Annotated in this window: 17 protein-coding genes, 1 tRNA gene and 2 pseudogenes; 2 read left to right on the forward strand and 18 right to left on the reverse strand. The window is 68.5% G+C overall.

The genetic code is table 11. From position 1 onward, the window contains the following. The 9 genes and pseudogenes from STRTUCAR8_RS23345 to STRTUCAR8_RS23385 all read right to left on the reverse strand — a co-directional run. Positions 1-213: S1 RNA-binding domain-containing protein (locus STRTUCAR8_RS23345; RefSeq protein ID WP_044472731.1), on the reverse strand; the 213-nt coding region annotated here is incomplete at its 3' end. 2 nt (positions 214-215) lie between these two features. Beyond that, entirely contained in the window at positions 216-6,587 is a 6,372-nt protein-coding gene (locus STRTUCAR8_RS23350; protein ID WP_006378419.1) for an RHS repeat-associated core domain-containing protein, read from the reverse strand. Positions 6,588-6,685: 98 nt separating this feature from the next. Then, positions 6,686-9,556: a LamG-like jellyroll fold domain-containing protein gene (locus STRTUCAR8_RS23355; RefSeq protein ID WP_006378411.1), complete on the reverse strand. Its 2,871-nt coding sequence runs from the start codon at positions 9,554-9,556 to the stop codon at positions 6,686-6,688. 580 nt (positions 9,557-10,136) lie between these two features. Then, a pseudogene (locus STRTUCAR8_RS55710) lies at positions 10,137-10,298 on the reverse strand (ISAs1 family transposase); the annotation flags it as partial. 208 nt (positions 10,299-10,506) lie between these two features. Beyond that, positions 10,507-10,704 (reverse strand): annotated as a pseudogene (locus STRTUCAR8_RS55400) (transposase family protein); the annotation flags it as partial. Positions 10,705-10,774: 70 nt separating this feature from the next. Continuing rightward, positions 10,775-11,488, reverse strand: a complete 714-nt coding sequence (locus STRTUCAR8_RS23365; protein WP_006378408.1) for a hypothetical protein — start codon at positions 11,486-11,488, stop codon at positions 10,775-10,777. 784 nt (positions 11,489-12,272) lie between these two features. Beyond that, positions 12,273-13,084, reverse strand: a protein-coding gene (locus tag STRTUCAR8_RS50005; RefSeq protein ID WP_409080862.1) for an IS5 family transposase whose coding sequence is annotated in 2 segments (ribosomal slippage) — positions 12,273-12,743 and positions 12,746-13,084 — 810 coding nt in all. Because the reading frame shifts where the segments join, the coding sequence is not laid out codon by codon here. A gap of 142 nt (positions 13,085-13,226) precedes the next feature. After that, positions 13,227-14,894 carry a hypothetical protein gene (locus tag STRTUCAR8_RS23380; RefSeq protein WP_006378415.1) on the reverse strand — a complete coding sequence of 556 codons (1,668 nt, stop codon included), beginning with the start codon at positions 14,892-14,894 and terminating at the stop codon, positions 13,227-13,229. Positions 14,895-14,976: 82 nt separating this feature from the next. After that, entirely contained in the window at positions 14,977-19,362 is a 4,386-nt protein-coding gene (locus tag STRTUCAR8_RS23385; protein WP_044472733.1) for a LamG-like jellyroll fold domain-containing protein, read from the reverse strand. Between the two features lie 334 nt (positions 19,363-19,696). Between STRTUCAR8_RS23385 and STRTUCAR8_RS55130 the strand changes: the two genes are divergently transcribed. Both STRTUCAR8_RS55130 and STRTUCAR8_RS52610 read left to right on the forward strand, forming a co-directional pair. Next, a complete protein-coding gene (locus STRTUCAR8_RS55130; RefSeq protein WP_006378420.1) occupies positions 19,697-28,141 on the forward strand; it encodes a ricin-type beta-trefoil lectin domain protein in 8,445 nt (2,814 codons plus the stop codon). Between the two features lie 91 nt (positions 28,142-28,232). Further along, positions 28,233-28,721 carry a hypothetical protein gene (locus tag STRTUCAR8_RS52610; RefSeq protein ID WP_143666614.1) on the forward strand — a complete coding sequence of 163 codons (489 nt, stop codon included), beginning with the start codon at positions 28,233-28,235 and terminating at the stop codon, positions 28,719-28,721. Between the two features lie 928 nt (positions 28,722-29,649). Here STRTUCAR8_RS52610 and STRTUCAR8_RS23395 read toward each other — a convergent pair. The 9 genes from STRTUCAR8_RS23395 to STRTUCAR8_RS23435 all read right to left on the reverse strand — a co-directional run bounded on the left by STRTUCAR8_RS23395 (position 29,650) and on the right by STRTUCAR8_RS23435 (position 42,933). Continuing rightward, a tRNA-Thr gene (locus STRTUCAR8_RS23395) sits at positions 29,650-29,723 on the reverse strand. Positions 29,724-29,841: 118 nt separating this feature from the next. After that, positions 29,842-31,389 carry an alpha/beta hydrolase gene (locus tag STRTUCAR8_RS23400; protein ID WP_044472735.1) on the reverse strand — a complete coding sequence of 516 codons (1,548 nt, stop codon included), beginning with the start codon at positions 31,387-31,389 and terminating at the stop codon, positions 29,842-29,844. 200 nt (positions 31,390-31,589) lie between these two features. Next, the gene (locus STRTUCAR8_RS23405) at positions 31,590-32,795 is read right to left on the reverse strand and encodes a DNA polymerase III subunit delta' (RefSeq protein WP_006378407.1); all 1,206 of its coding nucleotides are present in this window, start codon (positions 32,793-32,795) and stop codon (positions 31,590-31,592) included. A gap of 176 nt (positions 32,796-32,971) precedes the next feature. Next, positions 32,972-36,163 (reverse strand): dTMP kinase, encoded by a 3,192-nt coding sequence (tmk, locus tag STRTUCAR8_RS23410; RefSeq protein ID WP_006378410.1) that lies wholly within the window; start codon positions 36,161-36,163, stop codon positions 32,972-32,974. Between the two features lie 195 nt (positions 36,164-36,358). Next, entirely contained in the window at positions 36,359-39,220 is a 2,862-nt protein-coding gene (gene topA, locus STRTUCAR8_RS23415; RefSeq protein ID WP_006378418.1) for a type I DNA topoisomerase, read from the reverse strand. 267 nt (positions 39,221-39,487) lie between these two features. Further along, on the reverse strand, positions 39,488-39,685 hold the full coding sequence (locus tag STRTUCAR8_RS23420) for a hypothetical protein (RefSeq protein WP_006378409.1): 198 nt from the start codon (positions 39,683-39,685) through the stop codon (positions 39,488-39,490). A gap of 521 nt (positions 39,686-40,206) precedes the next feature. Further along, positions 40,207-41,763: a N5-glutamine methyltransferase family protein gene (locus STRTUCAR8_RS23425; protein ID WP_006378413.1), complete on the reverse strand. Its 1,557-nt coding sequence runs from the start codon at positions 41,761-41,763 to the stop codon at positions 40,207-40,209. 110 nt (positions 41,764-41,873) lie between these two features. Next, a complete protein-coding gene (locus STRTUCAR8_RS23430) occupies positions 41,874-42,488 on the reverse strand; it encodes a small secreted protein (RefSeq protein ID WP_078507290.1) in 615 nt (204 codons plus the stop codon). A gap of 112 nt (positions 42,489-42,600) precedes the next feature. Next, the gene (locus STRTUCAR8_RS23435) at positions 42,601-42,933 is read right to left on the reverse strand and encodes a hypothetical protein (protein WP_044472736.1); all 333 of its coding nucleotides are present in this window, start codon (positions 42,931-42,933) and stop codon (positions 42,601-42,603) included. Positions 42,934-43,295: the final 362 nt, after the last annotated feature.

Genomic DNA, 43,295 nt, shown 5'->3' on the forward strand with positions numbered 1-43,295 from the left:
GTTCTTCATCTCGTCGAAGTCGTCCAGGTAGCAGGACACGCGGTCGCCCACCTGGTAGTTGTCGTCGTCGTCGATGTAGAGGACATCGATGAGGCCGTCCCGTGACAGGCCCAGGTCCACGATGACTCCCCAGGGGAAGACAGCTGTGGCCTCTCCCTCGACGATGCTCCCCATGAGGCGCATCTCGGCCTCGGGTACCTCAGGGTCGGTCATAGCTAGTCCATCACTCTCAGCGGATATGAGTTGAGGAGACCGAACATCTCCTTGGGGATTCCCACCTCGGCGCGTGGAACTCCGTTGTGCCTACCAACGAACTTCTCAAAATACTGGTCGAAGTCAGCCCTGGGGATCTTGATCTCCACGACTTTCCCATCGTAGATACCACGCCCAGCGTAGTCCTCCGCGATGTCCAGCCCCTTGTCGCCCAGGCCGAAGTAGGCGGCGCCGTCCGGGTTCTGGTTCTTGCTGCCCGGGTAGTCCTCGGGCTTGAAGCCCTCCTCCTCGATCTTCTTGGTCTTTCCCTTGTACGGAGCCTTGTAGATGTAGACGTTGTCCGGATCGCCGTCCTTCTTCGGCCTCGCGGGCTTGTCGGCGTCCGCCTTCTCGCTCTTCTTCGGGCCGTCTGCCTTCTTGGCCTGCGGAGCCGGCTTGGGCTTGGCCGGCGGGGCCGGCTTCGGCGGAGGCTTGGGCTTGGGGGTGGACGGCGGCGTCACGTTCTCGGCGTTCTTGACGGCGTCCTTCGTCTTGTCGGCCGCCTTGACGGTGTCCGTCGCCGCGTCGATCGCGTCGACCGCCTTGTCGACGTACCGCGCGCCCTTCGCCGCGCTCGCGCCGTAGCCCGCGATCGGAATGGCCGAGGCATAGGACAGGCCCGCGTCGATGTAGTTGCCCTCGGCCGTGTACCAGGCGCCGTTGAGCAGGTCCGCCGGCTCACCGAAAGCGGGCACCAGGCCGATGACATCGAGGGCGCCGTGGCCGAACGGGCTCAGCCAGGACTCGCCCCAGTACAGGCCCGTCGGATCCGGGAAGGCCAACGGGTTGTTGCGGCCGTATGCGTAGGCGTTGAGGTGCTGCGGGTCCGCGAGGTTGAGCATCGGGTCCACGGACACGAAGCGGCCGGCGGCCGGGTCGTACGCGCGTGCGCCGAGCTGGATCAGGCCGGTGGTCGCATCGGCCGTACCGCCCACGAACGACTTGTCGCCGGGCCACGCACCCGCCGTCGGCCTGGCTCCGCGTACCTCGCCGAAGGGGAGGGTGCGGCGCTGGACGATCGCCGAGTCGGACGCCTTGACGGCAATCTCGGCGGTGCCGTTCTGGCCGCCGACCAGCCAGGTCACGCCGGCCGGCGTCCGTACGGCGATCTTCTTGCCGCCGTGCGAGTAGTAGCGCGTGCCCGACACGGAGTTCTTCGCCGTGTCGAGGCGGATCTCCTGGCTGCCCAGGTACAGCGTGACGGCGCCCTTCTCCTTGCGGAGCAGGCGGCTTCCGTCCGGGCCGTACACGAACGAGGTCTTGTTCGCCTCGTCCAGTGCGTCGCCGGACAGGTACGGGGTGACCGCGCTCAGGCGGCCTTCCTCGTCCCAGTCCAGCTTCTGGTCGACCGCCGGGGAGAGGTCCGTCGCCGCCTTCGTACGGCGGATGGTGTTCCCCGCCTCGTCGTACGCGAAGGACTGGGCCGCCGTCACCTCCTTCGCCGACGAGCCCGGCGTTGCCGTGCGGGTCTCGGCCGACTTCAGGGCGTGTGCGTGCGTGCCGCCCTTGGCGTCCTGGGTCTTCGGCACGTACGTCGTCGTCTGCGTGATCGCCGCGTCGCCGGTCGTGCCGGTGGCGTGGCGGACCTCACCGGTGCGGTTGCCCGCCGCGTCGTACGCGTAGGAGTGCCGGTACGGCGCCGGACCGCCGACGGTCGCCTCACCGGCGCTCGGCGCGCAGGCGGTGGCTGTCTGGGTCCACGCCTCGGTCAGGCGGCGCAGGTAGTCGTACGTGAAGCACTGGACGTCCGCGGTCTTGCCCTCGGGGGCGTCCGCGACCTTGAGGATGTTGCCGGTGGCGTCGTAGCCGTAGGTGATGTCAGAGTCGGGGGTCTTGACGATCTCCCGGTCGATGCGGGCGCGCTCCAGGCGCCGGGTGCCCTCCTCGTAGGTGTTGGTGAGCCAGGTGTACTTGTCGGCGCTGGCGGTGCCCAGCGTGAGCTGGAGGAGTTCGCCGTAGTTGGAGTAGCGGGATTCGCGGGCGTAGTCGGTCGTGTCACCCAGGGTGAAGGACGGCAGACCGGTCGCCGTGTAGCCGGTGGTGACCGTCTCCGCCGGGAGACCGCCGGCCGCCGGGAGACCCACCTCGCCGATCGAGCCGTCCGGCTTGTACGACGCCGTCGAGGTGTAGGTACCGGCCAGCTTGCCCTCGGCGGCGGGGATCGTCACCGAGGTCTTGGTCGGGCGGCCCGCTACGTCGTACGCGTCGACCGACGAGGTGTAGCCCTTGTCACCGATCCACTTCGTGGCCGAGGCGAGACGCCCCTTGCCGTTGGGGACGGTGGCGCTGTCGTACTCCCAGGTCGTCAGCTTCTTGTCGCCGTTGTAGAGCGAGCGCTGACGGCCCAGCTTGTCGTAGCTGAAGGTGAGCGTGGTGTCACGCTGGTTACGGACCGTCTTCAGCTGGTCCAGGTCGTTGTACGTCATCCACGCTGTACCCGCGTCGGGGTCGATCGCCTGGGTCTGCCGGCCACGCACGTCGTACTGGTACGACCAGAGGTTGCCCGACTCGTCCTTGACCTCGCTGACCCGGCCCGCCACGTCGTAGTCGTACGACGTCGTGTCCGCCGCGCCCGTGGGTGACGACGCCCTGAACTCCAGGACCTTGGTCGTCTGTCCCTGGGCGTCGGTGTAGGTCGCCGTGGGCGTGGCGCCCTCCGGTGGATCGACGGTCGTGTGGTCTCCGTGGTACGCGGTCTTGGTGCGCCACTTCTCGGCGCCCGCGACGCGGAAGATCGAGTCGGTCGCCCGGCCCGCCGCGTCGTAGACCGTCTCCGTCTCCCGAGGGGTCCCCTCGGAGGCGTCGGCCACGTTCACGAACGTCGTGCCTACGGCCGCCGTGTTGTAGAACGGCCCGATCTCCTTCGTCGTCAGGCCGCGGGTGTCGTACTCGGTGGTCGTGATGACCCGTCCCGAGTTCGCCGCCGGTGTCTGGGTCTGACGCGGACGCAGCAGACCGTCGCTGATCTGGTGGCTGGTGGCCACCGAGCCGTTCGGCAGCAGCGACTTGGTGGTGGTGACGACGGGCGCGTTGTTGCGGACCAGGTAGCCGTATTCGAGACTCGCCGTGTCCGTCGCCTTGGCACGGCCCGGGAGCCAGACCTTCAGCAGGCGGCCGAGGGCGTCGTACTCCAGGTCGGTGCGTTGTTTGTTGGCGTCGACCGTGGAGGTGACCAGGCCCCAGCGGCGGTCGACGCTGGAGGCGGTGGTGTTACCGAGGGGGTCCTCGACCTTCATGCCCGTGACCGGGCCACCAGTGGTCGGCGTGTATATCGTCTTCGTCGCGTTGTTCGCCTGGTCGGCGGACTCCACGACACGGCCGTGCACGTCGTACAAGGCCGTCGACGTCGTCACGTACTGCGGGGTGCCGTCGTCCGCGTAGCCCTTGACCTTCTCACTGCGGACCACGTCACCCTTGGTGGGCGTGGTGCCGTAGGTGTCACGGTTGTCGTACCAGGTACGGACGTCGGAGATCGCCTCGCCCTTGTAGGAGGGGGCGCCGTCGTCGCAGTTGACCGGCACGACCGTGACGCGCTTCAGCAGGGTCAGCAGGTTCGCGTCCGTGTTGCGGTTGTACTCGTTCGTCGTGCAGGTGTCGTCGTCCGGGACGGCCAGGTCGCCGGAGTCGGAGGAGCGGACGAGCATGCCGTACGCGTCGTAGAAGTGCTCGATGGAGGCACGGCGGACCTTGCCGTCATCGAGGGCGGTGCGGGTCTTCGTCGACTTGACGGCGGCGAAGGACGCCTCGTCCTTGCCCTCGGTCGCCGTGGGCTCGGACTTCCAGGGGGTGCTGACCGAACCGGTGACCTCCGCGCTGCCGTTGAAGCTGCGCTGTTCCACGCCGAAGCCCTGGTGGCGGGCGTCGTCACGGATCTTCGTGCCGTCGGAGGCGGTGACCGTGACGGACTTGGTGCCGCCGGACTCCTTCTCCCGGTCGCCGTCCATACCCTGGAGGTAGGTGCTCTCGGTACGGAGCTGCTTACTACCGGCCTCACCGGTCCTCATGGTGACCGTACGGAAGCCGCGCCACTGGTTCCAGGTCTTCTTCTTGGTCTTGACGAGCTCGCTGTCGTCGAAGGCCCAGGCGGCGCCGGAGTAGTCGTAGGAGGTGACCTTGTTGGGGCCGGTGACGGTGACCTCGTCCTCGACGACCGTGTCGACGACGAACTTGTGGAACCAGTCCTCCTTCTCCCCGACCGTGCCCTCCTTCGACCAGAAGGACGGCATGCAGCGCTTGGTGTTGGTCTCGGGGGTGGGGAGAGTGGAGGGGGTGCACTCGGTCGGCTTGTAGTTGACCGAGATGGTGCCGCCGGTCTCCGACTGGATGGCCCGGATGCGCCACTTATACATGGGCAGGCGGTCGTCGGAGCCGGTGTCGACCCGGTTGGCGTCCTGGCGCTCGTAGAAGGTGACCTTCGGGAGCTTGTTCGCGCCGTCCTTGCCGGAGTGGGTGACCGACTCCAGCCACATGGCCGGGGCGTGCGTGGTGTCGGCGCTCTGGTACTTGTGCGCCAGGTCCCACTCGTCGACGTCCCCGTACGTCTTGCCGTCGGCCCCCAGGACCTGCGTGGTGACCTTCGCCAGCCGCTTGCGGGAGAAGAAGGTCGGGGACCACTGGTCCTTGCACTCGGTGTCGGAGGTGCAGATCTGCTCGAACGGTACGTCCGGCCAGCGTGTGGCGGTGGACTCCTTCAGATCGGCCGGCTCGCAGTCGGCGGCGGCACCCGTGCAGCGCTCAGCGACGTCGAAGACGACCTGCGAGGGCGCGGCGGTCGTGTTCTCCTTGCCCTGCTGCTCGCCGTACTCGATCCGCTTGAGCCAGCCGCCGCGGTCGTAGGAGACGACCTTGTCACCGCGCACGCTGTCGTACTTGTTGGTCTCGGTGCCGTAGTAGTACGTCATCGAGTTGCCGTGCACGTCGACGACGTAGTCGAGGTTCCAGCGCCAGGCCTGCTGGCAGCGGGAGTCCTTGAAGGTGTCGGCGTGGCAGGGCTCGTCCTTGTCGTCGCCGAAGACCGGGACTTCGAGGGTGGCGCCGGTGTTCTCGGTGTCGGCGGCCTCGGACTCCCGCTTGCCCTTGCCGAAGTGGTAGCGGGTGCCGTCGGTGGTGGTGACGACCCAGTACTCGTCGTTGTCGTCGGAATTGAACCCGTTGTACCTACGCTCGATGACGGTGCCGTCGTCCTGCTTCAGCCGCCACTCGTCCTTGCCCTTCTTGACCAGCTCACCGGCCCGGCCACCGAAGTTCATGGTGGCGTTGTCGGAGTGCCAGCACAGGTCGTACTTCTGCGACCCGGCCTCGTCGTGGCCGTCCTCCGTGCAGGCCCGGTAGGAGCGCTCGATGTAGCCGACGCTGAGGTCGAAGCCCTCGCCGATCCAGGAGGTCTGGTTGTTGCTGGAGGCCGTACGGCCGTCCGTGGACGCGGAGTTGTAGCCGAGGCCCAGTTGCGGGGAGGGCCCGGCGACGGCGGGCGGGACCCGCAGCGGGTACTGCCAGGTGAAGCCGCCGGTCTGCCCGGCGACCTGCCAGGACGCGGACGGCGCCAGCGAGGTCGCCGTGTACGAGCCCGAACCGCCCGCTGGGCCCGCCGCCGCCGCGACCAGCGGGGCCTTGGCGGCCGACAGCGCGGCCACGTCGGCGGTGAGCTTCTGCCCGCGGACGTCGTTGTCGGTCTTCAGCGGGGTGACGGTCTGGCACTTGGCCGCCGTGGGCGTGGTCAGCGCGCAGGCGGGCAGTTCGACCAGACGCAGCCGCTGGGCCCAGTCGCCGCCATAGGCCTGGGCGAAGGCCGCGTAGTCGACCTCGACGGAGACCTTGCCGTTCGTGGCCGACGTCCGGTTGTCGGCACGGGTGACCTTGAGCAGAAGGCCGTCGATGCCGGCCTTCTGCGCGGCGGTGTGGCTGAGGACGTCGACCTTGGCGCGGGTGGGCAGGACCGCCCCGGCCGCGCCCGCGGCCCGGGCCGACTTGCCAAGGCCCTTGGGCGGGCCGACCCGGACCGGGAGCGAACCCGCCTTGGTGCTCGACAGTGCGCTGCGCTTGTTGAAGCCCGCGAGGTCGACAGTGGCGCTGCCCGCCTTCGGCCAGGCCGCCTTCGGGCGGAACGTCCCGCCGTACCCCTTGGTGTGCTTGAGCGGGGTGGTCTGGCCGTCCTGCTCCACCACCGGGGTCGAGGCGATGTCCTGGGTTTTGGGGCGCCGCTTCTCACGAGCGTCGTCGGGATCGTCGCCGAGGGCCGGGGTGCCCTGGAGCAGGGTGATGGTCAGAGTGGATGTGATGGTTACGGCGAGACCTCTCGCCCAGGTATGTGCAGTACGTCTGCGTGATGCGCGCACGCGCGCTCCCCCTCCCGTGTGGATGTGCAAAGTGCCCGGGTGCCCGAGGAGTTCGGGCACCCGGGAGGGCGGCTCTGGTCAGAAGCCGCCGGTGGTTCTCAGCTGTTGGCGAGCCGGAAGATCTCGGTGCCCGACAGCAGGCCGGGGACGAGGCGTACGTCGTCTATGTCACCGGCGAAGGGATCGGACCAGTCGGCGCCGTACTGGGCGCGGCCGATGTTGAGCCCCTTGGTGGCATTCCAGACGTCGGTGACGGTGGCACTGCCCTGCTCCTCGCCATCGACGTAGAGCGTGAACCTCCGCGCCACCGGGTCGTACGTACCGGCGAGGTGGACCCACTTGTTCACGGCCGCGGGACGCTCGCTCGCCGCCATGGCGCGTACGAGGTCGGAGTCCGCCGTGTCGCTGATGTGCCGGCCGAAGATCCAGCGCTTGTAGGCGGTGGAGTAGTAGAGGTTGAATCCGTTGCCCTGACTGCCCGCCTGGCTGATCACCGAGATGTTCTTGGCCAGCGATGTGGGCCGTACCCACGCCGAGACGGTGAACGCCTGCCCGGTGTGGACCGGTGACACGGCGGTGGCGTGGTCGGTGGTGCCGTTGAAGCGCAGGGCCTTGTCGGCCGGGTCGCTCGCGGCGTTGTTGCCGGCGACCCAGTCGGCGCCCTTGACCGCCAGGTCCCGGTCGTGGCCGGATCCGTCGGGGGCGGTGCTGCCGGATGCCTGGTCGAGGCCGTAGACGGCGGCGGCGCAGGTATCGGCGAGGGCGTCGGCGCAGGCGCGGCCGGCGGTGAAGAAGTACTTCTCCAGGGGGCCGCGATTGCCGGCGCGGTCGACGCTGCGGACGTAGAGCACGTTCGGGCCGAAGGTGCTCGGCGCGACCTCGATGGTGGCGTTGCCGCCGAGGGCGGCCGGGTCGGCCTTGCGGGTGGGGGTGTCGTTGCCGAGGTCCCACTCGTAGAACTCGACGTCGTTCTTGAACACCGAGTCGGAGTTGCCGTTCGCGGAGAGGGTGAAGTGCCGCTTGGTGCCCGCCGGCAGGTCGGCCTCGGCCGCGACCGGCTCGACCCGCGGCTCGGCGTCGGGCCGCTCCACGTCGACGACGAACTCGCACCAGTCTGACCACGGGGAGTACCCGGAGGCCTTCAGTTTGCCGGTGGAGCCGTCATAGGTCTGTGCGCGCCAGCGGTAGCCGCCACCGTGCTTGAGTTCCCTGACGGGGATCTCCCGTTCGAACTTGCCCTCGTTCTGCGGCCCGTCCTTGCCTTCGTAGACAAGGGGACGGCTCGTGTCCTGGTCCCACACCTGGAAGGTCGCGGTGAGGTTCTGGCCGGTGCCGTCGGTGTGCGAGTCGACGTCCGTGCCGGTGACGGACATCGCTGGGGTCGCGTCCCGGATCCAGGGCCGCTTGGTGTTGTCGGTGGTGCAGGTCTTCTCGTCCGGGTTGGTCAACCGCTCACCGGTGGGCTTGTCCGGGCGGGTGTTGTAGGTGACGACGAGCTTGGCGTTGTCACCTTGGAACCGCTTCCAGGAGTTGGGGTCGTCCTCGTCGGCGGCACGCAGCGAGAACGCGATCGGGTCCTCGCCGGCGGCCTTTTTACTGACGGACGAGGTGAGGTTCTCGTTGCTCTCGTCGGCGTTGTCGGCGAAGTCGACCCAGCTGGGCGGCGCGTCAGGGCTACAACTGTCGCCCCGGCCGTAGGCAACGGTCCTGTCGACCATCAGGTCGCCGTCCTTGGGCCTGTTGTTCCAGTTGGTGGCGGAGTCGACACCGCCCTCGGCGACCATGTGCAGGTTGACGGTGCTCTTGGTACAGGAAAAGGAGAAGGTCTCGTAGACCTCGAAGACCGCCTTGGAGATGGTGCGGTTCTTCCAGCCCTTCGTGGCGAACTGGAAGTACATGCGGTTCGTGTACGGCGAGCCGCTGCACACGTAGTAAATGCCGCCGATGGTCTTGGCCGAACAGCGGCCGACACCCTCTTCGTCCTTGAACTTGTGGAACTCCGTGCTCGGATGCGAGCTCGACACGTACAGCCACTCGCTCTTCGACATCCCGGCCTCGGGATCGATGTAGACCGGGAAGTCGGTGTCGGCGGCGGTGAGCAGGGCGCGGTCGGGCTCGACGGTGACGGCCGTCGCGGAGACGTCGAGGGTCATGTCAACGACCTTCGCGCCCGCGTCGGGAGCCGCCTGGGCTGGGGTGTCCGTGCCCGAGGCGGGGACGGCGTCGGCGGGGAGCCCGGCGTTCGCGGAGTCCCACATCTTGGGTGCCTGACCGCCGAAGACCCGCTCGCCCGAGGCGTCCACCGCCTGGAGACCGCCGGTCGGGCCGGTGCCGAGATCGAGGCCCTCCGACCGTACGGGCAGCCGCAGCTCGGCCAGTTCTTCGCTGCGGGCCGCTTCCGGTGTCTTCACCTCCAGGACGTACGAGTAGCCGGTGACCGAAGCGCTGGCCAGCAGATCCACGCCGGGCAGCACCTCGCGGTACTCGGCGGTGTCCCCGTTCAGGACCGGCTCGGGCAGCGGTGTGGGCCAGCTCAGCGTGAAGGATTTTCCCTCCTCGCCGAGCGTGACGAAGTCGGACGAGCCGCCCGCCGCGAAGGCCAGGTCGACGACGGCGGCCTTCGGCCCGAACGTGCCGTCCGGCCGACGTTCGAGGGTCGCGTCGGCCTTCACCCAGCTGCCGTCGGAACGCTCCACCCGCTGCGGCTGGACGCTGGTCTCACTGGTCAACGAGCCGTCTGGGTTGGCGAAGACGAGTTCGTCCTCTGTGCGCTGCTGAATGATCTCCACCGGTTCGCCGGTCTCAGCTGCCAGTGCGAACGCAGCCGCCTCGCCCGAGGCCGGCGGTGCGCTGCCGGCCGCACCGGCCGGACTGGTGACGGCGGGCAACGAGCCCAGGACGACGGCGCCACCGAACAGCACGCCGAGCGTCCGGGCAGCACGAAGCCGCCGGAACCAAGGGTTGGTCATGCCCTTGTCTCCCCCCTCAGGCTCTCCCCAGAGCCCGCTATGAAATTGATGTGGCCATGTCTCATTGCAGTGGCGGGAGAAACGTATGGGACGCCCTTGACCAAATCAAGGGCATTTCTAGAGTGAGCCACCCCACAGGCCGCTTCCTGCCGGTCGATTCAGGTTCTCGGAGAACGGCAGAACCATGACCAGAGAAAGCACTACTGGCGCCATCCCGGGGGCACCACTGACCCCGAAGGCGGCAGTGAACGGCTCGTCGGCGAAGACCCAGGGATTCCTCGATGCATTTCGGAGACCAGGGGCGATGAGAGGGGCCCTGGTCCGCATGGACGGCGCTTTCCGCACACAGCTGCCTGTCACCCCAGGGCTTCGACGTAGTCGGCGGGCGTCCGTTTTGTGATCACGCGAGGCCGAGGAGTGCGACGGGTCGGCGGGCGTCGCGCGCGTTCCGGCGGAGGCCGGAGGCGATGTTCTTCACGCCGTTCATTCGCAGGGCGCCGACGGCAGGGTTGCGCCAGGTTGCCATGGCGCGGGGTGCGTTGCCGGTCCGCAGTTGGGAGGCGTCCTCGGCGAAGGTGGTGTCGCGGACGTGGTGCAGGACTTCGATCTTCCAGTGGTCACGGATGAGCTTCGCGAGCTGGGCGGGAGTGCCCTGCTCGGCGGTCGGGCTGGTGACCGCGTGAACGGTGGTGAGGGTGATCCTGCCGGTCTTGCGGTCGGTTCGTCGGCGCTTGATCTGCACGGCCTGGCGGGCGCCGGGGAAGCGCAGGTTGCCCGCGGTGGCGACCTTGATGCGACGGATCTCGGCGCGGCCGTGGCCTGTGCCGTGGGTGCGGCCTTGGAGCGGGATGTCCTTGCCGCCGAGGCAGCACCGGATCAGGGCACACGCCAAGTCCCTCCAGTACCTGCGGTGGCGCGTCCGCGATCCACCCGCCGACTGCCAGCAGCGAAGTCGCCCCGGCCAGCACCGCGCACGCGGTCAGCGCGAGGACGACGGACAGGGCGTGCCGCACTCCGCGCGGATCGCGCGGGTCCGGCACCTGGGTCAGCCGCTCCAGCAAGCCGGGCACCTCGCCGGGGCCGACGTCGAGATGCTCTCGGAGCTGGTCAAGGGCGAGCGGGATCGCGGATGATGCGTCGGCAGGCACGGTCTTCCAGGCAGGTCACGAGGGCGTAGACACTCCATGATCGCGGGACCTTCCCGGCATCGTCCTCAGGTCACATCAACGCCGCAGCCCTGCCTGCCACCCAGGTCTGCCAGACATGACGGGTATTCGGCAGGTCAGGGCGGTCAAGGAGCCAGAGCACATACCCTGCATGGCACCGGGTCCACGGGCTGTCGGAATCGGCTGCCCGATCGAGCCTGCCGCGCAGGTCAGCGCTGTCGACAGCCCGGGCAACCCGCACGTACTCGCGGTCCTTGCAGCGATACGCACGGTGGACGACGATCTCGACCAGGTCGGTGAGCATCGCCTTGATCGCCTCCTCCTGGCGGGCACGGGCCACCTCCCGGATCAGGCTCTCCTTCGTACTCCACGCCTTCGCATGCTGCGTCCAGTCCTGCGGGAATCTCGCTTCCCACTCCAGGAAGAGCAACGCGTAGGGCAACCCCGGCCAAGTGGCCAGATCCTCGCTCGCAGGGCGATCCCACAGCCCGTCGGGCAGCGAACGTCGCTGCGCCTGCTGATACCTCCGACGCGCCTTGAGAAAGGCCGGCTCCCGGTACTGCTCGTCCGCTCCCAGGGGCCGCGTCAGCCGCGACGTCTCGTTGAACCGACCGCGCGCGTCGTCGACCTGCCTCCGTGCCTCAGCCAGATGGGCAAGCGCTGCGGTCCTCGCAGCCGGATCATCCGCTATCAGTCCGAACGCCCAGCTCAGTCGCTCATCCCATAGACAAGCGTCGTCCGCACCAGTACCTGCCTCTTCAGCCACGCAGGAGATCATCCTCCAACACAGTCGGCTCGCTCCACCTGACGGTGCTGGCAGACGCAACAACTCCGAGGCGTACGTCCGTGGGCAGGGAACCGCCCGCTCACCCTCCTTCAGCTCACGTGATCACGAAACGGACGCCCGACGACTACGCCGACGCCCTGCCTGTCACCCAACCCCACCACAACAGGTCAGGGCCAGCGGCCGCCCGAACGGGGCCACAGACGGAGCGCGATTGTCGAGATGCAACAACCATCACTCTCACTGCGAACCACCAATTTCACGGTTAGCCGAGAGCCGGTTTGCACGCTCGGCCACCACACGGCCACCACGCCAATCCGAACAGCCCGAAGAGAGTGGCCACATGAGATAAAAGGCCAGCTCACAGCCCTGCAGAGCGAAACCGCCACCAACTGCGAACCTCAGGCCTACGCATTGCGATGCACAGACCACACGTGCCGGATTAGCCTGAATTCCAAGGCCAGCCAAAACAAGAAACCCCAGTTCAGAGGCGCAACCCGGGATTCACTATGGAGCCGCCTTCGGGATTCGAACCCGAGACCTACGCATTACGAGACCGTGAGCGTTCGTGTTGCCTGATGCCGCGCCATGCTGCCGAGTGACGTTCAGCCTGATCAGAGCACGTACAGCCGGTTGTCCCGTGCCGCCTCGTTCGAAGTCGTCCAAAGGCGTCCGGCCACCGGGCGGCCACCGCGAGTGCCACGGACACAAGCATTACCGCTTTCAAGTGCCAGCAACACAGGTTGTGGCAACCCTATAACAACGGCTAACACAATGAGTTGAGTTGTCGGTTGGTGATGAGGCAGCAGGCGAGTTTGAGGAACGCTTCGTGGATGTCGGCTCTGCGTTCCCAGCGGATGCGCAGGCGTCGGAAGCCGTGCAGCCAGGCGAAGGTGCGCTCGACCACCCACTGGTAGGTGCCCAGTCCGGTGCCGTGCCGGGTGCCGCGGCGGGCGATGGCCGGCACGACGCCGCGGTCGCGGACCTGGTCGCGGTAGATGTCATGGTCGTAGCCGCGGTCCGCGAACAGCGAGTCGGGCCTGCGGCGGGGGCGGCCGACCCGCCCCCGGACCGGCGGGATCGCGTCGAGCAGGGGCAGCAACTGGGTGACGTCGTTGCGGTTGCCGCCGGTCAGCAGGACCGCGAGCGGAGTGCCGTGCCCGTCGGTGATCAGATGATGCTTCGAGCCGGCCCGGCCCCGGTCGACCGGTGACGGGCCCGTGTGGTGCCCCCTTTTAGGGCCCTGACGTGGGAGGAATCGACCACGCAGCGGGACCAGTCCAGCCGCAGGGCCGCATTCAGCTCAGCGAGCAGGACCTCGTGGAGCTGCTGCCAGACCTCGGCCTCGTTCCAGTCCCTCAGACGCCGCCAGCAGGTCATGCCCGAGCCGAAGCCCAACTGCTGCGGCAGGTACTCCCACTGGATCCCGGTGTGCAGCACGTACAAGATCCCGCACAGTACCTCCCGGTCCGGCAACGGCTTGCGGCCCGGATACCGAAAGCGTCTCTCGCGCTGCGGCAGCAACGGCTCCAGGCGGTCCCACAGCTCATCCGACACGATCCACGGCGACGTCCCCACACCGAACCGAACGCTCAACTCCCGCTCCGGACACGGCAGCCAGGACCGATCCACCTCTTTGTGTTAGCCGTTGTAAGTCGCGGAGGACTCGCGCTGTGGCGCTCGGCCTACGAAACTTGCCAGGAGCGGCGTCAGCGGCAGTTCACCGAACATCGACGTAGTCGGTGACCCGGGCGCTCTTCAGGAAGCGGCCTCCGGTCTGGCGGTCGAAGGCGACAGCCCAGGTGCCGTCCTGTTTGGCGGTCGCCATGCCGACGAGGCGACCGTGTTTGTCGGTGCCGAGGTCCGCTATGAAGTGGAACGTGGTGGAGCCGCGGGGCCGGAAGTAAAGGGCGGGGGATTCACCGCTGAGCGCCTTCCACATGGTGCCGTTCTTGTACTGGAGCGTGCCGGTGAATCGGATCGGCTGATTCTTGCGGACCGGGTCGGGAGGGGCATGGAATCCGGTGATGCGGGTGGCGTAGCGATAGAGGTGGACGGGTTTGGTGGTGCTGGTCGCCAGGTCGGGATTTCCGTTGAAGCGGGCACGCCAGTAGGCGTTGGTGATCGGTGTGGTGAAGGTGCGGGCGAACGTCTCCGGGATCTGTGGCTTGTTGTGCCGGATCGTGACGGCGAGGGTGGCGGCGCTCTTCCAGCCGCTCTTTCCGTCCTTGGAGTACTCCAGGGTCACGGTTGGCTTGGCAGGCCAGGTCGCGCGTGCGTCCTCGTAGTAGACGGAGCCGTAGACCTTGAGAGACGAGTCGTCGTTGAGGGACGCGCTCATCTCGGTCCAGGTGGTGTGGGCAACGTGGAGGCTGAAGGGTTCGGTGGCGACCTGTTGGAACGGCATGGAGGCGGTACCAACCATGAGTTCGGCGGTCGGCGCGGCGTTGCCGGAGGCGACGTGCAGTGTGTAGGAGCCCTGTCCGTCGGTGGTGGCCTGGCCGGCTACGAAATCAGCCAGACCATCCGGGCCGAGGCCGAAGAGGCTGATGGTGGTGTGTGGCAGGGGTTGCCAGCCGGCGCTGGTCTGGATCTCGGCACGGCCGGTGACGGTGCCGGTGGTGCCCTGCTTCAGATCCAGGCCATGGGTGCTCGCCGAGAAGCGGACCGGTGCCTGCGTGGTGTGCAGGTTCTGCTTGGGTGGCAGGAGGTCGATCGCGCCCGGGTAGGCGCTGGAGGCCCCGGGCGCGGCGGACAGGTCGGTGGACGTCTGGGTGGGGACGAATGCAGCTGTGAAGCGACCATCAGCCGCTGTTGTCGCCGTCATCCGGCTGCGCCCGGTCTCGATGTCGACGGGTATGTCGGCGGCGGGGGTGGGGTCGTCGGGGTGGCGGGGGTCCTCGGCGAGAGCGGTGCCGCTGACGGAGACCTGTTGGTGAATGTAGTCCGGCACGCTGGGGGTGGCGGTCAGGTCGGGGATCGTGACGATGGTCCGGTATTGCAGCGTGTACGGGGAGAGGGCGCCGGTGACGGTGGCGCCGGAGGCGGCCTCAAGGTCGACGGTCACCCGGTAGTCGCCGAGATCGGCGAGGTGGACCGGTGCCCGCCAGGTGCCTGACGTCGCGTCCTGGCCGGAGTACTGGGAGAAGTCCTCGGTCGATCCGACTTCCGGTCCGCCTGTCGGCGCGTCCAGCGGATAGAAGTGGGCCGTGATGTGGGTGAGGGGACTTGCGGAGTGCGCCGTCACGAAGAGCATCCCTGGCTGGCTGTACCAGCCGTCCGCGCCGGACAGGACGGGGCTGCCGTCGCCGCCGTCCGCCTGGGCCGGGGAAAGGCCTGTGAACAGGGCGGTTGCCGCGGCTGCGGCCAGGAAGGTGCTGCGTCTCATGATGGTCTCTCAGGGAATCGGCCAGCTTTGGGCGCGAGCGCCTTGGGCAAGGTCGGGAACTGGGGTGACGTGCTCCGACAGGTCAGTCGAGTTCGGTGACCGTGAGGTTGTCGCCGGGGGCGGAGGCGTCGGCCGGGGGCAGGGCGGTGTCGTAGATGTGGATGTCGCTGATCCGGGCGTTGCCGTACTGGCCGTAGGAGCCTTGGGCGAGACTCCTTCCGATCTGGACGCTGCCGGTGGCGTTCCAAGGGAGCCCCGTGAAGGCCTTGGTTGCGGAAAGTCTGCCGTCGGCATAGAGGCTGAGGCGGCTGGTGTCGGCGTCGTAGACACCGACCAGGTGGGTCCAGTGGCCGAGGGATGCCTTGGCGCCGTAGGCGGCGGTGAAGGCAGAGGTGGTGGTGTCGTCGTCGTGGCGGCCGAAGGCCCAGACCTGGGCGCCGGAGGAGTAGTAGAGCTGGAAACCGTTGGCAGCACCGATAGCGGGGCCGTCGGACTGGGAGATGACGGTGGAGTTGGCGCTGAGGGAGTTGAGCTTCACCCAGGCGGAGACGGTGAAGCTTCCAGATGTGTCGACGGCAGGTCCACCGGTGTCGGCGTAGCCGCTGGTCCCGGAGAGGTTCAGCGTGGTGCCGCGGGTGGCGTCGGTGGACCAACTGCTTGCGCCGTGCAGCGTTGCCGGGAGATCGCCGGTCGGGTCGGCAGCGGTGGTGCCCGTGCCGTCGGAGAGGTTCCAACAGTGGGTGGCGGTGTTGGTGACGGTCCCGAGTGAGACAGGGGCTGAGGTGAACCTCGCGGTCGTGCCGTCGGGGGTGTCGCCGACGTGTTCGGTCAGCTGTCCGCTCGTGTCCACGGTGTACAGGTCGGGGTTGCCGTCCGGGTCGCCGGTGGCGCTGTTGACGTCGCCGGGTGAGGCGATGCTGGGGTAGCTGCGGGCGGGCAGCAGGGGTACGAGATTGGTCTGGGCGTTTCCGGCAGGGAGAGCGCCGGCGCTGCCTGCGTTCCAATTCTGTCCTGCGGACCCGCATGTCCACAGGATCTGCTGAGTGCCCGGTGTGGTGCTGGCGGAAGGATCGGCGAGGCAGAGGCCGGAGCTGGTGTTGACGAGCCGGCCGTTGGTGCCGGTCGACCACTTCTGAGGGGCGGATCCGTCGCAGGTGTCGATGACCGCCTGCGTGCCGGTGGACGTTCCGCCGTTTTCTGCCGAAAGACAGTGGCCGAGCACGCGTACGGTGCTGTCACTGCGCAGGGTGAATTCCTGTTCGGCGTGGCCGTTGCAGTTCCAGAGGATCATCGCGGTGTCGTCGGCGAGGCTGGCGGAAGGATCGGCGAGGCAGAGCGATCCACCGCCGACGGCCGTGAGCGATGAGGTCAGTGGGGTGCGCGTCGGAGGGTGCAGGAGCGGGGGCAGACAGGTGGCCGGGTCCACCTTGATCGAGTATGTGTAGAGCGTGCCGGAGTTGTTGTCGCGGGCCCACAGCGTCGGCGTTCCGCCGTTGACGGCGCACTTCTGGCTCGGATCGGCTGTGCCTGCGCCGCCGGTGGTTCCGGCTCCGATCAGTGTCATCCCCGACCAGTCGCCATCGCCGAGCAGGACCGGGTCCGTCAAGTGGCCGCCGCCGTCCGTCTGGTACATCCACAGGCGTTTGTTCTCGACGGTGATGACAGCGGGGTAGTTCTGTTTGTTGCCGTACACGTTGCCGGGAGTGAGGAGCTGGGCGATGTTCCAGCTCTGGGTGTTGTAGTCGGCGGTGCGGCAGCGTGTGCTGTCCGCGACGACATCGGAGGCTGCGCAGGCGTCCTTGGCGACGACGTCGAATCGCTTCCCGACGTATCCGGGATAGGTCGAGTAGTCGACGCGGGGGGTGGCGCTGTCGTCGGCGGGGTCGAGGTCGTTCTTGACTATGTAGAGCTGGCTGGTCTGCTTGTTGTAGGCGAACAGATCGTCGACGTCTGCGCCGTGGAGGTTTCCGCGGTGAGCGATCAGGTAGTCGTTCCAGGTGCCGGTGGGGGAATCAGCAGCGGTTGAGACGATCACCGGACGTGTGATGGCGGGAGCTGTACCACTGATCGGGCCGGTCTGCGCGGGTGCGGCCGGCTGGGCAGCATCGGTGTTGCCGGGGATCAGTTCGAGGTCGCCGGTACTGGTGGTGGCGAGCAGGTCCGGGGTGCCGTCGCCGGTGATGTCTCCGGGCTGGATCCTCGTGGTGGGGTTCCAGGGGGCGGCGAAGGTGTAGGCCACCGGAGCCTGGGAGATGTTGCCCGCCTTGTCCACGGCCGCGACGTACAGGGTGTGCACACCCCAGTTCCTGACAGGGATGGTGACGGTTGCGGTCGCCATGCCCTGGCTGTCCGTGCTCGTGATCGGTGCGGTGCTGCCGGTGGCGGTTGTGGGCTGGCTGTCCAACTGCCACAGGAAATGGTCGACGCCGCTCGCCAGGCAGGCGTTCGGACTGCAGGTGTCGGCCGGGATTCCGTCGCTCGCGGTGACCGTGAAGTCCGTGGTCTTACCCGGTCCCGCATAGTCCTGGGCTGAACCGCTGCCGACGGGCGGGAAGGTGGGGTTGGTAGCGATGTCGGGGGTGTCGGGCGGAGTGAAGTCGGTCTTGAACCAGCAGTCGGAGCTGGCGGCGGACACCAGATGGGCCGTCGAGTTGTCCATGGCGTAGACGTGCCAACCGTATTCGTGCCCGTCTTTGAGGGTGAAACCGATGGGGGTGTCGGCGTCCGTGCCGGAGGCGAGGTTGCCGCTGTCGTGGTTGGACATGGTGACGGCGTTGCCAGAGCTGTCCAGGACGGTGCGATCCCATACGTGGTAGTAGGCGTCCACCAGTTCACCGGAGACGTTGGCGACGACCTTGGAGTGAAGCTGGATGTTGCTGCCTGCCGTGCTGTAGGTGATGGCCCCGATCCAGCCGTCGCCGCTGGTGACGCAGTCGCCGCCGGCCCCTGCAGCCGACGGAATGGTGTGGCGGTTGGTGGGGACGTCGGGCGGGATGTCAAAGGTCGTGGTCAGTTTGAGGCTGCTGGACATCCGCAGGTAGTCCTCGTTGCCGCTGGAGGCCGTCTCATTGCCGTACAGGCCGATGAACCAGGTGGTGGTGCCCTTGTCTGCGATCTTCTGGGCCTGCGTGGGGACGGTGAAGCTGGCGGTGTGATTGCTGCAACCGCTGCCCGGGTTCGCTGCGCTGGGGATGGTGATGCCGACGGGCTTGAATTCGTCGTCTTGGACGCCGATGTGGCTGTTCCAGTCGGTGCTGGAGTTGATCGGCCCGATGGTGTGCAGCGTGATGGGCTGGTTGTGGGAGCAGTCCCAGCTCGCCGCATAGGTGGTGCTCACCGTGATGAGGGCTTCGGACACCACCATGGCGGGGTCGAGGCCACTGGTGTTGATGGCGTAGTAGGAACGCTCCACGCCGTTACCGCAACTGCCGCCCCATTGCTGGTATCCGACGCCCTGACCATTGGTCTGCGGCTTGTCGTACTGCGGGCTGTCGGAGCAGGTGGAGCTGGAGTAGACCTCGTCGTAGTGCCCGGAGGTACTGGTCACGGGGTTGGTGAACGGGTCGATGTACACCGGGTAGTTGGTGTCCGGGTCGCTGAGTACGGCGGTGTCCGGGGTCAGGGTGAGGCCGCCTGAGGTGGTTGCCATCGGCACCGTGTCGACGTTGGCGCCGATGCCGGGTCCGTCGGCGGAGGAGGCGGTGGGGTCGTCGTCGGCCGCGGTGATCGCCGCGCTGGCGGCAGCCTTGGAGAGCGTGGTGGGGGCGGTGCTGGAGTCCCACATCAGCGGGCGTGGGCTGGTGTAGGCGACCGCGCCGTCGGCGGTGAGGGCGTCCATTCCGCCGGACGGTGTGGCGGACAGGGTGAGACCGTCGGCGGTGGCCGCCTCGCTGAGTTTCTTCACTTCGGGATCGGCCGCCGCGGCGGCGTCGTGGAGGATCAGGACGTCACTGAAGCCGCCTTGGTCGGTGACCGATACCGACAGGTCCACACCGGGCAGCACCGACGAATACAGGGCGGTATCTCCGTCAAGGGTGGGGGCCGGTAGTGCGAACGGCATGGTCAGGGCCAGGCTGTGCCCGTCCGCGTGCGTCAGAGTGACCAACGGCCCGGTGCCGCCACCGGACAGGCTGACGCTGTTCGGAGTGGCTGCGGGGGAGATGGTGCCGTCCGGGTTCGCGGCGAGAGAGGCGTCGACCGGTGTCCAGGCACCGTCCTTGAGAACCCGCACCGGCATCAGATCGGTGACGGAGGTGAACGAGCCGTCGGGATTGGCGGTGACGGTGGAGGTCTGTGTGGTGAGGTCATCGATCGGCACGGCCTGTCCGCTGCTCGCGGCCTCGGTCTGCGCGACCAGCATCGGGCCGCCGGTGGACGGGCCAGCGGGGTCGAGAGCCGCGGCACGAACCGTCGGTATCGCGACCAGCAGGCTGACCGCAGTGGCGAACAGGGTCAGACGGCAGGTCAAGCCGCCGCGTCTGTCACGAACTGACGGGCTGGGCATCACAGAGCACTCCTACGGGCGCGGACATGGCAGGGCGAACACTGCGATCGATCCATGCCTGTTGGAGGTGTCCGGCGACCCGCACGTGCCTGGGTACCCGGACTGCCAGCGGCGATGATGTTCGCTTCGGTACAAAAACTACACAAGAAATACCAAGGTGAATCAGGCATTTGTCATGGAAATGGCAAAGGCTATTGAGCCATGTCTTGGCGCTAAATAGCCTCTCGTTTCGGTCACTCACACGTGTGATCTAGGGCGTGACGGCCAGTCAATGGCCGCTGTCGTGAGGGTTTCGCGCGTGAGTGGTAGACAGCGCTGGTTCGCGAGCGTTCGGCACCGGTTCTGGGGCAGGACGCTGACTCTGATCACAGCGTTGATCGGCGCGCTGGCACTCCTGGTACCGATGGCGGTCGCCCAGAGCGCCGGGCCCTACCACTTCAAGGGCACGGTGTGGAACCCGAAGCCCCTGCCGAAGACGCCCGCGGTGGGCAGCCATGTTCTGCACCAGACCACCGCGGTCCGCCCCAAGGGCTACAAGGCTGTGAGCCGGTATCGGGCGGTCAAGCCCGTGTGGCCGACGGCCGGCACGAACACGGTGTCCTTGACGCGCACCACCGGCGTTTCGGGCACGCCGACTTCTACGTCGAGCGCTTCGCCGGCCACCCCCGTCGTCCCGGTGACGAAACCCGTCAAGGCAGGTGCCCTGCCGGTGTGGGTGGCGCCCGCTGCCGGGCACAAGTCCGCGCCGGGTAAGGCGGTTGGCCCGTCGGCGGTGAAGGTGAAGGTCGCTTCGCACGCCCAGGCCCTGCGGGCGGGTGCCGACGGCATGCTGCTCGCGTTCACCCGCGCCGATGTCAAGTCCGGCACCGGCACCGGCCGCGTGAGCGTGGTCATCGACTACGGGTCTCTGGCGAAGGCGTACGGCGGTGGCTTCGGTTCACGCTTGCGGCTGTTCCAGGTGCCGGCCTGTGCCATGACCACCCCTCAGCTGAAGCAGTGCGGTACGCGAACCCCCATCCCCTTCACCAACCGGGCGGGCGCCGACCAGTTGACCGCCACGCTCGCGCTCGGGTCCTCCGCCGATGCTGCTTCGCGTGTCACGAGTGGTACGGCCACCAAGGCCACGGCGATGTCGGCGTCCGCAGACGCCACGACGGTGGAGGTCACCTCCGGCAGCTCGGGCTCGCAGGGCAGTTACGCCGCGACCTCGCTGAACCCGTCGGGGACCTGGCAGACGTCCGGGACCGGCGCGTTCACCTACTCCTACCCGATCGATGTCCCGTCCGCGCTCGGCGGCAACTCCCCCTCGGTGGCGCTGTCCTACGACTCCCAGTCGGAGGACGGGGAGACCTCGGCCCGTAACTCCCAGGCGTCCTGGATCGGTGACGGCTGGAACTACCAGCCGGGCTTCGTCGAGCGGACGTACCGTTCCTGCGGCTCACTCCTGGACAGCAGCGGCAACAAGATCCTCAAGGGGTCGGGAGACGAGTGCTGGGGCGGCGACAACGCCACCGTCTCCTTCGGCTCGCACTCCGGGCAACTGGTGCCGGACGGCGTCGACTCCGGTGTTCCGGGCGAGATCGGGCAGTGGCGGCTGCAGGGTGACGACGGCACCCTGGTGCAGGAACTGTCCGGTGCCGCCAACGGTCTGCAGGACGGCGTCTACTACCGCGTTCTCACCACCGACGGTACGGCCGCCTACTTCGGTGCCGACCACTCTCCGACAGCCCCCGGCACTTCCGGCGCGATGCAGTCCGGTACGCCGTCGGACGCCTCGACCGACTCCGCCTGGGGTGTGCCCGTACTGCATCCGAGGTCGGGCGATCCGTGCTACGACTCGGCCAAGGGCAAGGCATCCCAGTGCGCCAAGCACGAGGGCTGGCGCTGGAACCTGGACTTCGTCGTCTCGCCGAGCGGCTTCGTGCAGCGCTACGACTACACGACCGAGTCCAACTACTACGACCTGGGCGGCGGCCAGGCCGCGTCCGGCGACTCGGGCACCCTGACCTCGTACGTCCGCGGCGGCAAGCTCGACACCATCTCCTACGGCTACACGCTCGGCGACGAGCAGGCCGCCCGCAAGCCCGCCGGGCAGGTGGCCTTCACCTCCCAGCAGCGTTGCCAGACCACCTCGACCTTCACCGACTGCTCCGCGGGCAACCTCAACGACACCACGGCCCCCCACTGGCCCGATGTGCCGTGGGACCTGCACTGCGACTCCACCGACAGCACCACACTGCCGTCGGGGGCGACTTCGGTGCCGACCGGTGTGTGCGTCACCGGGGGACCGACGTTCTGGTCCACCACCCGCGTGGCGGGCATCACCACGAAGGTGTACGTCAAGGACTCGTCGACGGACGCTCTCGTCGATGTCGACAGCTATCAGCTCGGCCAGGTGTACTCCGACGCCGGCGGGGCGGTGGACCCGGTAACCGGCACGACCGTCGACCCGGTGGACGCGGGTTCCCTGCAGGCGGTGATGTGGCTGCAGTCGATCCAGCACACCGGCAAGGACACCTACGGCAACGGCAACAGCGACATCAAGCTGAACCAGGTCTCGTTCACCGGCACCGAGATCGACAACCGGGTCAATGACACCTCCCCGTCCGCGCCACCCCTGTACCGGCCGAGGATCTCGTCGATCCAGACCGAGACCGGGGAGTCCGTGGCCGTCGACTACAACCTCAACCCGTGCGCGAACAAGACGCTGTCGATCTCGGCCGCCGACGCCAACACCAACTCCTGCTATCCGGTGTACTGGACGGTGCCAGGCGCGTCGAAGCCGATCGCGGACTGGTTCAACAAGACGACCGTGCACACGGTCATCGCGTCCGACCTGACGATCGCGTCGCAGTACAAGCCGGACTCCCAGAACATCCCGGCGGGTTCGGAGGCACAGGTCTCCACCTACGGCTACACGGGAGCCGCCTGGCACCGGGACGACTCGGTGCAGACGGACGACCAGTACCGCACGTGGGACCAGTTCCGCGGCTTCCGCACGGTCACGGTGCAGACCGGGAAGGCGCCTGAGCCTGTAACGCAGAAGACCACGACGTACCTGCAGGGCATGGACGGCGACTACAAGTCCGACGGCACCCGCCGCTCGGTCACCGTGGACGCCAAGGTCGGCGGCTCAACGGTCCAGAGCGTCACCGACGCCGACCAGTTGGCCGGAACGGCCCTGGAGAGTGACACCTACACGGCGGCCGGCGGCACCATCAACGCCGAGACCGTCAACGGTCCGTTCACCTACACCACCACCGCGCACACCGGCCAGACGCCATGGACGGACTGGACCCAGGAGGACAACCCCGGCCAGACCAAGCCGAATCTGTCCACCCTGCCCGACCTGAACGCGTACCGCATCAAGACCGCCCAGTCGCACGGCTACGCGCTGCTCGTAGGCGGGACCTGGCGCCACACCCGCACCGACACCGCCTACGACAGCCAGGGCCGGGTCTCCACCGTCGACGCACACGGCGACGTCAGCGTGCCCGCGCAGGAGAAGTGCGCCACCACCGCCTACGCGTCGCCCCCGGCGGGCAACACGATGGCCCTGTCCTACCCCGACCAGGTCACCTCGGTCAGCGGGCCGTGCGGCACCGCGGCATCCGCCGCCACACTCCTGGCGGACAAGAAGATCTACTACGACGGTGACGGCACCCTCACCAGCCTGGGCACCTTCGGACAGCTCGACCAGAGCGGCAGTACCGCCGTCGGCCAGGCCAGCGCCGTACGGACCGCCACCGACTACACCGGCTCCACGGAGAACTGGCAGACCAGTTCGGCCATGAAGTACGACGGCGCCGGCCGGATCACCGACACCGTCGACGCCACCGCGCAGAACACCCACACCGCGTTCAGCCCCGCCTGGTCCTCGGTCGGCGGCAACACCAACCCCACCGGCATCACGACCACCAACTCCCAGAGCTGGAAGGTCACTTCGACCCTCGACCCACTGCGTGGCCTGCCCACCGAGAACGTCGACGCCAACAGCCGCAAGACCGACATCACCTACGACGCACTCGGGCGGCGCACGGCCGTCTGGCTGCCGGGCCGTGACAAGGCCTCCAGCCAGAGCGCGGACGAGACGTTCACCTACTCCATCAACCCCGGCGCGGTCGCCGCCCCCGGCGATACCGTCACCACACCCGGAGCTCCCTCCGCGGTGACCACGAAGACGCTGCGTGAGGACGGCACGTACGCCACCTCGATCGCCATCTACGACGGAATGCTGCAGCCGCGCCAGACCCAGGCCACGGCCGACGGCGACAGCAACTCCGGCCGGATCATCTCCGACACCTTCTACGACTCGCACGGCTGGCAGACCGCGTCGTTCGCCCCGTACTCCGAGCCGGACAACTTCCCCTCCACCACCCTGTACGCGGCGAACGAGAACCAGATCCCGTCGGAGACCACCTCCGCGTACGACGGTGAGGGCCGCCCGGTCACCAGCACGCTGTGGCACCAGGCGGTCCAGCAGTGGCACACCACCGCCGGCTACCCGGGCGCGGACGAGACCGACACCGTCGCCCCGGCCGGAGGCCGCTCCACCGCGACCTACACCAACGCCCTGGGACAGACCACCAGAAGCGTGGTCAAGAACACCGGCAGCACGGTCAAGCTCACCCAGGGCCAGGTCATCCCGTCGGGCACGTCGCTCACCTCGGCCAGCGTGCGGCTGGCCATGCAGGCCGACGGCAACCTGGTGCTGTCCTCCCTCGCGACCGGCAAGTCCCTCTGGTCGAGCGGCACTTCGGGCAATCCGGGCGCCTTCGCCACCTTGCGGAGCGACGGCAACTTCGTCGTCTACAACGCCGGTGCCACCACAGCCCTGTGGTCCTCGGGAACCACCACCGGCACGGTGCTGCAGATCCAGAACGACGCCAACATGGTGCTGTACGACAGCGCCGGTGCCGTGGCCTGGAAGAGCGACACCTGGAACCTGGCCGGTGAGGCCGATGCCACCACCGCGTACACCTACACCCCGGCCGGTCAGGTCGACACGATCAAGGACAGCGCGGGCAACACCTGGTCCTACCACTACAACCTGCTGGGCCAGAAGACCTCCCAGACCGACCCCGACACTGGCACCACGAGCTACGACAAGTACGACGTCGTCGGCAACCTGCTCCAGACCACCGACCCACGCGGCCAGGTCCTGTCCTACGCCTACGACTGGGACAACCGCCCCACCGCCCAGTACAACAGCGCATGGTCGGCCACACCCGACCCCTCGAAGGAGCTCGCCTCCTGGGCGTACGACACACTCGCCAAGGGCTACTCGACCTCAGCCACCCGCTACGTCGGCGGCGCCTCCGGATCGGCGTACACCCAGGCGGTCACCGGCTACAACACGGCCTACCAGCCGACCGGCACCACCCAGACCGTCCCGGCCACCGACGGCTTCGCCACCGCCGGACAATCCACCGCCCCCAGCAGCGGCACCGTCACCTACACCAGCACAGCCGCCTACACGCCCGCTGTCGGACTGCTGTCCACCGTGCACTACCAGGCGGACGGCAACCTGCCCGCCGAGGACGTCGACTACGGCTACACCCAGCAGGGCAACCTGGACAGCTTCGGCGGCTTCCTGAACGCGTCCGACACGCCCGCCTACCTGGACACCACCGTCCACGACCCCTTCGGCCGGATTCTGCGGACCAACTACGGGCTCACAGGCAAGGAACTGGCGACCTTCGCCCAGTACGACGCCACCACCGGCAGGGTCACCCAGACGTCCAGCATGCTGCAGACGTCCACCACCGCGTTGGACGTGGCCAACTACCGCTACAACCAGGCCGGCGAGCTCACCGCGATCGACGACCTGCAGAACAACACCACCCACGACACCCAGTGCTTCGCCTACGACTCCTTCCAGCGTCTGACCGCGGCCTGGACGGACACCGCAGGCATCACCGGCTCCGGCACGGCCCCGGTCGGGAGCGTCGGCGGCTGCACCACCGGCTCCGTACAGACCACCACCACGGCCCCGGTCACGACCACCACGGTCGGCGGCCCGGCGCCGTACTGGCAGACGTACACCTACGACCTGCTCGGCGACCGCACGGGCATGGTCAACCACGACACCACAGGCACAGCGGCCAACAACACCACCCAGGCCATCGCCTACACCGGCACCGACGGCACCGCCGCCGCAACCCTCCCCAACCAGGCCGGAACCACCACCACGACCAACGCGACCGGCAGCTCGACGCTCACCCCCGCCTACACCGACAGCAGCGGCAAGAACGCCGGCAACACCACCAGCCGCACCGCCACCACCACGGGCCAGATCGTCTCCGGGATCAAGACCACCACCGGCACGGCCCTGTGCCTGGCCGACCCGGGGTCCTCCACCACCGACGGCACCCAGATGATCCTGTGGAACTGCGGATCGGGTGGACAGACCTGGACCATCGGCACCGACGGCACCGTCCGCGTCCTGGGTAAATGCCTCGACACCAACGGCAGCGGTACCGCGAACTCCACCATCGCCGTCATCAACACCTGCTCCGGGGCCGCCGGCCAGCAGTGGAAGACCACCAGCGGCGGCACCCTCGTCCACGTGGCGTCAGGACGCTGCCTCGCAGACCCGAGCAGCAACCAGACCCCGAACGGCGCGAAGCAGATCATCTACGACTGCGGCCACAGCGGTCAGGTCTACGCCGCCACAACGACCGGAACCTCGGTCCTCGCCGGCACCCATCAGACCCTCACCTACGACACCGAGGGCCGTACCGCTACCGTCACCACACCCGACGGCACGCACACCGACACCAGCAAGTACCTCTACGACGCCGGCGGCAACCTGCTTGAGCAGACCAGCAGCGTCGACGGCACCGACAAGACGCGCGTCCTGTATCTCTTCGGCGGCACCGAACAGATCACCCTGAACGTCTCGGCCAAGACCTGGACCGGCCTGCGCTACTACCACGGCCCGGACGGCACCACCATCACCCGCTCCAGCAGCGGCACTGTCACCTACCAGGTCGCCAACGCCCAAGGCACCGCCTCCACCGCGATCGACGCGAGCACCATGGCGGTCAGCCGCCGCTCCTACGACCCGTACGGCAACTCCCGGGGACCGAAGCCCACTTCGTGGGTCGCGGCGGACGAGAACCGCGGGTTCCTGGGTCAACCCGCCGACACCACCACGGGCCTGGACCTCCTCGGCGCCCGCAACTACGACCCCGCCCAGGGCCGCTTCCTCACCGCCGACACACTCTTCGAAGCGGGCGACCCGAACCAGATGGGCGGCTACACGTACGCCGGAGACAACCCGGCAAGCGGGAGCGACCCGACCGGAACCATGTTGGCCGACATGAACGGAGGGGGCAGCGGAGGGTCGCCGGATCCGTCCCCTTCGCCGGGGGCGAGCACCGACACGTCCAGCGGCAGTGCTTCACCTTCGCCGTCCACCACCCCGACGCCTTCTATGGGCAGCGAGCCCGCCTCGACACAGACACCCTCGCCCTCCTTCGGCGAAGTCCCCTGCCAGCCTGCTGACTTCGGCACCAACCGGTGCGAAAACTACGGCAATGGCAAGGTCATGATCGCCATCGTGGCGGTGGGAACATCGGTGACTGCGGCCGGTGCAATCTACCTGTGCCTGCAAACCGGCATCGTGGACTGCGCTTCCGGCGTGGTTCTCGGGTCGGCGGACGCCGAGGCTGGCGGGAGCCTGCTCCTCGGTAGCCGCATTATCGGGACGCTTGGCCTTGGCGCAGCCAGAGCCACCGAGGAATACGCTGACGACTTGGCCGCCGAGGCCGGTGCGGCCGCGAAGGCCGATCAAGATGCCGCAGCCGCCAGAGCTGCTGCGGCCAAGGATCATGACCCGCAGGACCTGGCCAAACGTGCTAACGCCGCCGTGAGTGAGCCGGACAAACCGTCGTCCGCTACTTCCAACGGCGGAACGAAATCCCCCAGCCGCTGCAGCTTCTCCCCCGACACCCCTGTCCTGATGGACAACGGCAAGACCAAACCGATCGGCAAGATCAAGACCGGTGACAAGGTCGAAGCCGCCAACCCGAAGACAGGCAAGCATCAGGGCGCCCGCGCCGTCCAGCACGTGTGGATCAACCACGATCACGACCTGCTCGACCTCACCATCCGCACCGAGGACGGCCACACCGCCACCCTCCACACCACCGCCAAGCACCCGTTCTGGGACGACACCACACACACCTGGGTCGCCGCAGGCAAACTCCACGACGGCGACGCCCTCAACACCGCCACCAACGGCCACGCCTACGTCGTCACCACCCAGCTCACACCCGGCACGGCAAACCGCTGGAACCTCACCGTCGAGCATCTGCATACGTACTATGTTGTGGCGGGCGCCACGCCAATTCTCGTCCACAATACGGGTGGGGAAGAGTGTGTTATTACGCTCAAGTACAAGAACGGTTGGTCGGCGGACCAAATTAATGCCGCTGATGCGAAAGTGGCCGCGCTGAACGCGGCTGATAAGTTGGTGGTGAGCGATGCTGCGGCCGCGCGAGGTAGTACCAGTGCCGCCGATTTGTGGCGGAACGCAGGCAATGCGACCGAGGAAGGCAAGGACATTGACCACGTGATTGATCTTCAACTTGGCGGGATGGACGACGTCAGTAATTTGTCGCCACTCGACTTTTCGGTTAATCGCAGCCTTGGTCCGCAAATCGATCGACAAATCAGGAGGCTGGGACTCCAAATCGGAGACGAAGTTGATTCTGTTCGCATCATTCCCCGACAGTGACCGCTCGCAGCGATTGTGAATGGATGTTCCGATGAGCTCGACCCCTCAGCAAATTTCGAGGACGGTGCGTACTGACGCAGGTCTGTGCGCTATGTGGCAGACGGAGTACTTCACGGAGAATGGCGAGCCCGATGACTGGGACGACTGGGCCTCGGATGATGAGCTCCTGGTCCAGGCCATCTCCGCCGGGGCTCTGCTTCCCATCGGAGTGGGTGCAGACGGAGTCTTTGAGGTATTGATTCGCTGGAACTTTTCAGGCTCGGGACTCACAGAGCGAGAAAGGCGATACATTCTCGTCTCTTCCGAATCATACCTTTTGACCTCCCCGGGTGTGCTCTATATTGGCGGGCTCGAGGAAGCGGGCGACCTTCCGGGGCGGGACGCGAATCGGATCGATCTGCCTGGTGGCCGATATTCGGCGACGGTTCATTTGATCGACTGGAAGGCCGAGACCGAATCAGTGGGGAAGGATGGCCGTCCACTGGAAGGCGCCCTGCCAGATTTCGTTGTCGAGATTCGCGCCGAGGAAGGGGGGGGTAAAGTTTATAGAATTAAATCCGCCACTTTTGATCGACCCTAAACCCCGGCAGGGATTGGCTGGCAGCTACGAATCGACGGGCTTCGGCATCGAAAGCGACCTGGCGGGCCGCAGAGTACCCAGGTTGAACTGGTGGAGTTCGGTTGCATGGTGACCAGGGTTCCATGATCAGCGCCGTCCCGGTAAGGCAGCAGAACAGCGAGAGCTTTCGGCGGCGCCCCCGGGATGGCATCCCCTGTGGGCGCCGCTGTCGTCCGTCGGGCGTCACGAACCCGGCCGTCGGCCCGACATGAGGTCCGGCACGCCGGTCACCTCATTCGGCCAAGGGCACCGCCGGGCGGGTGACCCGTGCGGACGTCCGGGGGGGGCGGCGCAGCTCCGGCGGAGGTGCGCCCGAGGGTGCGAACGGTCCACAGTTCAGCAGACAAACCTGGTACCGACGCCACGACTCTATCGGTGATCTTGTGGGGTCAGCCGGTGGGGGCGAAAGCGTCGCGTCAGATTCGAAACGACAACAGGTTCCAACCCGCCCGCGGCAGCCCAGTCTTCTTTACCGCACGCGCTCTCTGCCGACGACCTTCCCCGGTCCCAGGCTCGACCCACCCAGCAAAAGGTTCCGGACGGGCAGCCGTCCCGCCACGCAAGTCTTGTCGACTTCCTACAACAGCGACAAGCCCATGGCGATCTCCGCCAACGCCTACCCGCCCGACTCCATGCACGTACGCTGCACGGATGGCCACCGCTCGGCCACCGCCACACCTCACCCATACTGACTCGCACATCAGCCAACCCAAGAAACCGCAGGCCAGCGCCACCATCTGGCGCAAGAGGCGCTTCGCCGAACCCAAAGAGCCAACTTCTGACCTACGCATTTCATGCGTAGCCTCAAAAAGCCCTCAGCACGCACATTCCAAGGTCAAGAAAACAAAGAAACCCCAGGTCACGGCGAGTGAGTCCTGGGGTTCCTCAGAGCCGCCTTCGGGATTCGAACCCGAGACCTACGCATTACGAGTGCGTTGCTCTGGCCATCTGAGCTAAGGCGGCGCGCTGTTCGCACCATGGTGCGGTCAGCAACGTCGGTAAGTCTACACAGTTTCCGAGGGTGCTCCGCACACCCCCCAGAGGTCCCCGGGGAGGCCTCCGCACCGGTGTCCGCGCCCCGCTACGCGCACCGTTTTCCCTTCGCCGGAGGGGTCCCCCGGAGCAGATACGTGTTGATCGTGTCGTCGATACAGTCGCTGCCACGCCCGTAAGCCGTGTGACCGTCGCCCTCGTAGGTCAGGAGGCGGGCCGAGGACAGCTGACGGGAGAGCGACCGGGCCCAGGGGTACGGGGTCGCCGGGTCGCGGGTCGTGCCGACGACCACGATCGGGGCCGCGCCCTTCGCCTCGATGCGATGCGGTTCGCCCGTCGGCCGCACCGGCCAGTACGCGCAGCTCAGGGAGGCCCAGGCCATGACCTCGCCGAAGACCGGGGACGCCTTCTCGAAGGACGGCAGCGCGTCGCGCACCTGGTCGGGGGTGGTGTACGCCGCCGGGAGGTCGAGGCAGTTGACCGCCGCGTTGGCGAACATCAGGTTCGAGTAGCGGCCGTCGGCGTCGCGCTCGTAGTAGCTGTCGGAAAGGAGCAGCAGGCCCGCACCGTCTCTGTCCCGCATCGCGGAGGTCAGCGACTCGCGCAGTTGCGGCCAGGTGCTCTCGTCGTACATCGCGGCGATCACGCCGGTCGTGGCGAGGCCCTCTCCCAACTTGCGCCCGTCCGCGTCGCCCGTCGGGATCGGCGACGTGTCGAGGCGGTCGAAGAACGCCTTCAGGTTCGTGCCGACCTCGCCCACCTTCGTACCGAGCGGGCAGTCCGGCTGCCGTACGCAGTCCTTCGCGAACGCGTCGAAGGCCGTCTCGAAGCCCGCCGTCTGGTCGAGGCTCAGCCGGCTCGCGGACAGGGAGGGGTCCATCGCGCCGTCCAGAACCAGCCGGCCCACGCGGTCCGGGAAGAGCCCCGCGTACGTCGCCCCGAGAAACGTCCCGTACGACGCCCCGACGTACGTCAGCCGATCGTCGCCCAGCAGCGCCCGCAGGATGTCCATGTCCCTGGCCGCCTCCACCGTGGACACGTGCCGCAGCAGATCGGGCGAGCTGCTGCCACAGCCCTCGGCGAACTCCTTATAAGCGCCGACCAGTTGGTCCGTCTCCCGGTCGCTGTCGGGAGTCGTGTCCGTCTGCGTGTACGCGTCCATCTCACGGCCGTCCAGGCACTCGACCGGCTCACTGCGGGCCACCCCGCGCGGGTCGACCGCGACGATGTCGTAGCGCGCGCGGACCTGCGCCGGGTAGCCGATACCCGCGTACGCCTGCACGTAGCCGACCGCCGATCCACCCGGTCCGCCCGGGTTCACCAGCAGCGAGCCGAGCGGCCTGCCCGCGCCCGTGGCCTTTCGGCGGGAGACGGCGAGTCTGACGTCGCCCGTGGTCGGAGCCGCGTAGTCGAGGGGTGCCTTCATCGTGGCGCACTGGAAACCGGGTACACCGCATGAACGCCAGCTCAGCTTCTGCCCGTAGTACCGAGCGAGGCCGGTCGGCGTGGCCGACGTACTCGCCACACTGGTGGCACTCGCGGCACTGGTCGAACTCCCCGTGGAACAGGCGGAGACGAGCAGTGCGGCCACAGCGAGCAAGGACCAGGCCGGACGAGGTGTACGCCTCATATGCATTCAGCGAGCGTAACCCTGAGAAACCACTCGAATACTCTCCGTCCGCGATATGACCCGTACGAGTTACCGGGCACCAGTTACCGGTTACGAGGTACCGGCTAGGAATTGCCCGTCACCCCGGATCAACTCGGTCACGCCGATCCGTACCCGCCACGAGCGGCGAGTTCCGCGTGCGCGTCGCACATCGCAGGTGACGACCGTCAGCCTGCTCTCAGCGCCAGGGTCATCGCCTCCACCGCCAGCAGCGGCGCCACGTTGCGGTCCAGAGCCTCGCGGCACGCGGCGATCGCGTCGATGCGGCGGAGCGTCGACTCGGGTGAACCGGCGCGGGCCAGACGATCCAGGGTGTCCTCGGCCTCCGCGTTGGCGATCGCCAGGCGGGAGCCGAGCTGGAAGGCGAGAACGTCGCGGTAGAACCCGGTGAGGTCGATCAGAGCCAGGTCGAGGGTGTCCCGCTGGGTACGCGTTCTCCGGCGCTTCTGACGGTCCTCCAGCTCCTTCATCACGCCGGCCGTACCGCGAGGCATCCGGCCGCCCTGGGCCGCTCCGAGCGCCGCCTTCAGCTCCTCCGTCTCCTTCACGTCGACCTCCTCAGCGAGCTGCTTGGCGTCCTCCGACGCCGCGTCGATCAGCTCCTGGGCCGCCTTCAGACAGCCGCCGACGTCCTCGACGCGCAACGGCAGCCTGAGGACGGCGGCCCGGCGCTCCCGCGCCCGCGCGTCCGTGGCCAGCCGCCGGGCACGGCCGATGTGACCCTGGGTCGCCCGGGCAGCGGTGTGCGCGACGTGCGGATCGACACCGTCCCGGCGAATGAGGATGTCGGCCACCGCTTCCACCGGCGGGGTGCGCAGGGTGAGGAGACGGCAGCGGGAGCGGATCGTGGGCAGCACGTCCTCGATGGACGGGGCGCACAGCAGCCACACCGTACGCGGCGCGGGCTCCTCGACGGCCTTGAGCAGGACGTTGCCCGCGCCCTCCGTGAGGCGGTCCGCGTCCTCCAGGACGATGACCTGCCAGCGTCCGACGGCCGGTGACAGCTGAGCCCGCCGGACCAGCGCGCGGGTCTCCTTGACGCCGATGGAGAGGAGGTCGGTGCGGACGACGTCCACGTCGGCGTGCGTGCCCGTCAGGCTCGTGTGACAGCCGTCGCAGAACCCGCAGCCGGGAACTCCGCCGAGGGCACGGTCGGGGCTCACGCACTGGAGCGCGGCGGCGAAGGCACGGGCCGCCGTGGACCGGCCGGAGCCGGGCGGGCCGGTGAAGAGCCAAGCGTGCGTCATCTTCGACGCCTCGGGCAGGGGCTCGCCCGCGGCGACGGCGGTGACCAGGGCGTCGGCATCCCGCGCGGCGGCCTCCAGCTGCGCGCTCACCTTCTCCTGACCCACCACGTCGTCCCACACCGGCATGGGAGCACCGCCCTTTCGTCACGCCACTTCGTCACGGCGTCTCATCACGCCACCGCGTCAGGCCGATTCGTCACGGCTTGCCCGCCGAACCCATTGTGCGGGTCCCCACTGACAACGGGCTCCACGGACGGACGGGCTCCACCGGCGGCCGGGTCAACCGGCGATGAGCACCCGCCTCAGCGGCGCCGCCCGCCCCGTCCCCGCCCCTCGTCCCGGTCGTCGTCCGCGTGCGGCCCGAGCAGTTCGTCGGCCAGCGTCGGCAGGTCGTCCAGCGGAGTCTCCTCCGCCCAGTCGGAGCGCGGACGCCGACGCGGGGTGCCATCGGCGTCGACCTGGGGCAGCTCCCGCGTCCGGTCCTCACCGGCCCCGGCCTGCCCGTCCGCACGCTCGTCCCGGAAAAACCCCGGGGGCACCCGATCCGCAGGTGCACCACCCCGCCGACCCGCACCGCCCTCCCGTACGGCAGGCAGCACCGCGGTCTCATCGGCCGCACCCGGCACCACGGGCGGCAGCACAGCCGTGTCATCCGCCGCACCCGGCGGAGCCGACGGAACCGGCGGCAGCACAGCGGTCTCGTCGGCCGCCCCCGGAGGCACCGTCGGCTTCTGCAGCTTGGCCGTCAGCTCGGAATCGGACTCAGCTCCCCCGGACCGACCGCCACCCGCAACCCCAGCCGCACGTGAACCCGTCCCCGCACCGGCACCGGCGGCATCAGCCGCAGAAGCCACCGCCGCCGCCGAAGCCGCGGCGGCAGCCGCTGCCGCCGCGGTCGCCTCCGCGACCCGTCGCCGCTCCGCCTCAGCCCGTACGAGCGCTTCCTCGGCCTTCCGCTGCTTCTCCAGCCGGCGTTCCTCAGCCTCCGCGTGCAGCCGCGCCTCCTCCTCGGCCTGCTTGCGTCGGCGGTCCTCCTCGGCCTTGCGGCGGGCCTCGGCCTCGGCGCGGGCCTTCTCCTCCGCGAGCAGCCGTACCCGCTCCTCCTCGGCGCGGCGGCGCGCGTCCTCGGCCCGCTGCCGGGCCTCCTCCGCCTGGCGTTCGGCCTCGCGGCGCTGCGCCTCCTCCAGCTCGCGGCGCTTGCGCTCCTCCTCCTCGGCGCGCAGCCGGGCCAGCGTCTCCTGACGCTCGCGCTCGACGCGCTCCTCCTCGGCCTTGCGCGCGGCCTCTTCCTCCGCCTTGCGCCTGGCCTCCTCCTCGGCCGCCTTACGGGCCTCCTCCTGGGCCTTCACCTCGGCCTCGGAGAGGGGCAGCAGCAGGTCGAGCCGGTGACGGACGACCGCGGTGACGGCCTCAGGCTCCTGGCCCGCGTCCACGACCAGATAACGGCCCGGGTCGGCGGCGGCCAGCGTGAGGAAACCGGACCGCACACGCTCGTGGAACTCGGCCGGCTCCGACTCCAGCCGGTCCGGCGCCTCCGTGAACCGCTCGCGGGCGGCCTCCGGGGAGACGTCAAGCAGGACGGTCAGATGCGGGACCAGACCGTCGGTCGCCCAGCGCGAGATACGCGCGATCTCGGTCGGGGAGAGGTCCCGGCCGGCGCCCTGATAGGCCACCGACGAGTCGATGTACCGGTCGGAGACGACCACGGCGCCCCGCTCCAGGGCAGGTCGTACGACCGTGTCGACGTGCTCCGCGCGGTCCGCCGCGTACAGCAGCGCCTCCGCGCGGTGCGACAGACCGGCGCTCGACACGTCCAGGAGGATCGACCGCAGCCGCTTGCCCACCGGGGTCGCTCCCGGCTCGCGCGTGACCACGACCTCGTGGCCCTTGGCCCTTATCCACTCGGCGAGCGCTGTCGCCTGGGTGGACTTCCCGGCCCCGTCGCCGCCCTCGATGGCGATGAAGAACCCGGTCGCCGCCGGCGCCTGCGCGGGGTCGTCGCCGCCGCGCAGCGCGTCCCGCAGGTCGTGCCGCAGCGGTACGCCGGAACGGTCGTCGACCTTGGCGAGGACCAGCGCGGCCACCGGCAGCAGCAGCGCTCCGACCAGCATCAGCGTGAACGCGGCGCCGCCGTGCGCGAAGACGAACTTGCCGCTCTCCAGGCGGTGCGGGCCGATGAGGGCGGCCACCAGGGGGGCGATCAGCGCGGCGAGGACCACGGACACCCGTACGACCGCGTGCAGATGCTCGGTCAGCCGTGTCCGGCGCTGGTCCTCGGTCTCCTGGTCGAGCAGGGTGTGCCCGGTGTTGGCGGCGACGCCCGCGCCGATGCCCGCGAGCCCGACGATCAGCAGCACCGACGTCACGTCCGCGACCAGCCCGGCGGCGAGCAGCGCGACCCCGGTGAAGGCGATGGCCAGCGCGAGCAGCCGGCGCCGCGACAGGGCCACCAGCACCTTCGGTGCCGTACGGATACCGACGACCGTGCCGCCGGTCAGCACGAGGACCAGCAGCCCGTACATCACCGGGCCGCCGCCCAGGTCCTTCGCGTGCAGGACGGCCACGGAGACGGCCGCCGCGACCGCGCCGGAGACGGCCGCGCAGGCCAGGACGAGCAGCGGGATCGCGCCCGTACGGCCCGTCTCGGGGGCCGTGCCGTACTTGGGGCGGCGCAGGCCCTCGAGCGGTGACCGCGCGCGCGGGGTGCGTACGTCGGGCAGTTCGAGGTAGGTCAGCACGGACAGCGAGGCGGCGAACAGCCCGGCCGCGACGTACGACCCGAAGGCCGCCTGGTGCCGGCCGAACCACTCGATGCCGGTGCCCAGCAGGTTGTTGACGAGCCCGGAGACGAGGAGCGCGGCGCCCGCGAGCGGCAGCGCGACGAAGGTCGTACGCAGGGACAGGCGCCGCAGGGCGTCCATGTGGTCCGGCAGCGGGCGGACCGTCGCCCCCTCCGGGGGAGGCGCGGGCAGCAGGGCGGGCGCCGCGCCTTCCCGGCACACCGTCCAGAAGCGCTCGGCGACTCCGATCACGAAGGCGGTGACCAGGAGGACGGCGAGGGCGTTCTCCGGCGTCCAGTCGATCCACAGGGGCGCGATGATCATGAGTATGGTGCGCAGGCCGTCGGCGCCGACCATGGTCCAGCGGCGATCGAGCGGGCCCTCCTGCGAGGTGAGCGACGTGAGCGGGCCGAGCAGGACGGCGCCGAAGAGCAGCGTGGCCAGAACGCGTGCCCCGAAGACGGCCGTCACGGCGAGTGCCACGCCCCGGTAGCCGCCGCCGAACGAGCCCTCCGCGACGGCCGACTGGAGGACGAGCACGACCAGGACCAGCAGCGCGAGGGCGTCACCGACACCGCCCACCAGCTGCGCGCTCCACAGCCTCTTCAGCTGGGGCCGGCGCAGCAGGGCGCGGACGGCGCGTTCGCGGGAGTCCGCGACCAACGCGTCGGCGGGGGCCTGGGGGATGGCCGTTGGCTGCTCTGCTGGCGTCATGCTTTCAGCCTATCGGCAGCCACCGACAGCCCGAAGTGGCCGTCCGGACGTACGACTGCCCCGACACCAAATGGTGTCGGGGCAGTCGTTTCGCGAAGTTCGTGCGAAGGCGAAGTGAAGACCGGCTCAGCCGGGCGAGGACCGGTCACCACGATCGGCCGCGACCACCCGCGGGTGTCGTCGCGGCCGACGGGCTCACTCCTCGCCCGTGGCCCTCGCGGTGGTCGCTTTCTTGGCCGGAGCCTTCTTCGCGGCCGTCTTCTTCACGGCCGTCGTCTTGGCCGCCGTCGTCTTGGCCGCCGTCGTCTTCTTGGCCGCGGCGGTCTTCGTCGCAGCTGCCTTCTTGGCGGGGGCCTTCTTCGCCGGCGCCTTCTTGGCGGTCTTCTTGGCGGGCGCCTTGGCACGCTTCTCGGCGAGCAGCTCGTAGCCGCGCTCCGGGGTGATCTCCTCGACGCTGTCGCCGGAGCGCAGGGTCGCGTTGCTCTCGCCGTCGGTGACGTACGGCCCGAAGCGGCCGTCCTTGACGACCACCGGCTTTCCGCTGACCGGGTCGGTGCCCAGCTCCTTCAGCGGCGGCTTGGCGGCGGCCCGGCCACGCTGCTTGGGCTGGGAGTAGATCTCCAGCGCCTCTTCGAGGGTGATCGTGAAGAGCTGGTCCTCGGTCTGCAGGGACCGCGAGTCCGTGCCCTTCTTCAGGTACGGGCCGTAGCGGCCGTTCTGCGCGGTGATCTCCACACCCTCGGCGTCCGCGCCGACGACCCGGGGCAGGGACATCAGCTTGAGCGCGTCCGCCAGGGTCACCGTGTCCAGGGACATCGACTTGAACAGCGAGGCCGTACGCGGCTTGACGGCGTTCTTGCCGGTCTTCGGGGTGCCCTCGGGGAGCACCTCGGTGACGTACGGGCCGTAGCGGCCGTCCCTGGCGATGATCTGGTGGCCGGACTCGGGGTCGGCGCCCAGCTCGAAGTCGCCGCTCGGCTTGGCGAGCAGCTCCTCCGCCAGTTCGATCGACAGCTCGTCGGGCGCGAGGTCCTCCTGCACGTCCGCGCGCTGGTGGTTCTCGGAGTCCTTCTCGCCGCGCTCGATGTACGGGCCGTAGCGCCCCACACGCAGCACGATGCCGTTGCCCACCGGGAACGACGACACCTCGCGCGCGTCGATCGCGCCCAGATCGGTCACCAGTTCCTTGAGACCGCCGAGGTGGTCCCCGTCGCCGTTGCCCGCGTCGGCCGCGCCACCGACGGCGGGAGCGCCGTCCGCGCCCTCGCCGAAGTAGAAGCGCCTCAACCACGGCACGGACTGGGCCTCGCCGCGGGCGATGCGGTCGAGGTCGTCCTCCATGCGGGCGGTGAAGTCGTAGTCGACGAGCCGCCCGAAGTGCTTCTCCAGGAGGTTGACGACGGCGAAGGACAGGAAGGACGGCACGAGGGCCGTGCCCTTCTTGAAGACGTAACCGCGGTCGAGGATGGTCCCGATGATCGACGCGTACGTCGACGGACGGCCGATCTCGCGCTCTTCGAGCTCCTTGACCAGCGACGCCTCGGTGTAGCGGGCCGGGGGCTTCGTGGCGTGCCCGTCGACCGTGATCTCCTCGGCGGACAGGGCGTCGCCCTCGTTCACCTGGGGGAGGCGGCTCTCTCGGTCGTCCAGTTCGGCGTTCGGGTCGTCCGCGCCCTCGACGTACGCCTTCAGGAAGCCGTGGAAGGTGATCGTCTTGCCGGAGGCGCTGAACTCGGCGTCACGGCCGTCGGCGGCCCGGCCGGCGATCTTCACCGTGACCGAGTTGCCGACCGCGTCCTTCATCTGGGAGGCGACCGTGCGCTTCCAGATCAGCTCGTAGAGACGGAACTGGTCGCCGGTCAGGCCCGTCTCGGCCGGGGTGCGGAAGCGGTCGCCCGAGGGGCGGATCGCCTCGTGCGCCTCCTGCGCGTTCTTGACCTTCCCGGCGTACGTCCGCGGGGACGCGGGCAGGTAGTCGGCGCCGTACAACTGGGTGACCTGGGCACGGGCGGCGTTGATCGCCGTCTCCGACAGTGTCGTGGAGTCCGTACGCATATAGGTGATGAAGCCGTTCTCGTACAGCTTCTGCGCCACCTGCATGGTCGCCTTCGCACCGAAGCCGAGCTTGCGGCTGGCCTCCTGCTGGAGCGTCGTCGTACGGAACGGGGCGTACGGCGAGCGGCGGTACGGCTTCGACTCGACCGAGCGCACGGCGAAGCTGGTGTCCGCCAGGGCGGCGGCCAGCGCGCGGGCGTTCGCCTCGTCCAGGTGGAGGGTGTTCGCGCTCTTCAGTTGTCCCACGGAGTCGAAGTCACGGCCCTGTGCGACCCGCTTGCCGTCGACGCTCGCGAGGCGGGCGACCAGCGTCGAGGGGTCCGACGAGTCCCCGGCGCGGCCGGTCGCGAAGGTCCCCGTCAGGTCCCAGTACTCAGCAGAACGGAAAGCGATGCGCTCGCGTTCCCGCTCCACCACGAGCCGGGTCGCGACGGACTGGACCCGGCCCGCCGACAGACGCGGCATGACCTTCTTCCACAGGACCGGCGAAACCTCGTAGCCGTAGAGACGGTCGAGGATGCGGCGGGTCTCCTGGGCGTCGACCAGCTTCTGGTTCAGCTCGCGCGGGTTGGCGACGGCGGCCTGGATCGCGGCCTTGGTGATCTCGTGGAAGACCATCCGCTTGACCGGGACCTTGGGCTTCAGGACTTCCTGGAGGTGCCACGCGATGGCCTCGCCCTCGCGGTCCTCATCGGTGGCGAGGAAGAGTTCGTCGGAGTCCTTCAGCAGGTCCTTGAGCTTCTTGACCTGGGCTTTCTTGTCCGCGTTGACCACGTAGATCGGCTGGAAGTCGTTCTCGACGTCCACCCCGAGGCGGCGCACCTCACCGGTGTACTGCTCGGGCACCTCCGCGGCGCCGTTGGGGAGGTCGCGGATGTGCCCGACGCTCGCCTCGACGACGTATCCGGGGCCCAGATAGCCCTTGATCGTCTTCGCCTTGGCAGGCGACTCGACGATGACGAGTCGGCGGCCGCCCTGTGCGGTCTCGCTGGTCGGGGACAACTTCGCTCTTCTCTCCGGTCGACACTCGGGGTCTCCCCCGGTCTTGCTCCCGGGGTCGGGTCATGCTGACGCTGCGGAGTGTGACGGTACATCCCGCCCCCGTGTCAAACGGGAAAAGCCCGCAACGGCCACTCGAACGGTAACCCGACTACCGCCATTCCTGCCGCCCGGAGTGCCGACCCGCCTCTTCGAGCCTATGCGGACGGTGAGCCACCGATTACCGGCACACCCCCGCCGTACGCACCGCTCACAGGTCTCCGGCGCACCTCACACCCGGGTGAGACACCATGCGCCGACCCCGAGGGCGACCAGCGCGGCGAGGCTCGCGAGGACCGCCGATGCGACGGGGTTCACACCGTGGGCGACAGGCTCCCGGTGCCGCACCCTGGCCACCGTCCACACCAGCAGCCCGCCCCCGAACAGGGCGAACACCATTCCCACGAAGATCGCCGGTCCGCTCTCCATACCTCTGCGCGCCCCTCTGCTCCCGCCCGGGAGTCCCCCGGACCGGGAGGCTGGCACGCCCCGGCAGCGCCCGCGCGAACCTGAGATGAACGCCGGGCGGACGGCGGCCACGCGTCCGTACGGCTGCCCGCCGGGCGGCCCCGGAGCGCCCGGAGCGCCAGGCCTTCCGACCACGGAACGTCGCGGGCGGCGCCCATGAATCTCACAGCCCGTGGCGCGGGGCCCGTCCCGGACCGGCCGCCAACTCGGCGTGAATATGCCGCCCGAACCTCCCCGCACCCCCGCCCGGTACGCCGGCACGGACACCGCGAGCGGTCGGCCCGCGCCGCCCGCCCGTTCCCCACGCCTCACGCGCCGTCCCCGTACCTCCCCCTGCCGTACGGCCCAGGGGTACGCGACCTGCCGTACCGATATCGGCCGCGGAGCACCCCTCCCCCGTGGTCGTGACGACGTAGACCGCAGCCTCAGGGCGGCAAACCCGGCGACACAGCGCCCTACGGCGCCGCGCCTCCGGGACTCGCTCACCCGGCCGACTCTCCCGACGGCTCCAGGAACCCCTGCTCCACCAGCAACCTGATCTGCGCGGGCGTCCGGTCCCGCAGCGACACGGGGTCCTCGCCGACCAGCTGGGCGATGGCGTCGAGAATCCGCCCGGCGCTCAGCGTGCCGTCACACACCCCTGCGAAACCGGCGCCGACCGTGTCCACCTTGGTCGCCCGGCGCATCCCGCGGTTCTGGCGCAGCACCACGTGTTCCGGGTCCTCGGCACCGGGCAGCCCGACCTGTTCCTGCACCACCTCGTCCGCCAGTGCGAAGTGCGCGGCGAGCAGGGCGGCGTCGTCGTGCGCGCGCAGGTAGTCGACGCGCTCGAAGTGCGTCCGAACCGTGTCCCCGAGCGGCTGTTCGACGGGATGCGGCCACTCCTCCACGGTGATCGAAGGCTCACTCGCCCCCGTTCTCCGCAGCGTGATCCAGCCGAACCCGACCGACCTCACCTTGCGTGCCTCGAACTCGTCCAGCCACGCGTCGTACCGCGCCCGGTACTCCGCCGGGTCGGAGCGGTGGTCGCCGGCGTCGCGCAGCCACAGCTCGGCGTACTGCGTGACGTCCTGCACCTCGCGCTGCACGATCCAGGCATCGCATCCGCGCGGCACCCAGGACCTCAGGCGGTCCTGCCAGTCCTCCCCTTCCACGTGCTGCCAGTTGGCGAGGAACTGCGCGAATCCGCCCTCACGCAACCGCTCCCCCGACTCCTGAACGAGCGTGCGGCACAGATCGTCCCCGCCCATCCCGCCGTCCCGGTAGGTGAGCCGCGCGCCCGGTGAGATCACGAACGGCGGGTTGGAGACGATCAGGTCGTACGTCTCGTCCCCCCGGACCGGTTCGAAGAGCGAGCCCTCGCGCAGGTCGGCCGCCGGGGCACCGGAGAGGGCGAGCGTCAGCGCGGTGATGTGCAGGGCGCGGGGGTTGAGGTCGGTCGCCGTCACGCGTGTCGCGTGCCGGGCGGCGTGCAGCGCCTGGATCCCGGAGCCGGTACCGAGGTCGAGCGCGGAGGCGACCGGCGTACGGACGGTGATGCCGGCGAGGGTCGTGGAGGCCCCGCCCACCCCCAGCACGACGCCCTCGTCCCGGCTGCCGATGCCACCGGCTCCGCCGACCGCGCACCCAAGGTCGGACACGATGAACCAGTCCTCGCCGTCCGGCCCCCCGTAGGGCCGTACGTCGACGGCGGCGGTCACCTCTCCGCCGCCCTCGGAGTCCTTGCCGACGGCGGCGAGCCACCCGCTCGCCACACAGTCGTCGACGGGCAGCACGGCCGCCACGCGCGCGTGGGACACGGGTTGCTGCAACAGGAACAGCCGCACGAGCAGTTCGAGCGGCGTGTCGCCACGGGTCGCCCGGAGCGCGGGCACGGTCTCGCTGCGCGCCAGGGCGGCGTACGCGGGCGCGCCGAGCAGGTCGAGCAGCCCGTCGGCGGTGAAGTCGGCGGCCAGAAGGGCGTCCCGAAGGCGCGCGGCGGTGTCGGGGCGGTCGGCGGAGGGCAGGGCGTGCAGGCTGGCGTTACTCACGCCTCCCATTGTGTCCGCCATGCGGCTCGGCCGCGCACGCCTGTGGACAGACATGCGCGGACATCCCGTACGCCTGTGGAAAACCTCCGCCGAAGCGGGAGTGAACCCGGCCGGAAAGGTCAGCCGGCGGCCGAGGAAGCCGCCGGGGACCCGGGAGACCCGGGGGAAGCAGGCGTCGACTTGCAGCTCTCCTGCTTGGCCATCGACTTGCCGACGTCGCCCTCCTCCAGGGCCTTCAGGGCGTCGTTGCCGCTCTGGCTGAGCTTGTCCAGCTGAGTGGCGACACCCTTGAGGCCGTCGGCGAACTTCGCCTGGTTCTTGATGTCGAGGCTGTCCACCTGCTTCTTCAGGCCCGCGTAGGAGGCCGAGATGTCGTTGAGCTCCTTGACGGCGTTCGTCTTCTTCGTCTCGCCGTCGTCGACGTTCGGGGCACCGGCGGTGTTCACGGCCGTACCGATGGCCTTGTAGGCGTCCGCCATGTCCTGGAAGGCCTGTGCGTCGGTCTTCTGGACGGCCGCCGGGGTGCTGTTGTCCGAAGTCTCCTTCTGGATCGCGGCGTTGGCGGCCTCGATCTTCTGCGCCTGCGGTTTCACCGCGTCGCACACCTGCTTGGCCCAGGCATCCAGCTTCTCGTTGCCGTCGTCGCTGCTGCATCCCGACAGCGCCAGTACCAGTACCGCACCGCCGGACAGTGCGACCGCGAGCTTCTTGTTCACCGGATTGGTCCCTTCCATGGCTCTCGGCCCCGGAACATACACGCCAACTGGGCGACAACGACGCGACGGACATCCGGTTCGTATGTTATTGCCACCATTTGCACCAAGAGGGAACCAAGGGAGAGAAGGCTCACGAAAATGGCGGGCAACCTACGCCGAGCGGGACGAGCTCTCGAATACTGTGCGCCGCGTCATGTTTGTCGGCGATCAGGATGCAGAGTTGCTGTTGCACGTCGCCTATCCATTGTTGCGCCAGATGCCCAGTTCCCTGCGGGCGTACCACATCGACGACGAAGGGCAGATACGGTCTGCGGCGCAATCGCTCATAGCTCTGCTGACTCAGGACGTTTACCATTTCGAAGTACTGCCCGATCTCTATGATAGATGTCTGAACATCACCGAGGCTCTTGATTCGCGTCACGTGGATATTTATCTCAATCATGTGTTCCGACAGCTGATCCATGACATGCCCTCATTGACGGATAAAATGCTGGCCTCACTCTTGTGCAAGATCGCGGAACTCCCGGTGAGATATCCAAGTGAGTCGTCCAGCATTCTAGTTACTTGCCTGCACCAGGCACTGGAACGGGAAACCGACGACCACGAATTTAAATCTGCAATCACTGCGGTTCAGGAACGGATCCGCGGGGAAAACGCCCCCAGCTCTGGCAAAAATTCACATACAGCGCCGCAGCTCCCGAACCGAATTGGGAAACCGTCAACATAATTACTCATCGACGTACAGGCGGAGCGGCCCGCCGACGTCAGTGACGCTGGCGAACGATGACTCAGGTGTCTTTGCTCATGGCGCTCCAAAGGGAGCGC

This window comes from Streptomyces turgidiscabies Car8 (genome assembly GCF_000331005.1).
GTDB lineage: Bacteria > Actinomycetota > Actinomycetes > Streptomycetales > Streptomycetaceae > Streptomyces > Streptomyces turgidiscabies.

Bases quoted from the DNA above. Each gene is read 5' to 3' on its own strand.
- STRTUCAR8_RS23355 (WP_006378411.1), bottom strand. From the start codon at position 9,556: ATGACCAACCCTTGGTTCCGGCGGCTTCGTGCTGCCCGGACGCTCGGC.
- STRTUCAR8_RS23380 (WP_006378415.1), bottom strand. From the start codon at position 14,894: ATGAGACGCAGCACCTTCCTGGCCGCAGCCGCGGCAACCGCCCTGTTC.
- STRTUCAR8_RS52610 (WP_143666614.1), top strand. From the start codon at position 28,233: ATGTGGCAGACGGAGTACTTCACGGAGAATGGCGAGCCCGATGACTGG.
- STRTUCAR8_RS23400 (WP_044472735.1), bottom strand. From the start codon at position 31,389: ATGCATATGAGGCGTACACCTCGTCCGGCCTGGTCCTTGCTCGCTGTG.
- STRTUCAR8_RS23405 (WP_006378407.1), bottom strand. From the start codon at position 32,795: ATGCCGGTGTGGGACGACGTGGTGGGTCAGGAGAAGGTGAGCGCGCAG.
- tmk (WP_006378410.1), bottom strand. From the start codon at position 36,163: ATGACGCCAGCAGAGCAGCCAACGGCCATCCCCCAGGCCCCCGCCGAC.
- STRTUCAR8_RS23420 (WP_006378409.1), bottom strand. From the start codon at position 39,685: ATGGAGAGCGGACCGGCGATCTTCGTGGGAATGGTGTTCGCCCTGTTC.
- STRTUCAR8_RS23425 (WP_006378413.1), bottom strand. From the start codon at position 41,763: ATGGGAGGCGTGAGTAACGCCAGCCTGCACGCCCTGCCCTCCGCCGAC.
- STRTUCAR8_RS23430 (WP_078507290.1), bottom strand. From the start codon at position 42,488: ATGGAAGGGACCAATCCGGTGAACAAGAAGCTCGCGGTCGCACTGTCC.
- STRTUCAR8_RS23435 (WP_044472736.1), bottom strand. From the start codon at position 42,933: ATGGATCAGCTGTCGGAACACATGATTGAGATAAATATCCACGTGACG.